Annotated in this window: 54 protein-coding genes (2 of these 54 running past the window's edge); 24 read left to right on the top strand and 30 right to left on the bottom strand. The window is 62.2% G+C overall.

Annotation, left to right across the window (positions count from 1 at the left end; genetic code table 11):
- On the top strand, window positions 1–579 hold the 3' end of the coding sequence (locus D8M21_RS01085; RefSeq protein WP_048683038.1) for a DUF6882 domain-containing protein. Its footprint begins 834 nt before the window's first position; the window shows 579 of its 1,413 coding nt (coding positions 835–1,413); the start codon falls outside the window, past its left edge; the stop codon is at window positions 577–579.
- Window positions 580–713: 134 nt separating this feature from the next.
- Here the strand turns inward: D8M21_RS01085 and D8M21_RS01080 are convergent, their stop codons facing one another.
- The 3 genes from D8M21_RS01080 to D8M21_RS01070 all read right to left on the bottom strand — a co-directional run bounded on the left by D8M21_RS01080 (window position 714) and on the right by D8M21_RS01070 (window position 3,894).
- Window positions 714–1,742 carry a polyprenyl synthetase family protein gene (locus D8M21_RS01080; protein ID WP_238650935.1) on the bottom strand — a complete coding sequence of 343 codons (1,029 nt, stop codon included), beginning with the start codon at window positions 1,740–1,742 and terminating at the stop codon, window positions 714–716.
- 111 nt (window positions 1,743–1,853) lie between these two features.
- Window positions 1,854–3,188: an NAD(P)/FAD-dependent oxidoreductase gene (locus tag D8M21_RS01075; RefSeq protein ID WP_048683045.1), complete on the bottom strand. Its 1,335-nt coding sequence runs from the start codon at window positions 3,186–3,188 to the stop codon at window positions 1,854–1,856.
- Window positions 3,189–3,192: 4 nt separating this feature from the next.
- Window positions 3,193–3,894, bottom strand: a complete 702-nt coding sequence (locus D8M21_RS01070; RefSeq protein WP_174229707.1) for a demethylmenaquinone methyltransferase — start codon at window positions 3,892–3,894, stop codon at window positions 3,193–3,195.
- A 157-nt stretch (window positions 3,895–4,051) separates the two neighbouring features.
- Between D8M21_RS01070 and D8M21_RS01065 the strand changes: the two genes are divergently transcribed.
- From D8M21_RS01065 to D8M21_RS01045, 5 genes are all read left to right on the top strand, one after another.
- Complete coding sequence (locus D8M21_RS01065) at window positions 4,052–4,774, top strand: TetR/AcrR family transcriptional regulator (RefSeq protein WP_161800292.1); 723 nt, start codon at window positions 4,052–4,054, stop codon at window positions 4,772–4,774.
- A gap of 29 nt (window positions 4,775–4,803) precedes the next feature.
- Window positions 4,804–7,287 (top strand): MMPL family transporter, encoded by a 2,484-nt coding sequence (locus tag D8M21_RS01060; protein WP_048683048.1) that lies wholly within the window; start codon window positions 4,804–4,806, stop codon window positions 7,285–7,287.
- Window positions 7,288–7,566: 279 nt separating this feature from the next.
- The gene (locus D8M21_RS01055; protein WP_048683050.1) at window positions 7,567–8,865 is read left to right on the top strand and encodes an EfeM/EfeO family lipoprotein; all 1,299 of its coding nucleotides are present in this window, start codon (window positions 7,567–7,569) and stop codon (window positions 8,863–8,865) included.
- Window positions 8,862–10,085, top strand: coding sequence for a Dyp-type peroxidase (locus tag D8M21_RS01050; protein ID WP_126855584.1), 1,224 nt, complete (start codon window positions 8,862–8,864; stop codon window positions 10,083–10,085). Before D8M21_RS01055 ends, D8M21_RS01050 begins: the two co-directional genes overlap by 4 nt.
- Window positions 10,086–10,162: 77 nt before the next feature.
- On the top strand, window positions 10,163–12,247 hold the full coding sequence (locus D8M21_RS01045; protein WP_065424333.1) for a phospholipase C: 2,085 nt from the start codon (window positions 10,163–10,165) through the stop codon (window positions 12,245–12,247).
- 104 nt (window positions 12,248–12,351) lie between these two features.
- Here the strand turns inward: D8M21_RS01045 and menD are convergent, their stop codons facing one another.
- Window positions 12,352–14,175, bottom strand: coding sequence for a 2-succinyl-5-enolpyruvyl-6-hydroxy-3-cyclohexene-1-carboxylic-acid synthase (gene menD / locus D8M21_RS01040; protein WP_053090037.1), 1,824 nt, complete (start codon window positions 14,173–14,175; stop codon window positions 12,352–12,354).
- A gap of 80 nt (window positions 14,176–14,255) precedes the next feature.
- Here menD and D8M21_RS01035 point away from each other — a divergent pair, with 80 nt between their 5' ends.
- From D8M21_RS01035 to D8M21_RS01005, 7 genes are read left to right on the top strand one after another with little or no spacing between them, the layout of a single operon-like run.
- Window positions 14,256–15,320, top strand: coding sequence for a FecCD family ABC transporter permease (locus D8M21_RS01035; protein ID WP_126855580.1), 1,065 nt, complete (start codon window positions 14,256–14,258; stop codon window positions 15,318–15,320).
- The gene (locus D8M21_RS01030; RefSeq protein ID WP_048683572.1) at window positions 15,317–16,129 is read left to right on the top strand and encodes an ABC transporter ATP-binding protein; all 813 of its coding nucleotides are present in this window, start codon (window positions 15,317–15,319) and stop codon (window positions 16,127–16,129) included. Before D8M21_RS01035 ends, D8M21_RS01030 begins: the two co-directional genes overlap by 4 nt.
- A complete protein-coding gene (locus D8M21_RS01025; protein WP_238650914.1) occupies window positions 16,126–17,154 on the top strand; it encodes an ABC transporter substrate-binding protein in 1,029 nt (342 codons plus the stop codon). Before D8M21_RS01030 ends, D8M21_RS01025 begins: the two co-directional genes overlap by 4 nt.
- Window positions 17,151–17,999, top strand: coding sequence for a Rossmann-like domain-containing protein (locus D8M21_RS01020; protein ID WP_082156909.1), 849 nt, complete (start codon window positions 17,151–17,153; stop codon window positions 17,997–17,999). Before D8M21_RS01025 ends, D8M21_RS01020 begins: the two co-directional genes overlap by 4 nt.
- The gene (locus tag D8M21_RS01015; RefSeq protein ID WP_053090038.1) at window positions 17,992–19,290 is read left to right on the top strand and encodes an MFS transporter; all 1,299 of its coding nucleotides are present in this window, start codon (window positions 17,992–17,994) and stop codon (window positions 19,288–19,290) included. The genes D8M21_RS01020 and D8M21_RS01015 overlap by 8 nt, the downstream gene beginning before the upstream one ends.
- Complete coding sequence (locus tag D8M21_RS01010; RefSeq protein ID WP_048683574.1) at window positions 19,287–20,228, top strand: GHMP family kinase ATP-binding protein; 942 nt, start codon at window positions 19,287–19,289, stop codon at window positions 20,226–20,228. The genes D8M21_RS01015 and D8M21_RS01010 overlap by 4 nt, the downstream gene beginning before the upstream one ends.
- On the top strand, window positions 20,215–21,270 hold the full coding sequence (locus D8M21_RS01005; RefSeq protein WP_082156910.1) for a pyridoxal-phosphate dependent enzyme: 1,056 nt from the start codon (window positions 20,215–20,217) through the stop codon (window positions 21,268–21,270). Before D8M21_RS01010 ends, D8M21_RS01005 begins: the two co-directional genes overlap by 14 nt.
- 24 nt (window positions 21,271–21,294) lie before the next feature.
- Here D8M21_RS01005 and D8M21_RS01000 read toward each other — a convergent pair whose 3' ends face one another.
- Window positions 21,295–22,299 carry an o-succinylbenzoate synthase gene (locus D8M21_RS01000; RefSeq protein ID WP_048684035.1) on the bottom strand — a complete coding sequence of 335 codons (1,005 nt, stop codon included), beginning with the start codon at window positions 22,297–22,299 and terminating at the stop codon, window positions 21,295–21,297.
- A 151-nt stretch (window positions 22,300–22,450) separates the two neighbouring features.
- Between D8M21_RS01000 and D8M21_RS00995 the strand changes: the two genes are divergently transcribed.
- A complete protein-coding gene (locus tag D8M21_RS00995) occupies window positions 22,451–23,395 on the top strand; it encodes a phosphatase PAP2 family protein (protein WP_048683579.1) in 945 nt (314 codons plus the stop codon).
- Window positions 23,396–23,474: 79 nt separating this feature from the next.
- Here the strand turns inward: D8M21_RS00995 and D8M21_RS00990 are convergent, their stop codons facing one another.
- A complete protein-coding gene (locus D8M21_RS00990) occupies window positions 23,475–24,380 on the bottom strand; it encodes an MBL fold metallo-hydrolase (protein ID WP_048684037.1) in 906 nt (301 codons plus the stop codon).
- A 101-nt stretch (window positions 24,381–24,481) separates the two neighbouring features.
- Here D8M21_RS00990 and gluQRS point away from each other — a divergent pair, with 101 nt between their 5' ends.
- The 6 genes from gluQRS to D8M21_RS00960 all read left to right on the top strand — a co-directional run bounded on the left by gluQRS (window position 24,482) and on the right by D8M21_RS00960 (window position 30,979).
- The gene (gene gluQRS, locus D8M21_RS00985) at window positions 24,482–25,450 is read left to right on the top strand and encodes a tRNA glutamyl-Q(34) synthetase GluQRS (RefSeq protein WP_048683584.1); all 969 of its coding nucleotides are present in this window, start codon (window positions 24,482–24,484) and stop codon (window positions 25,448–25,450) included.
- A complete protein-coding gene (locus D8M21_RS00980; protein WP_048683588.1) occupies window positions 25,437–26,393 on the top strand; it encodes an EamA family transporter in 957 nt (318 codons plus the stop codon). The genes gluQRS and D8M21_RS00980 overlap by 14 nt, the downstream gene beginning before the upstream one ends.
- A gap of 137 nt (window positions 26,394–26,530) precedes the next feature.
- The gene (locus tag D8M21_RS00975; protein WP_048683591.1) at window positions 26,531–27,496 is read left to right on the top strand and encodes a 1,4-dihydroxy-2-naphthoyl-CoA synthase; all 966 of its coding nucleotides are present in this window, start codon (window positions 26,531–26,533) and stop codon (window positions 27,494–27,496) included.
- Between the two features lie 40 nt (window positions 27,497–27,536).
- Window positions 27,537–28,748 (top strand): AMP-binding protein, encoded by a 1,212-nt coding sequence (locus D8M21_RS00970; RefSeq protein WP_053090039.1) that lies wholly within the window; start codon window positions 27,537–27,539, stop codon window positions 28,746–28,748.
- A gap of 96 nt (window positions 28,749–28,844) precedes the next feature.
- A complete protein-coding gene (locus tag D8M21_RS00965) occupies window positions 28,845–29,720 on the top strand; it encodes a 1,4-dihydroxy-2-naphthoate polyprenyltransferase (protein ID WP_048683593.1) in 876 nt (291 codons plus the stop codon).
- Window positions 29,720–30,979, top strand: a complete 1,260-nt coding sequence (locus D8M21_RS00960) for a CynX/NimT family MFS transporter (RefSeq protein ID WP_048683596.1) — start codon at window positions 29,720–29,722, stop codon at window positions 30,977–30,979. The genes D8M21_RS00965 and D8M21_RS00960 overlap by 1 nt, the downstream gene beginning before the upstream one ends.
- Before the next feature lie 15 nt (window positions 30,980–30,994).
- Here the strand turns inward: D8M21_RS00960 and D8M21_RS00955 are convergent, their stop codons facing one another.
- A complete protein-coding gene (locus tag D8M21_RS00955; RefSeq protein ID WP_048683599.1) occupies window positions 30,995–31,285 on the bottom strand; it encodes a DUF4229 domain-containing protein in 291 nt (96 codons plus the stop codon).
- Window positions 31,286–31,361: 76 nt separating this feature from the next.
- On the opposite strand from D8M21_RS00955, the gene D8M21_RS00950 reads away from it, so the two are divergent.
- Window positions 31,362–31,715, top strand: coding sequence for a PLD nuclease N-terminal domain-containing protein (locus tag D8M21_RS00950; protein WP_048683602.1), 354 nt, complete (start codon window positions 31,362–31,364; stop codon window positions 31,713–31,715).
- Window positions 31,716–31,782: 67 nt separating this feature from the next.
- Here the strand turns inward: D8M21_RS00950 and ccsB are convergent, their stop codons facing one another.
- The 10 genes from ccsB to D8M21_RS00900 all read right to left on the bottom strand — a co-directional run bounded on the left by ccsB (window position 31,783) and on the right by D8M21_RS00900 (window position 40,717).
- Window positions 31,783–32,862 carry a c-type cytochrome biogenesis protein CcsB gene (gene ccsB, locus D8M21_RS00945; protein ID WP_048683605.1) on the bottom strand — a complete coding sequence of 360 codons (1,080 nt, stop codon included), beginning with the start codon at window positions 32,860–32,862 and terminating at the stop codon, window positions 31,783–31,785.
- Window positions 32,863–32,929: 67 nt separating this feature from the next.
- Window positions 32,930–34,555: a cytochrome c biogenesis protein ResB gene (gene resB, locus D8M21_RS00940; protein WP_048683608.1), complete on the bottom strand. Its 1,626-nt coding sequence runs from the start codon at window positions 34,553–34,555 to the stop codon at window positions 32,930–32,932.
- A 55-nt stretch (window positions 34,556–34,610) separates the two neighbouring features.
- Window positions 34,611–35,369: a cytochrome c biogenesis CcdA family protein gene (locus tag D8M21_RS00935; protein WP_048684040.1), complete on the bottom strand. Its 759-nt coding sequence runs from the start codon at window positions 35,367–35,369 to the stop codon at window positions 34,611–34,613.
- A gap of 13 nt (window positions 35,370–35,382) precedes the next feature.
- Complete coding sequence (locus tag D8M21_RS00930; RefSeq protein WP_048683613.1) at window positions 35,383–36,024, bottom strand: TlpA family protein disulfide reductase; 642 nt, start codon at window positions 36,022–36,024, stop codon at window positions 35,383–35,385.
- A 113-nt stretch (window positions 36,025–36,137) separates the two neighbouring features.
- A complete protein-coding gene (locus D8M21_RS00925) occupies window positions 36,138–36,815 on the bottom strand; it encodes a histidine phosphatase family protein (RefSeq protein WP_048683616.1) in 678 nt (225 codons plus the stop codon).
- A gap of 59 nt (window positions 36,816–36,874) precedes the next feature.
- Entirely contained in the window at window positions 36,875–37,198 is a 324-nt protein-coding gene (locus D8M21_RS00920) for a glutaredoxin family protein (protein ID WP_238650910.1), read from the bottom strand.
- Window positions 37,199–37,280: 82 nt separating this feature from the next.
- Window positions 37,281–37,379 (bottom strand): 30S ribosomal protein bS22, encoded by a 99-nt coding sequence (locus D8M21_RS00915; RefSeq protein WP_003792170.1) that lies wholly within the window; start codon window positions 37,377–37,379, stop codon window positions 37,281–37,283.
- Between the two features lie 181 nt (window positions 37,380–37,560).
- Window positions 37,561–38,511, bottom strand: a complete 951-nt coding sequence (locus tag D8M21_RS00910) for a FadR/GntR family transcriptional regulator (RefSeq protein WP_053090040.1) — start codon at window positions 38,509–38,511, stop codon at window positions 37,561–37,563.
- A gap of 61 nt (window positions 38,512–38,572) precedes the next feature.
- Window positions 38,573–39,481 carry a metalloregulator ArsR/SmtB family transcription factor gene (locus D8M21_RS00905; protein ID WP_082156912.1) on the bottom strand — a complete coding sequence of 303 codons (909 nt, stop codon included), beginning with the start codon at window positions 39,479–39,481 and terminating at the stop codon, window positions 38,573–38,575.
- Window positions 39,482–39,565: 84 nt separating this feature from the next.
- A complete protein-coding gene (locus tag D8M21_RS00900) occupies window positions 39,566–40,717 on the bottom strand; it encodes an acetoin utilization protein AcuC (RefSeq protein WP_082156929.1) in 1,152 nt (383 codons plus the stop codon).
- A gap of 185 nt (window positions 40,718–40,902) precedes the next feature.
- Here D8M21_RS00900 and D8M21_RS00895 point away from each other — a divergent pair, with 185 nt between their 5' ends.
- Window positions 40,903–42,312, top strand: a complete 1,410-nt coding sequence (locus D8M21_RS00895; protein WP_238650908.1) for a TrkH family potassium uptake protein — start codon at window positions 40,903–40,905, stop codon at window positions 42,310–42,312.
- The gene (locus D8M21_RS00890) at window positions 42,305–42,973 is read left to right on the top strand and encodes a potassium channel family protein (protein ID WP_048683628.1); all 669 of its coding nucleotides are present in this window, start codon (window positions 42,305–42,307) and stop codon (window positions 42,971–42,973) included. The genes D8M21_RS00895 and D8M21_RS00890 overlap by 8 nt, the downstream gene beginning before the upstream one ends.
- Window positions 42,974–42,999: 26 nt before the next feature.
- Here the strand turns inward: D8M21_RS00890 and proC are convergent, their stop codons facing one another.
- The 7 genes from proC to D8M21_RS00855 form a co-directional block, all read right to left on the bottom strand.
- On the bottom strand, window positions 43,000–43,851 hold the full coding sequence (gene proC / locus D8M21_RS00885) for a pyrroline-5-carboxylate reductase (RefSeq protein ID WP_048683631.1): 852 nt from the start codon (window positions 43,849–43,851) through the stop codon (window positions 43,000–43,002).
- Between the two features lie 168 nt (window positions 43,852–44,019).
- Window positions 44,020–44,847 carry a sugar phosphate isomerase/epimerase family protein gene (locus D8M21_RS00880; RefSeq protein ID WP_048683635.1) on the bottom strand — a complete coding sequence of 276 codons (828 nt, stop codon included), beginning with the start codon at window positions 44,845–44,847 and terminating at the stop codon, window positions 44,020–44,022.
- 11 nt (window positions 44,848–44,858) lie between these two features.
- A complete protein-coding gene (locus D8M21_RS00875; protein ID WP_048683638.1) occupies window positions 44,859–45,836 on the bottom strand; it encodes a Ppx/GppA phosphatase family protein in 978 nt (325 codons plus the stop codon).
- Between the two features lies 1 nt (window position 45,837).
- Complete coding sequence (gene topA, locus D8M21_RS00870; RefSeq protein ID WP_048683642.1) at window positions 45,838–48,696, bottom strand: type I DNA topoisomerase; 2,859 nt, start codon at window positions 48,694–48,696, stop codon at window positions 45,838–45,840.
- 158 nt (window positions 48,697–48,854) lie between these two features.
- Window positions 48,855–50,501, bottom strand: a complete 1,647-nt coding sequence (locus tag D8M21_RS00865) for a methyltransferase (RefSeq protein WP_126855576.1) — start codon at window positions 50,499–50,501, stop codon at window positions 48,855–48,857.
- A gap of 42 nt (window positions 50,502–50,543) precedes the next feature.
- Window positions 50,544–51,446, bottom strand: coding sequence for an oxygen-dependent tRNA uridine(34) hydroxylase TrhO (trhO, locus tag D8M21_RS00860; protein WP_048683648.1), 903 nt, complete (start codon window positions 51,444–51,446; stop codon window positions 50,544–50,546).
- Between the two features lie 63 nt (window positions 51,447–51,509).
- Window positions 51,510–51,953: a pyridoxamine 5'-phosphate oxidase family protein gene (locus tag D8M21_RS00855; protein WP_238650902.1), complete on the bottom strand. Its 444-nt coding sequence runs from the start codon at window positions 51,951–51,953 to the stop codon at window positions 51,510–51,512.
- A 74-nt stretch (window positions 51,954–52,027) separates the two neighbouring features.
- On the opposite strand from D8M21_RS00855, the gene D8M21_RS00850 reads away from it, so the two are divergent.
- On the top strand, window positions 52,028–54,523 hold the full coding sequence (locus D8M21_RS00850) for a Zn-binding domain-containing protein (RefSeq protein WP_048683651.1): 2,496 nt from the start codon (window positions 52,028–52,030) through the stop codon (window positions 54,521–54,523).
- A gap of 9 nt (window positions 54,524–54,532) precedes the next feature.
- On the opposite strand, the gene D8M21_RS00845 is transcribed toward D8M21_RS00850, so the two are convergent.
- The 6 genes from D8M21_RS00845 to D8M21_RS00820 form a co-directional block, all read right to left on the bottom strand.
- On the bottom strand, window positions 54,533–54,979 hold the full coding sequence (locus D8M21_RS00845; protein WP_048683654.1) for an Rv3654c family TadE-like protein: 447 nt from the start codon (window positions 54,977–54,979) through the stop codon (window positions 54,533–54,535).
- On the bottom strand, window positions 54,976–55,398 hold the full coding sequence (locus D8M21_RS00840) for a TadE family protein (RefSeq protein ID WP_161800295.1): 423 nt from the start codon (window positions 55,396–55,398) through the stop codon (window positions 54,976–54,978). The genes D8M21_RS00845 and D8M21_RS00840 overlap by 4 nt, the downstream gene beginning before the upstream one ends.
- Before the next feature lie 23 nt (window positions 55,399–55,421).
- Window positions 55,422–55,628: a DUF4244 domain-containing protein gene (locus D8M21_RS00835; RefSeq protein ID WP_238650900.1), complete on the bottom strand. Its 207-nt coding sequence runs from the start codon at window positions 55,626–55,628 to the stop codon at window positions 55,422–55,424.
- Between the two features lie 127 nt (window positions 55,629–55,755).
- Window positions 55,756–56,397 (bottom strand): hypothetical protein, encoded by a 642-nt coding sequence (locus tag D8M21_RS00830; protein WP_126855574.1) that lies wholly within the window; start codon window positions 56,395–56,397, stop codon window positions 55,756–55,758.
- Entirely contained in the window at window positions 56,346–56,984 is a 639-nt protein-coding gene (locus tag D8M21_RS00825; RefSeq protein WP_161800296.1) for a type II secretion system F family protein, read from the bottom strand. Before D8M21_RS00825 ends, D8M21_RS00830 begins: the two co-directional genes overlap by 52 nt.
- Before the next feature lie 182 nt (window positions 56,985–57,166).
- Window positions 57,167–57,671 carry the final stretch of a TadA family conjugal transfer-associated ATPase gene (locus D8M21_RS00820; protein WP_053090041.1) on the bottom strand. Its footprint extends 617 nt past the window's final position, so only the last 505 of its 1,122 coding nucleotides appear in the window; its start codon lies beyond the right edge, outside the window — the gene reads right to left on this strand; the stop codon is at window positions 57,167–57,169.

The following is a 57,671-nucleotide window of genomic DNA, read 5'->3' as shown; positions in this document are numbered from 1 at the left end:
GCGCTGACGGAGCAGTCCGGTCAGCCGATTGAGCAGACCGAAGGCGTTGAACGTGCCCACGCCGACGGCGGCAACGCCCCGTTCGATCAGGAGCCACGCCACGACGCCGAGCCCGGCATCGTGTCGATGCATGTGGTACCGGACGAGGCCGAAGAGTCGGGTCAGACCGAGAAAACCCGCGAAGAGCACGTGCCCGCCGCGGATGTCCCGGCGCAGGCCCCCGCTGCCGACGCGACCGTTTCGGGACCGGACGAGGCCGTCACGGATCAGCACCCGATCGTCGAAGAGTACACGGCCCCGATCGAGTCCGAGGAGGAGACTCACGAGGATCGGCGTACTGCATTGGAGCGTCTCCGCGCGGAGCAGCAGGCCGAGGGAGAGCGTTCCGGCACGTCCCGTCCCGGGCGCGACGAGCGTTCCACCGGGGCCACGGCCGCCGGCCAGCGCACCCCTCAGCGGGACGAAGCGCCTTACGCAGAGCCGGTGTCCGAGCAGGAAGAGGCCGCCGAACGCGAGGCCGCTCGTGCCGAGGACGGCTCCAAGAAGAAGGGCTTCTTCAGCCGCTTCTTCGGGCTGTAACTCCGACCCTGCGGTCCCCGGCGGCCGCCGCGTCGCCCAAAAAAACTGCGGGCCACGATCCTCACGGTGAGGATCGTGGCCCGCAGTTTTTGTCGTGAACCTGGCATCGCCGGCGGCACGGCCCGGCGAAAGTTTTAAGACTCCCGGTGCACCACAGCTTGGGCAAAGGAGGCGAGCGCCGACTTCACGGTCGAATTCGGAAGGGACGCCAGAGTTTCCACGGCATCGTCCGCCCAGCGGTAGGCAATATCCCAGGCCATGCGCGTGACGCGATGGGCCGACAAGGCTTCCACGGCTTCCGTCAGCGCCTGGTCTGAGCTGAGGTCTCGATCCATCAGCTCGACAACGCGACGTGCTTCCTCGTCGCCGTCGCGTGCAGATTGCCGAACCAGGATGCTGGGCAGCGTCGGTACGCCTTCCCGAAGATCGGTTCCTGGCGTCTTCCCGGAAGCCTGGTGCGTGGCGGTGATGTCGATGACGTCGTCGGCGAGCTGGAAGGCCACACCGACGAGCTCGCCGTAGCGGACCATCGTCTGAATCGTCGCCTCTTCGGCCCCGGCCAAATGCGAACCGTACTCGCAGGCGGCGGAAATCAGCGAGCCCGTTTTGCCTTCGATCACCTTGATGTAATGCGCGAGCTGATCTTCATCGGCCGCTGCACCCGCGGTTTCGTAGAGCTGCCCCAGGACGAGACGCTCGAAGGTCTTGGCCTGGGTCATCAAGGCCCGCGAACCCAGCTCCGAAACCATTAAGGATGCCCGGGAAAAAATCAGGTCGCCGGTGAGGATCGCGACGGAATTTCCCCAAATCGTGTGGGCCGCGTCGGTTCCGCGACGTTTAGTGGCGTCGTCCATGACGTCGTCGTGATACAGGGTGGCCAGATGGGTCAGCTCCGTGACGACGGCCGCATCGATCACCGACGCATTAATGCCGCCGGAAATCTCCGCCGCCAAAAGCGTCAGCAACGGGCGGACCCGCTTGCCGCCAGCTTCCATGAGGTGGCGGGCCGCGACGTCGGCCAAGGCATCGGTGTACCGAAGGGCCTCGCTCAGGCGATCCTCGACGTCCGACAGGCCCTGAAGGATCCGGGGGCCGAGTTCAGGGTCCTCGGCGATGAGGTCAAATCCTTTGGGAAGGCGCAGTCCCTCGGCCTCGGCGGCAATCGCCGTCGGGCGGTACTGGGTCCGTTCATCGGGCTGTCCAGGCTGTGTATCGGTCACAGGTTAACACTAACCGTTTCTTCTCGGGGCCAAAGGCCGTGGTGGCTCGAGGTGTTATCGCGTGGGCGTCGCCGGGGTGAGGCGTTCGAGCACGTGAATCGCGCGGTCGGCGAGGGTGCGGGGTTCCTCTGGAGTCATGTCCGCCATCAGGCCTACCACGATCTTCATCAACCGCGGCCAGGCCATGCCCAAGGAGACCGACGCACGCATCAAGACGGGGTGCCCGATCAACTCTGCGCACGCGCGCCCGAGCGTGAAATGGGACCCCCAGAGGTCTCGCACGATGTCGGGGTACTCGTTGAGCTTCACTTCCCGTTGCAACGGGCCGTTCGCGGAGGCTGCCTGGTCGACGACGTCGGACGCGATTCTGGCGGAGCGCATCGCGTTGGCAATACCCTCACCGTTGAAGGGCGACACGAGCCCAGCGGCATCGCCCAACAGCATGAGGCCGGGAATGTAGTGCGGTGTCCGGTTGAAGGCCATGGGCAATGCGGCACCCAGGACTTTCCCGCTCCGGTGATCGACGTCGAGGGTCCATTCCTCTGGCATGCCCGCGGTCCATTCCGCGAGGACCTGACGATAGTCCAGGGAACCAAACTGTTCGGAGGTATTGAGGATTCCCAAGCCAACATTCGCGGTGCCGTCGCCGACACCAAAAATCCAGCCATACCCCGGCAATAATTCGGGGCGTCCCGAGGGTCCCTGCCGACCGCCCTGGAGCTCGAGCCAGCCTTCCATCCATTCGAGGTCTCCCAGCGAGGAGTCGTAATACGCTCGGACGGCAACACCCATGGGGCGGTCGTCCCGTTTGCTCAGACCGGCCGTAACCGCCGCTCGCGACGAATTGCCATCGGCGGCGAGGACGAGTTCAGCATAAAACTCTCGCGTCTCGTCCGTTCGACGGCCGCGGTGGTCATTCAGGCGCGCCCGGACGCCGATGATGCGGTCCGGATCGGCCATGACGGCACGGGGCAGGTCGGTGATCGCGGAATCCACCTCGGAGGCCCGGATGACTTCCTGAACCGAGTGACCTTCGAGTACTTCCGCGCCTTGGGCCCGTGCATGCTCGGCGAGTTCTTGATCGAAACCGAGACGAGTGCGCACGAGTCCATAGCCCGGGACATCACCCGCAGACTCGAAGGGTACGTCGAGGCTCGTCCCTGCGGCCCGAAGCCGAAGACCCTTCTGACGGTGGTACCCCTGATCCGTTCCGTGAGGCAGGCCCAAGAGGTTCATTTCGCGAACGGCCAGGGGCGTGAGGCCGTCCCCGCACACCTTTTCGCGGGGAAACCGCGTCTTCTCAAGAACGGTGACCTCGTGCCCTGAGCGGGCGAGCCAAGAGGCGGCCGTGGCCCCAGCGGGTCCGGCGCCGACGACGAGTATTCTCATGCGTCTAAGCCTTGAAGCCTCGGTGCAATGCCACGATCCCACCGGTGAGATTCCGGTACTTGACGTCCTGCCATCCGGCATCGGAGATCGCGGCAGCGAACGCTTCCTGTCCGGGCCAGGACTGAATGGTTTCCGCCAAGTAAGAGTATGACTCGGGGTTCGAGGAAAAGAGGCCCGCGGCCACCGGCAGGGCCTTGACCAGGTACTCCTGGTACACCCTGCGGAACAAGGGCCACGTGGGGTTAGAGAACTCGCAGACGACGATCCGCCCACCCGGCTTGGTCACGCGATGAAGCTCACGCAATGCTTGGGGATATTCGGCAACGTTTCGAATTCCGAAGGAGATGGTGACGGCGTCGAATTCCTCGTCGTCAAACGGGAGGTCCGTGACGTCCGCACGCACGAAGTGGATGCCAGGATGCCGACGACGCCCCTCCGCGAGCATCCCCTCGGAAAGGTCCGCGGCGACGACGTCGAGCCCGGCCTTCTGATACGGAACGGCCGAAGCCCCGGTTCCGGCGGCGACATCCAGGATGCGCTGCCCCTCGTGAGGCTCGACGGCCTCCACCGTCGCGCGACGCCAACCCCTGTCTTGTCCCAGGGACAACAAGGTGTTCATGAGGTCATACTTCGGTGCGACCCCGTCGAACATCGCGGAGACTTCCTCGGACTTCTTATCAAGATCAGCTCGGTTCACGATGTCCATTCTGTCAGACCCTCCCGCGACCTCCCGTTTCCTGGGTGCCGGACGTGGGTTGACTTCCCCCGTTCACCCGAAATTCCGTCGACTCATGGCCATGAAGTGGTCAACCCCACACTTTCTGTCGTTGCACCGCCAAAGAATTTGCAATTACTGTAAATATATGAGCTTGATGCCACCACCCAGCGGGGATCGCCGCCATGCGCGCCGTGAGGCGACACGACAAGCAATCCTCGATGCGGCCGAGTACATCGTGGTGGAAGAAGGGCTCGAGGCCCTGAGGTCCAAAAATCTGGCCGAACGTGCCGGAACCTCGGAGCGATCGGTGTTCAACCATTTCGCCAACCTCGACGACGTCGTGCTGGCACGCGTCACCTCGTATCTCACGCGTCTCCTCAACCAACCGGACATCCCGGCCGGGATCTCGCTAGCCGAGCTGCCGCACGCCATCGACCAAAAGTTTCGGGAGAGCTTCAACCATCCCGAGGCAGACGAATTGTTCGCGGGTTTCTTGCGATTATCGATTTGCCTCAGCGCGGAAATGCTCGACCTGCTCGGGCAACACATCCTGTTGACCTTGGCCGACGTCTCGAGACAGCTCGTGGAGGACCTCATGGGCAAATACCCGTCCCTCGGCTCGGCGCAGGGTGTTGCGGTGCAAATGTACGTCCACAATTTGACGACCAGCATTGCCTTCGGCCTGCTCCACGGGTTGTACCGTCTGGGGTTTTTCGACCAGGAGGCCATGCCCGCCCCGGCTGACAGCTTCGCACTGCGCACTAATCTCCAGGACAACCCTCTTGAGGGCCGGTTGTCGCTGGATTCTTTGAAAGAAGACCTCTTCTGGGCCTTCGATCATGTTGCCCTCGGCAGACCTCGCATCTAGAACCGCCCACCCTATTAACGAGAGACATCATGGCAAAAATTCTGTACCGCATCGGCGGCTTTGCCGCCCGCAAGGCCTGGGTGATCATCAGCATCTGGATCGTGATCCTGCTGGCCTTGGGCGGCGCCTTCGCCGCTTTCAAGGGCGACCTCAGCTCCAACGTCACCATCCCTGGAACAAAGTCTCAGCAGCTTCAGGACCAACTCAGCGATAAATTCGACCTCAACGCCAATGCTGGAACCGGCCAGGCTGTCGTCAAGAACCCTGATGGTAAAGCCATCACGGCAGATCAGCAGAAGGCTCTGGCCTCTGCACTGCAAAAGGTTGGCAAGGAAGACGGCGTCGACTCGACCACCGACCCCTTTGCCCAGCAAAAGCAGCTTGACGACGGCAAGAATCAATTGAATCAAGCCAAGCCTCAGATCGACGCCGGTCAGAAGCAATTGGATGACGCCCAGAAGCAGATCGACGACGCCCGATCGAAGCTTCCCCCGAATGCTCCCGCACAAGCGACTCAGGAGATCGACGCCAAGCAGGGCGAACTCGACAAAAAGAAGGACGAGTTCAACACCAAGAAAACCGAATACGAGCAGAACAAGTCCAAGATGGACATGTCCAGCGGCTACTCCTCCATCTCGGATGACGGCTCCACGACTATTGCCCAAATTAGTTTCAAAAACGACATCAATTCGGTCTCCCCCGACACCTTGTCGAAGGTCCGCTCGGACTTGTCCGACGCCGACCTCAAGGGCCTCGACATCCAGTTCGATCAGAACCTTGAAGGTCAGCCAATGCCCGGTGGCGTCGGCGAGGCCGCCGGAATCGTCGTCGCCTTCGTGATCCTGATGATCATGATGGGCACGTTCATCGCGGCGGGCCTTCCGATCCTCATGGCCCTTGTCGGCGTCGGATCGGCGATGTTGGCCACCTACGCACTGTCCGGCGCCGTCGAGATGAACTCGGCAACCCCAACCTTGGGCATGATGCTCGGCTTGGCCGTCGGCATCGACTACTCGCTGTTCATCATCAATCGGCACCGCAATAATCTCGTGCGGGGCATGGACATGAAGACCTCGATCGCTTTGGCCACGGGCACGAGCGGCAACGCCGTCGTATTCGCCGGAGCCACCGTGATCATTGCGTTGTTGGCGCTCAATATCGCCGGGATTCCCTTCTTGGCCGTCATGGGTAACGTCGCCGCGATGGCAGTGTTCCTCGCTGTACTCGTGGCGGTCACCATGACACCGGCCATGCTGGGCCTTGTCGGCCGACGCATCATGACCAAGAAGCGATGGAAAACCATCCAGCGTCGGGCCGAGCTTCGCGAAAAGGCCGAGCAGGAAGACCTCGTGAACAGCGGGGAGTTGCAGGACCGAGCTCACCGGGCCAACCTCGAGCACGAGTCCACTCCTCACGGGTGGCTGAAGTTCGTCACCAAGCACCCGGTCATCACCACGATCGCTTCCGTGGCGATCCTGGCGATCGTGGCTCTCCCCATGACTCAGATGCGCCTCGGACTGCCCGATGCCACGAGCTCGAGCCCCGATTCGGGAGCGTATAAGAGCTACAAGACCATCGAGCAGGCCTTCGGCGCCGGTCGCAACAGCACCATGGTGACGGCCGCGGACCTCCCCCAGGGAACAACCGCCGACCAAGCCAAGGCGCTCCAGATCGAGGTGGGTCAGGAACTCCAGAAGCAGGACGACGTCAAGACGGTGGTCCCGGCGGCGATCTCCAAGGACAACAGCATGCTGATGTACCAGATCGTGCCTGATGGCGGCCCCAACGATGAATCCACCACGCAGCTGGTCAATAACCTCCGTGATCTCAAGGTTCACACCCAGGAGGGCGACGTCAGCTTCGGCGTTGCGGGCCAGTCGGCCATGAATATCGACATTTCCGAGAACCTCTTCGAGGTCTTGCCGCTGTACTTGGCCGTGGTCATCGGGCTGTCCTTGCTGGTGCTGATTCTGGTGTTCCGTTCGATTCTGGTCCCGATCACGGCGACCGTGGGCTTCCTGTTCTCGCTGCTGGCCGCCTTCGGTGCCACGGTGGCGGTGTTCCAGTGGGGCTGGCTGGGTCAGCTCTTCGGTGTCAATGAGCCTGGACCCATCCTGAGCTTCCTGCCCATCCTCGCCGTCGGAATCCTCTTCGGCTTGGCCATGGACTATCAGGTGTTCTTGGTATCCGCGATGCGCGAGGCTTACAGCGACGGTCGCGGAGGCAAGAAGTCCGTGATCATCGGGTACAACCACAGTTCGAAGGTGGTCGTTGCAGCCGCCCTGATCATGTCGGGTGTGTTCCTCGGCTTCGTGTTTAGCGGGCAGGCGATGATCGCCTCGATCGGATTCGGACTGACCGCGGGTGTCCTCTTCGATGCCTTCGTCGTGCGACTCACCCTGATCCCGGCGGTCATGTACCTGCTGGGCGAGAAGTCCTGGTGGTTGCCGCGTTGGATCGACAAGATCCTCCCGAACGTCGACGTCGAGGGGTCCTCGCTCGAGCAAGAGTAAGCGCCTCAGCAGACGCCAGACGCAGCGCACCGATCGTGTATTCGACCGGTGCGCTGCGCGCGTTAAGGCTCCTCACGGCGGGTCACCGCGTCCGATCGTCACACTCCGCCCCCAGCGCGTCACAGAGGCGCCGTAAGGGAACTTCACGTGAACAATCATCACGAATTCGGTAAAACCACGCGATTGAACCCCTAGTGCCGCTTAGCGTTGCAATGTACCGATCGGGAAGAGTCCCGAACGGGATCAATCGCTCCTCATCACCATGAAGTAGGCCATTCAGTGCGTCATCGCTTAGTCACCCGCGGAGCCGTGGCCCTCTGCATTCTCGTGGCCGTTGCCCTGATCGGCTATGGACTGGCTCAAGCCATGACCACCTCCCACCAGCAGACGGTTCAAGGCACCAGTGAGAACTCTCCTCACAGCGGCGACGGCACGAAGGCGAATCCCCGCCGCACCCGACTGGAGGTCGGACTCGACGGATGCACCAAGGGCTGGGACGACCCGGGGGCCGGAGCCCAGGTCTTCGACATCAAAAACACCTCGGACCGCCCCATGGACGTTGTCCTCCTCGGTACCGGTGACAAGGCCGCCGACCCTCATCACGATCCGCGAAAGGCGCAGATCTACGCAGAGCTCGAAGCGCTCGGCCCCGGAGTGACCCGTTCCATGACCACGAGCATCGAGGCCGGCCACTTCCACTTCTCGTGCATGCCGGAAGATGGCCCTGTGGTCGACGGCACAGACACCAACGTTCCCCAGCCGTCGGCGGAGCTCGCAAGTTCGCTCCCGAGCCCCGTCCAACATGCCGCGCCCGCGACCGAGCAGGAGCTCATTCCCTATACGCAGCAATACGAGGAATGGGTTAAGGGCCAGCTTCCCGACATAGCTTCGCAGGCAGATCAGCTGAAAGACGTGATTCAACGACGTGGTCCCAATTGGCGCGAGGAAGCCCAATCTATCTGGCTGACCGCGCATCACCGCTACATGACCCTCGGCGGAGCATATGGCGCCTTCGGCGATCTCGGCGACTCCATCGACGGGACGGCGGCCGGCCTCCCCCAAGGACCCAACGACCCCGATTTCACCGGCTTTCATCGCATCGAACGTGGCCTGTGGGCCAACGAATCCCCCGACGATCTGCTCCCCCTGGCACAGGGGTTGAGCAATGACTTATCGAGTCTCCAAGACCAAGACCTCGCCGTCGGCGCTCTCGAGATTGGTCTTCGCACCCACGAGGTCTCTGAAGATATCGCGACGCAAACTCTCAGCGGTGTCGACGATTTTGGTTCCCACTCAGGCGTCGACTCGGCGCGAGCACAGACGGAAGCCACGCAAAAGCTCGTCGAAATTCTTCGCCCCCTCTTGGCCGATCGCATGCCGGCCGACCATCTCACGGCGATCGACCAGCGACTCGATGCTGCCCAAAAACGTCTCGACGACGCCAGCGCCGCGCATCCTCAGACGGCCCCGGCCGACCTTCCCGTTCCGGAACGCAATGCCGTGCGGTCCCAAATCGGCCAACTCTCTGAGCAGTTGGCCGAAGTTGCCGCCGTCACCGACATCAGGAGAGCCACGTGAGTTCACGCCGATCATTTCTTCTCGCGGGCGGTCTAGGGCTTGGTACCGCCGGCGTAGGCTTCGCCGCCCATGCCGCCGGCTCCGACAAACCTACGTCCGGGGACCACGACGCCGGATCACCGAACCCCGCCTTCCACGGAACCAACCAGGCAGGAATCGTAGAGAACCCACGGGCCGCGTCCACCGCCGTCGCCCTGGACCTGACGTGCACCAACCGATCCGAATTGACGGACTTCTTCAAAGCACTCACCGACCGTGCTCGGGCATTGACGACCACCGGGATCTTCGATGACCAGGCCAACGGGGTAGCCTCTGCCCCTGCCGACTCAGGGACTCTCGGTGACTCATCACCGCGCGATGGGCTCGCCATCACGGTGGGCGTGGGTTCCTCGCTCTTCGACGAGAGATTCGGGCTGGAGCACAAGAAACCTCGTCGGCTGATTCCCATGGAAACCTTTGACGGTGACCGGCTCAAGGATGACCTGCGCGACGGGGATCTGTCTCTGATCATTTCCGCCGACGGACGGGACACCGTGCTTCATGCGCTGCGGGACATTCTGCGCAACACCCGCGGTGCCGCGACCTTGCGGTGGAAGCAAGACGGCTTCACCTCGACGCCGCGGCCCCAAGGTACGCCCCGCAATCATTTCGGCTTCAAGGATGGAATCTCTAACCCTGATACCTCCGACGCCGACACCATGAACAATCTCGTCTGGGCCCGAGACGCGGATCAACCCTGGACGGCCGGCGGCTCCTACCAGGTCATCCGCCTTATTCAGATGTTTTCCGAGTTCTGGGATCGCATCAGCCTGACCGAGCAAAACAACATTTTTGGGCGCGACCGCTCGACCGGCGCGCCTCTCGACGGCAGCAAGGAAACCGACGAACCGAAATACGTGGATGACCCCCGTGGTTCCGTGGTTCCGCTAACCGCCCACATGCGATTGGCTAATCCCCGCACCGACGCAACCGCCCACCAACGCATTATCCGACGTGCGTTCAACTACGAGAACGGGATGAATGCCAACGGTGATCTCGATCTGGGCCAGGTCTTTGTGTGCTACCAATCCGACATCGCGGGCCAGTTTTCGACTATTCAAAAAAGGCTTTCCGAAGATCCCCTCAACGACTACATCTCGCACATCGGCGGAGGCTATTTCTTGGCGCTACCCGGTGTGCGTGATGCCCACGATTTCTTCGCTCGGTCTCTCATGACCTAGTGAAGACCGCCCACAACCGGGCAATGACCCACACACATTTCTACTCCTCACTCACCACAAACCTTTCGAGGGAAAACATGCGAACTTTTCGTTGGCGTTCCGTCATCAACACCACCACCGCGCTAGCTTTGGCCACCGGAACCGCATTGGTCGGTTTCCAAGCCCACACAACCCCCGCGTCCGCCGAAGGGCAGACATCGACGCCGATCAAACACGTCGTCGTGATCTTTGACGAAAACATTTCCTTTGACCACTACTTTGGGACTTACCCCAATGCGGCCAATAAGCCGGGAGAAGAATTGCAGGGAGGCGGCGCCGCCGGACAGTTCACGGCAGACCCGAACACGCCTCAAGATGTGAAGACGCTGACGGGGGATCACCTCGATGGCGACAAGAATCCCAATGCCGTGAAGCCGTTCCGCCTCACCCCCGAACAGGCGGTGACCTGCGACCAGAACCATAATTACGGTGCCGAGCAGCAGGCCTATAACGGCGGGACGATGGACAAATTCGTCGAATCCGTATCCAAAGACAAGTGCGCCTCGGCCGGTTCCCAAATGTACGAAGCCAACGGCGAAACCATGGGTTACTACGACGGAAATACCGTAACCGCTCTATGGAATTACGCACAGAACTATGCGATGAGCGACAACTCGTTTTCCTCGAATTTCGGCCCGTCAACGCCCGGTGCCCTCAACCTCATCTCAGGTAATACACACGGCGCCACGTCACACGACCCCAAAACGGGTGACAAGACGGCCACCCCGGATCCTTACGCCATCCAAAGCCCCGACAAGGACGGCGTCGGGACCGTGATCAACGATCCGGATCCGCTCTACGACGACTGCTCGAATAAGTCCGGCTCCGCATCGAATAATTTGGCGTCCCTTTCCGGCCGCAACGTGGGCGACATGCTCAACGAGAAGGACCAAACGTGGGGCTGGTTCCAAGGCGGTTTCCGTCCGTCCACACCCGCCAGTTCCGGCACGAACGCCAAATGCGAGACCAAACACGCGAACGTCGCCGGACAGGAATCCGTCGACTACTCGCCACACCACAATCCGTTTGCCTACTATAAGTCCACGGCCAACGAGCATCACACGGCCCCGGCGAACGTCGACGAGATCGGGCACAACGGCCAGGCCAATCACAACTATGACCTCGATGACTTCGACTCGGTCGTGAATTCGGACAACATGCCCGCTGTGTCCTTCTTGAAGGCCGGCGAATACCAGGATGGCCACGCCGCCTACTCCGATCCCGTCGACGAGCAGCACTTCTTGACCCATCGGATCAATCAAATCCAAGCCTCGAAGAACTGGAAGGACACCGCCGTGGTCGTGGCCTACGACGACTCCGACGGATGGTACGACCACGTCGCGGCCCAGATCACCAACGCCTCAAACGACACTTCTCCCAAGGGCGATCAGTCCATTTGCACCGATGCAGCCGCACGCGGAGTCGCTATTTCCGGTGGGTACCAAGATCGTTGCGGCCCCGGCACTCGACAGCCGTTGCTCGTGATCTCTCCCTATGCGAAAACCAATTACGTGGACCACACCCAGACCGACCAAGCATCGGTGTTGCGCTTCATCGAAGACAACTGGGGCTTGGGCAGGGTCGGCGATCATTCCTTCGACGAGAAGGCCGGTTCGTTGAATTCCATGTTCGATTTCGCCCGGAGCGCCATGGCTCCAGCTCTCAAGCTGAACGAATCTAACGGCACGGTCGTGAGCAAGGGAGATTCCCCGAGCGAAAGCCCCACGCCGAGCAACACCGCAACACCGAGCGCGGAACCATCGGACAGCACCGGGGCATCGACCGGAGCCGCCCCGTCGGCCGGTTCGCAGCCGTCTGACTCGTCCAGCGCTCCGGCTTCCTCAGGGGCCGCTCCCGGCGTAGTGCCGGACGATCGAAACCCCGGGGCAGGCACGAGTCAGGGTACCGGTGGAGATAACGCCTCCACATCGAATGCGGCTCCCGGAGACGAATCCTCCTCGTCGTCCTCGAGCGACCAGGCCGGAGGTCAAGGCGCTTCCGACGGTCTGGCCTCCACCGGAGCCAAGATTGGATTGCCCATCGCCATCGGCCTGATTCTGCTGATGATCGGCCTCGGGTTGTATTTCGCTTCGCGCAGGTCGCGGCAGCAAGAAGACCACTAACCCGGGCGCGCGGCGTCCTCCATCAGAAGGGACCATCTGAGGCCAGCGGACTTCGGATGGTCCCTTCGTCGCATGAGCCATGTCTCTGCGACGGACCGGAGCGCTTAACCGTCGATGGTATCGGCCAGATCCTTCCAGCGGTCCCGTTCCTCCGACAGGCCGGCTCTGGTCCCGAGCACTTCAATCACCGTGATCCCCTCGATAGGCTCCCTCAGGGCCTCTCGTAGCTCCCCAAGATCCGTGACGCGCCGGAACGAATGACCATAGGCCTCAGTTAGTCCACCAATGTCGGCAACCTGCGGTGTACCAAAAAAGCGCTCGACGGCGCCTTCCCACGCCGAATCCTTCGCGACCTTGCCGTGTTCCAGGGTCGAAAAAATGCCACCACCGGAATCGTTGAACACCACGACCTGCACATCTGGAATGCGCTCGTGAGAACCCAGCATCAAGGATCCGGCGTCGTGCAGGAACGTAAGGTCGCCGACCAACGCTCGCACCGGGGCACGGCGAGCCAAGCTCACTCCCGATGCCGTGGCCAAGGTCCCATCGATTCCGGCTAATCCACGGTTTGCCATGACTGAAACGGGGGTTGAATCACGGTGGCTCGTGCCGTGAGCTCGAGCCTGAACCCCAGGATCGGGAACCGCGGGCAGGGAGACCATGTCCAGATCGCGGATGAGATTCGACGAGCCGACCACCAAATCCACGCCGTCCTTCTCGCATGCCTGCGCCACGGTGCGGGCAACGCCGGGGCCGCTCGGGAGGCCGTGGGCTCTTTCTCTGTCGGCAATGAGCCGCTCCAGTTTCGCTCCCACCGCAGCCTCGGAGGCCTTCCACCGTTGGACCCACGACGGATCGCACACTCCAACGGCTTGTCTCACCTCGGCCAGGCTCGCAACCGGTCGTTCAGCACGACGGCTGGGGTCGGCCCAAGCCACAGGCCGCGGTAGATAGATGATGGATTCGACATCGCCGCGAGCTAGCAAGCGTTGCACCGGGCGAGACAGCGTTGGCTTCCCGAACAACACGACCTTCTCGATCTCCCGGCCCAATGGACCGTCAAGGATCAGCGGATAGGCGCCGACGGCACAGGCGCCACCCCGAGCGCCCGAGGAGGGTTCTGCAAGTAGTGGTGCGTCAATCGCCTCGGCAAATGCACGAGCCACCTGGCCCGCCCCGTCACCGGCCACGACCACCGTCCGAGCTACGGATTCGCGTTCGGAATGCTCCGAGGGCTGGAGCGCCGCAAGCACCGTATGGTCCAGAGCCACCGGCGCGTTCGGAACCTCAAGGTCACGCAGCGATTCGGCCCACTGGGTGAGGATCTGTCGCATGCGGGCATCAGGGGTGAGAGGGTCATCAAAGGCGACATTGATCTGGACCGGTCCGACGGGTCGGTCAGAGGCAGCACCCCAGTCTCGAGGATCTCGCCCGGTGAGGGCGGCCAGGCAGTCGTTAAAGGCAGCGGTCTGTGTTGCGGGTTCTTCCTCTGGGTAGCTGGTGAGGTCTGCCGCGGCGCGAACATGGGCTCCGAAAATCTCCGGTTGCCAGGTGGTTTGGTTCGCTCCTGTCCCCCTCAACCGAGGTGGCCGGTCGGCGGAAAGAACTGCGAGCGGCGTCTGCGCGTGATTCGCCTCCATGACGGCGGGCATTAGCTCACCGACGGCCGTTCCCGAGGTAGTGACAACGCCCACTGGAGTGCCGCACGCCTTGGCCATCCCCAGCGCAGTGAATCCTGCTGATCGCTCGTCAAGACGCACCGTCACGTCCAGTACGCCTGAGCGGGCGGCGGCAGCGAGCGCGTAGGCCAACGGTGCCGACCGAGATCCAGGAGCCACCACCACCTGCCGCATGCCGGCTCGAATGAGCGAGTCCAGAACGGAAACTGCGGTGAAAAACGAGTCCTGAGAAGCCTCTTGGGAAGTCACCCCACCTATCTTACGCCGCATCGGAATCATGATTTTGGGCGCGGACTTTGGATTTTATTTGAGAATGATTATCATTCTTCATGATGAACCGGACCATTGCTCGCCTGACCCCCAACCGCCACGGAGCCCTCGCGATATTTCTTATCGCGGTCCTCGGCGCGTCAATCCTCGCCGCGATCTCATGGGGAGCGGCTGCTTATCCCCTACCTCAGACCTTCTCCCATCTTTGGGCCTGGCTCACCGGCGGATCCATCGCCTCCGATGAGCTGACGGACTACACGGTGGTCGTTGATATTCGCACCCCACGGGTCCTCATGGCCGGTCTCGTGGGCGCTGGGCTGAGCGCCTTGGGAATCGCAGCCCAGGCCATGGTTCGCAATCCGCTCGCCGACCCGTTCATTCTGGGCATCTCCTCCGGCGCTTCGGTAGGGGCCAGCGCCGTGGTCTCTTGGGGAGTGTTCTCTTCCCTTGGGGTATACGCCCTCTCCACGGCGGCTTTCGCCGGGGCGCTGATAGCCTCGGTCGTCGTCTATGCGCTCTCCCGAACGCCACAAGGGGTGGCCCCGGTTCGTCTGATTCTCACCGGCGTCGTCCTCTCCTTCGGTTTTCAGGCCCTGATGTCCGCCATCGTCTTTTTCGCCTCCCGAGGCGACGCCGCACGATCGGTCATGTTCTGGATGTTGGGTTCGCTCGGCGGAGCCACCTGGCAGCAACTCCCCTTGACGGCGGTCGTCACCATCGGGTGCGTCGTGTACCTCCGTGCGAAGGCCTCGGACATGGACGTCATTTCCATGGGTGACGGTTCGTCAGCATCCCTGGGGGTGGACCCCGATGCTCTCCGTCGCCGACTCTTTTTCGTCACCGTCTTGGGCACCGCAACGCTCGTCTCCGTCGCGGGAACCATCGGCTTCGTCGGCTTGGTCATTCCCCACCTGACCCGCATCGTCTTCGGCCCGGCCCATCGCACGGCGACCCTGATCGCTCCCTTGCTGGGCGCGATCTTCATGATTTGGGTTGACCTTGCCAGCCGCGTCGCAACCCCTCCCCGGGAGCTTCCGCTCGGCGTCGTCACGGCACTCTTCGGGGTCCCCGTTTTCATCATGTTGTTGCGACGCCGCGGATACGTCTTCGGAGGATCCCGATGACCTCAGAACCCGGAATGCATCTGAATCAGCTCCACCTCTCCGTTGCCGGCACAACGGTCGTCCAGGACCTCACCGTGTCACTCCGGCCGGGCAGCGTCGTTGGATTGGTGGGGCCCAACGGTTGTGGCAAATCCACGGTGCTTCGAGCGCTGTACAGGGCCTCACGTCCGACCGGCGGAACCATCCTGATCGACGGTCGAAAAATCGACGACCTCTCCTTCGCAGAATCCGCACAGCTCATCGCGGCTTTGCCGCAAGAGGAGCGGCCCGAGCTGGACTTCACGGTGGCGGAGGTCGTGGCGTTGGGGGCTGCGGCAGGACCCAAGGCGACGCCACCAACCATCCAGGACGCCGTGGAACAAGCCCTCGAGCGTACGGGCATGGCCGCGCACGCGGACCGAAGCATTCTCGGCCTTTCCGGCGGCGAGAGGCAGCGCACCCTTTTGGCGAGGGCCTTTGCCCAGCGGCCCCGGTACCTGCTCCTCGACGAGCCGACCAATCACCTAGACCTGAGCCATCAACTCGACCTGGCCACCGAGATTCATCGGTTCGTCCAGGAAAGTTCTGCAGGTGGTAGCCCGGCTACCGCCGTACTCGCTCTACACGACCTCAATCTTGCCGCCGGCCTTTGTGATCGCGTGATCGTGATGTCCGGGGGCGCCATCGTGGCCGATGGACCACCCCACGAGTCATTGGACCCGGCAACCGTCGAAGCGGTGTACGGCGTCCGTCCGACTCTCATCCGCCGCCCCGATACCGGGGCGATCCATCTCCTTTTTCCCATTACTCGAACCTTGGAGGTCTCGTGAAAAGCATCCATCGCTCATCCTCAACCACCCGCGGTTTCCGGCGACCAGCCCTCGCCGCTGTGGGACTGGTCGGCATGCTTCTCGTCAGCGGTTGCGGCGCAAATGTTGCCGCGGACTCCCCGAAGGAAGATAAGACGTCCGTCACCAACTGTGGCCGCACCACGACCTATGCAACCCCGAAGAACCCGGTGGCCTACGACGTCTCCGCGATCGAAAAGATGTTCTCCCTCGGACTCTCCGATTCGATGCGCGGCATTGTCCTGCCTGCGACCGTCTCTTCCGTGATCGACAAGTCCCCGTACAAGGAGGACTACAGCAAGACCGACACCATCTCTGACACCGTGCTTGGTCAGGAAGCCGTGGTCAGCGCCAAAGCCGACTGGGTGTTTGCCGGATGGCAAGCAGGATTCAGCGAAGAGCGGGGTGTCACCCCGGATTCGCTGGAAAAGGTTGGCATCAATTCATTTATGCAAAATGAAACCTGCTTCAACTACAAGAACAACAAGTCTGATATCGATCCCGTCGACGCGACGTACCAAGATCTCAACGATCTCGGAAAGATCTTTAAGGTTGAAGACCGCGCAACGCACCTGGTGGACGACCTGAAGAAGCGTCAGAAAGCCCTCAAGGATGCGCCCCGACCCAAGACGTTGAGCAACGTGTTTGTGTACGATTCCGGGACCAAGGAACCCTATACCGCAGGACGTCGCACCGCCTTGAATTCGGTGATTGATCTCGCCGGTGCACGTTCTGTGACCGGAGACCTCGACGCTCGGTGGACCACAGTTGGGTGGGAGCCGGTCGTGAAGTCGGAACCGCAAGCGATCGTCGTCGTTGATTACAACAAACAGCCTGTCCAAGAGAAGATTCAGTACCTCAAGACCCAGTCCCCGTTGAAGGATTCGCCGGCAGTCCGGAACGACAACATCTACATCATGGACTACGGCGAGGCGATCTCCAGCCCGCGCAACATGGAGGCTGCTGAAAAGCTCAGCGACTACCTCAAAGAAAAAGGTCTTCGATGAGCGTCCTCGCAACCTCAGGTGACTGGACGATCGCTGATCTGATCGACGCCGTCGTCGAACGTGAATCGTCGACGACGGCGCGCGGTGACGAGCCCACACTAGCGAGTAGCGTCTTTTGGATTCAGCATGGCACTCGGCTGAGCGCCGGTGGGGCCCTGTACCGAAACCGCTACGTGTTGGTTCGCGTTGGTTCGGCCTTTGGAGCCTGTGCTTTCGAAGAAGGCGAGCTCTCGCCGGAAATCGCGGAAATGTCCGGGGTGCCGGTGCGCGACCTCCTGGCCCATCCGTCCCAGCCACTACGAACGGCGACTCTGGATGCCTGGCTTGGTGCAGCCTCGCCACATCGGGAGGACCCGCGGGCGAGCATCGTGCATCTTCCCACAGGAACGCCGAGGGAACGAGCGATCGCTCGGGACCGTGAGATTGCGGGCTTGCTCGACCTCAAGCCGGGTATGCAGGTCGGACTCATCGGGGTCGTGAATCCGCTCGTTGAAGCCATACGGAAGCACGACGCCGTCCCGTTGCCTTGCGACCTCTCCATGACGGAAACCCAGTGGGGCGATCCCGTCGAGCGGGATATGACGAAGGTGATTGCCCAAGCAGATGCGGTGATTGCCACGGGCATGACGCTCGGAAACGGGACGTTTGACCCGCTTCGTCAGCAATGCCGCGAGCGCGGGATCCCGCTGGCCGTGTACGCGCAGTCAGGAGCCGCGATTGCCCGAGAATTTCTCGGTTCCTCTGTCGCAGCGCTGAGTGCCGAGCACTTCCCGTTCTCGCAATTCAGCGCAGACGCGTCCCCTCTGTATCTGTATCGAGACAGGGGGATGTCTGAACATGGCTAAGACCCCCATCGAATCCGGCGCCCAGGCCACCGCCAGCGGCGCAGAGCCCTCCGACCGCCACATTGCAGCGAAAACGTGGCCGCTCTGGGTTGCCTGCGCCCTGGGGTTGGTGCCCTTCACGATCTATTCCAACTTTTTGGTGGAGATCACCCAAGAATCGGGGGCCTCGGCTGCCCTGATGGGGGGCCTACGGGGAATCGGCGGCGTCGCGGCGCTCATTGTCGGGTTCACCTGCGCTCCACTCCTGGACCGGGTGTCCCGGCGCGCCGCCGTCGGCGCGTCCCTTGCGGTACTCGCCCTTGCCTGCGTCGTCGCCCTGGTGGCGACGGCGTGGGCGTGGGTCCTTTTCTGCCTCGTCGTGGGTGCGGCAACCTCGGTGCTGAACCCGGCCGCCTCGGCGTTGGCAGCAGATTTGTTTCACGACGAGGCAACCGCGGGGCGAGCCGCCACCCAAGTCTCTTCCGTCATGACGTTGACCGCGGTCCTCTCGGCCCCGTTACTTGCCGCGCCCGCCATGCTGTGGGGGTGGCAAGGGGACTTCGTCGCGGCGGCGATCCTATGCATCATGCTGGCCGCACTGGTGGCCAGCCCGTGGACGAGTCTCGCGTCGTCCAGTTCAGCGCCTCCCGAGGCTCCGTCCGGAAAACCCCGAGGATATCTCGCGTCGTGGCGCATTGCCGGGCAATTGCGGGGAGTTCTTCCCATGCTTATTGCCTCGGCGGCCCGCACCTCGGCTTTCATGGGTCAGCTCGCGTATCTCGCCGTGTTTTATCACGAGCGTTTCAATCTTGGCCCCGGCATATTTTCTCTCGTTTGGACGCTCTCGGGTTCTGCGTTCTTCGTGGGGAACTGGTTCGGGGGTAAGGCCCTACGCTCGGTGAGAGACCTCCGACAGTCTGCACTCATCGGATGCGTCGCCGCCGTCGCGGCTACCCTCGCCGTGGGCGGCCTCTTCATGGCACCGACTGCGCCGTTGGCTCTCTGCGCGACGGCAACCCTCGGTGCCTCACACGCGGTGCTCGCCGCATCGGTGACCGTGATTCTTGTCGGACAATCTTCGGGCCATCGCGGCACCATTCTCGGGCTCAACGGTGCAGGGCAAAGCCTCGGCGTGTGCATTGGCGCCTCCATCGCTGGGCTGGGCTTGGCGCTCGGCGGATGGCACGGAGTCGGGCTGGTGCTGGCCGTGACCACCGCCGTCGCGATCGGTGCCGCTGCCTTTACGGCCGTGCGACTCCGCCCCGCACAGCACTCCGCCTTGAACGCCTCCTCAACGGGGGACGATTCGTGAGCGGCGAGGCCGTCCAAGGATCCGAAACGTTCCCCGTGGGCCACGGAAAGTGCATCAGGCACCACGGGGAATTCCTCCAGGGATGTTTCTGGGACGACGAGAGTCGAACCTACGTTCCAGGACTCGTGACGGTCCCCATCCCTGAGATCCAGACTCACGCCGTCTTTCACCCAGACGACGCGCCGGGAATCAGGGTTTCCGGGGACCGTCCCAAATCCGCACGAGCAGCGGCTTTGACCTTGGAGGCTTGCCAACGGCACGGCGGTACGCCTCCACCCGGCGGCGTCGTGGATATTTCCAGCCAGGAGGATCGCGGCTGGGGCATGGGCTCGTCGACGTCCGACGTGATCGCGACGGTTCGCGCGGTTTGCTCGAGCTGCGGCGTCGACCTCTCACGGTGGGAAATCAGTCGGCTTGCGGTACGCGCTGAGGTGGCTTCGGACCCACTGGCCTTCGAATCCTGCCCCGTCCTGTTTGCCCAACGCCACGCGCGGCTCCTCCGACAGTGGCAGCGCCCTTTTCCGCCCCTCGCGTTGGTGGGCTGCCGATTGTCCCGCGAGCCCGTCAATACCTTGGCGATGCACCATGAGCCCTACTCACGCTCGGAGCGGCGGGAATTCCACCGCCTGCGTCGAGATATCGGACGGGCCATCACGCGAGGAGACCCGAGACTGCTAGGGCGAGTGGCCACGCGCTCTGCGGAGATTAATCAGCGTCGCGTCCATCAGCCAGGGTTCGATGAGGTGCTTGAGATCTGCCGATCCGTGGACGGCGTGGGCGTACAAATTGCCCACAGCGGAAATGTTTGCGGTCTCCTCCTCGACGATCGCTCCCCCGGCACCGCCCACAAGATCACCCAAGCGCGCGATGCCCTGACGCGTGCAGGTTTTCCCCCGACCCTTGAACGACGATCGGAACCACACCATGCTTCCTGCTGAACCACATGCCCCCAAGCCCGGTCTCCCCCAGTCCATAACAACCCATGCCGGCCAAGCGCTAGGCGCTCCCGATCTGATCAGCCTCGAACCGAACCTCTACGCGTTGCGCTTCGAGGTCATGAAAGCCTGGTCGGCCCGCGCGGCCCTCGAGCACCTCTTGGAGATCGGAAAAATTTCCCCGGGCGACACCGTCATTGACTCGTCCAGCGGCATCTACGCTTGCGCCCTGGCGATGGCGTGTCACGAATACGACCTGAAGTGTTACATCATCGGCTCAACGACCATCGATCCGGTGCTTCGCGCACAATTGGCAATGTTTGGCGCCGAGCTGGAGCAGATGCCTCCGTCCATGTCCCTCCGAGCGGACCAAGACCTCCGCGTCGCTCGGGTCTTAACGCTGCTGGAACACAACCCTGAGTGGCATTGGATGCAGCAGTATCACGACGACGTTCACTGCCTCGGATATGGCCCCCTCGCGCATGCCGCGGGTAAACTACTGGCCGACGAGGGCGTGAACTCGGTGGAACTCGTCGCGCCCGTCGGGTCGGGAGTCTCCAGCGCGGCGCTCGCGACCGGACTAGCCGAGAGCGGGCTTGACGTGAGCCTCACCGGAATTCAACCTTTTGGGTCCGTCACCTTCGGATCCGAAGACGTCGAAGACCCAGATATGCTCATCGCCGGAATCGGCAGCTCCATACCGTTCCGCAATGTGCGCCACGATATGTATGAGCGGATCCATTGGGTTTCCTACCGTGTGAGTCGAGCTGGATCGGTATCGCTCTGCCGGGACCATGCTCTCTTCGCGGGTCTCAGCTCGGGGGCAGCCTACGCCGTGGCCCGCGACGCGCTCTCACACCCCACGGAACCTCACCACGCCGTCCTGATGATCTGCCCCGACACCGGCCATCGGTACCTCGACCCCGTCTTTACCGACATCGACAAAGTCCCAGCGGTGACGCAGTTCTCCCCGCATCACCTCTCGTCCGCATCCGAGACGCCCCGCCTTCCGTGGTCCGCGGTGCATTGGGGCGGACATGTCTAAACCCGGTTCCCGCGGAGAGAACCGCTAGGCCCGACCATTCAGCTCGGTGTAGCAGGCACGGAGCCGCTCCATCCACCAGTCCCGCCGTTCGCCACCGACGGCGTACCGTTCAACGCGCGCAGGATCAGGTTCGGTCCGTACCGCCGCGAGAAAACCGTCCTCGGGAATCAAAGGGCGTTCCACCAGATCGCCGGTGAATAACGACGCCGTGCCCAGGCCACACCCGTGCGACAGCTCCGGCAAAGCGGCTGCCAGCGCCAAGCCCGCGCTCATCCCAACGGACGTCTCCAACGCCGAGCTCACCACCGCCGGTAACCCAGACTCTCGGATCACTCGGAGGGCATTCTCCGGCCCGCCGAGGGGCGCCGCTTTGACCACGATGAGGTCCGCGGCCCCCTCGGCGGCCACTCGCAACGGGTCCGTTTCTTTCCGAACCGATTCATCCGCGGCGATGGGAACTCCGAGGTCTTCGCGATCTACAGCCTCACGCAAACGTGCCAGTCCCGGAATCGTGGGGACGGGTTGCTCCACATAGGCCGGTTCGAATTCCGCAAAGGCCCGAAGAGCAACCACCGCACTCTCATGGTCCCAACCGCCATTCGCGTCCATCTTCACGACGGCGTCAGGAACGACCCTGCGAACCGCCGCGATCCGCGCGAGATCATCCTCCAAGCTCTGCCCACGCTCGGCGACCTTGATCTTGACCTCGCGCACCACACCGCGGGACCGCGCCAGCACCTCGGCGACACGATCCGGCCCGACCGCAGGGACGGTGGCGTTCACGGGAACTTCTTCACGCACCGGCGTCGGGAACGGACGCCATGCAGATTCGATCGCACAGGCGAGCCATCGCGAGGCTTCTGGGGCTTCGTACTCAAGGAAGGGGCAGAATTCGCCCCATCCCTCAGGTCCACGAAACAGCAACGCTTCTCGGTGGGTTACCCCACGAAATCGAACATTCAGCGGCACCGATACGACGACGGCCGTCTCCTGCAACTCTTCCAGGGACGGACAATTGGGTAGGCTCATGCTCCCACTGTGCACCGTCTTGGCGCACAACGCGAAGCTCGTCACCGGTCACCAGGGAATATTCAGGAAAATTCCGAGAAACGGGCAGGTCTCCCTGGCATCCTCGAAAAAGAGCAGTTGACCGACGATGAGATGAGGGGGTCCCAGGCGCATGACCACCGAGCCAACCCCGGCTATGGGCCAAGGCCCCGACCGCGATTGGCCGTCGGCACGAAAGAAAAGTTCGTTCCAGCCGCCAACCACCAAGGTCGTCATCAAACATCTCATTGTCCTGGCCGTGATGATTGCCGGTCTTTGGGCGACGATCTGGGCCTTCCTGGACAGCTATTCGGGGCAATGGATCGACCAAACGGCGCTCTCCGAGGTCAGCAATAACCTTCGCCGGTACAGCCAGTCCTCCGTGACACTGCTCAATGCATTGCCGCTCATCTCTGGGGTCCTCGCGCTCATCGGCATCGTCATTGTGCTGGTTCGGCGCCATCGATTCGTTCCGGCCTTGATTGGACTGCTCACTGCCGCGGGAGCCAACGGCACCACTCAGCTGCTCAAGTCCTCCATCCTGGACAAGCCCAATTTGGGTGTCCAGGAAGCCACCATGAATTCCTTGCCGTCTGGTCACACCACATTTGCTGCGGCAGCGGGTGCCGCCCTCTTCTTGGCTGCCCCGAAAAAGTGGCGGCCCTTCTTGTCCTTGCTGATGTTCCTCTTCAGCGTCGTGACCGGCGTGGCCACCGTGATTAACGAGTGGCACCGACCCGCCGACATCGTGGCAGCACTCTTCGTGGTGGGAGCCTGGACCACCATTGGCCTGTTGACCCTCCGTTTCATTCCCGCAGAGGATCAGGACACCTCCAGCACCCGCCACACCGGGATGCTGATTATCCCGCTCATGGTCATCTCGGGGCTCTTCTTGGGTTTCTGTGCCGTCGCCACCTACACGGTCTCCGCGACCCAACACTTCGCGGGCGCCGCGCTCTTGGGGAGTCTGTGCCTGATTCTCGCCGTCGGCATGATCAACACGGCCATGCTCGTGTGGCTCTTGCGGCGCAAACAGCCTCTCGCCGAACGCCCCTACACCAAGGTGTGGACGTACTAAACCACCGGCCCCAGGGTCGAATGATCGTGAATATGCTCAAGGCGGCAGACACTCGGTGTCTGCCGCCTTGTCGCGACTTCTAGGCGTGCTCGCCCGTCGTGATCGGTCCGGTCACTCCCGACGGCGGCTCGTCGGAGACGTAATCCTTGCCGGTGATGCCCTTCTCCTGAAGCCAAGCGAGACGATCCAAGAGGATACGTGTCACGCCGGCGTCGTAAGGAAGCTTGTACATGGCCGCGGTGGTTGGCCCCGCCTCCGGATTAGCCGTCGACGCCGCGATGCGATCGATGGCCACCCGCATCGTCTCGGATTGGCGTTGCACGAAGGTTCGCTCCACGGGGGTTCCGTGCCCAGGGACGAAGACGTGATAGCGGTCCAGCCCAGCAACGGTCGCCAGGGTCTGCACCCAGACCTCGGGGAAAGAGTCGTCAAAGGCCGGGTCGGCACCCTGCTCGACGATATCGCCGGTGAAGAGGACCTCATCGACCCCCGCGAGGACATCGTTATCTGTGTGGCCCAAGCCCAGGTAGAAGAGGGTCACGGCGCGGTCCCCGAGATCGACACGGGTAAATGAAGCGCGCCCGCCGTCTCCCGGAAGCAAGCGGGTCGGGAGGATGATGTCCGTGTTGGGGCCCTGATGATGGGCCATCTCCGGTTCCAACGTCTCGACGTATCCGCGCTGACGGTCCGCGTATCGTTCCATCGCGCGCTCCGCGTTGGGATGAGCCCAAAACTCCGTGACTCCGTCGGCTGCGAAGACCGCGTTGCCGAAGATGTGATCGTAGTGGGCATGCGTGTTGACGACCACGAAGGGCAGATCGGTCAGCCGTCGCGCGGCGCGGAAAATTTCGGCGCCTTGGCGGGGCCCGGCACCGGTGTCGATGACCATGGCCTTCTCGCCGCCCACGATCAAACCGGTATTTAAACGGTAGTCATCCGTGGTGATGACGTAGATACCGTCGGCAATTTCTTGTGTTCGAGCCATATCTCTACGGTACTTGATCAGCGGTGATACGCACGTCACCCTGGTCTCCGTCCCGTCCGCTGGCCGCGATCAGGCCGCGTGCCGCTGGTTACGATGGATTCATGAATATCCCAGCTCACCCGCAGAATCCCGCGCTGGGTGCCGGTCGTTATGCGCCGTCGCCCTCGGGCGATCTTCACCTGGGAAATCTGCGGACCGCGCTCTTTGCGTGGCTTTTCGCGCGGTCGACGAATCGCCGCTTCGTGATGCGTATCGAGGATCTCGACCGCGTTCGCGAAGGCTCGGCCGAACGCCAACTCGACGATCTGGCGAGCCTCGGCCTCGACTGGGACGGAGAGCCGCTCGTCCAATCACGCCGCACGGAAGCCTATGAGGATGCCGTGGCCCAGCTGAAAGCCCAGAATCTCGTCTACGAGTGTTTCTGCACGCGCCGCGAAATCCAGCAGGCGTCCTCAGCACCCCACGGGGCCCCCGGTGCCTACCCCGGCACCTGCCGTCAACTATCCGCTGCCGAACGCGCGGCGCGCGCAGCAGAACGTCCCGCAGCCTTGCGGTTACGTGCGGAAGCCTCCAGCTGGACCGTCAACGACTATTACGCGGGAGAATATTCGGCGCCGGTGGACGACGTCGTCCTGGTCCGCAACGATGGTCGGGCGGCATACAACCTGGCGGTCGTGGTCGACGACGCCTTTCAAGGGGTCGATCAGGTCGTCCGTGGAGACGACCTCCTCTCCTCGGCTCCACGTCAGGCGTATCTCGCGGAACTCTTGGGGCTGACGATTCCCGACTATGCCCACGTTCCCCTGGTTCTCAACGGCGAAGGTGCGCGTTTGGCCAAGCGAGATGGCGCCGTCACGCTGGAACAATGGCGCGACGCCGGGCTCAGCGTGACCGACGTGGTCCGCAGGATCGCCGCGTCCATGCCGTTGCCCCCGGTGTCTTCTCCGTCAGGGCACCACATGCCCGAGACGGCCGAGCAGATGCTCGACGTTTTCGATCCAGACGCCATCTCGTTAGAACCCTGGACCATTCTCGATCCGTCATCGGAGCTTGCCCGTGTCTCTCATTAGCCGCATTCCCCCGTCGCGCAGGGGTTCCGCCGCCCTGCTGGCCGTGCTCATCGGTTCGACCGGAATTCAGACCACGACGGCGGTCGCCTCGACACTCTTCGAGAAATTTCACCCCGTCTCGGTGTCCGGGCTCCGTATGACCACGGCGGCGGTCGTTCTGTTGCTCGTCGCCCGTCCCCGGTTCTGGCGATTTGCCAAGGCGGACTGGATCTCGGTGGTGTCCTACGGCGTGGTGACCTCACTCATGAACGTCTTCTTCTACCTCGCCGTGGAGCGCATTCCCTTAGGTGTTGCCGTCACGGTGGAATATCTCGGAGCCTTTACGGTCGCGATGATCGGTGTCCGAAAGTTCAGGGACGGGCTCTTTGCCATGGGGGCCTTGGCGGGCGTCGTCCTCATTGCCGGCCCCACCTTCGGCGACACAGACCTGCTTGGATACCTGTTCGCGGCCCTGGCCTCGGCCTCGATGGCCGGCTACACGATCCTGTCCGGAAAGATCAGCAGCGGAACCGAAGCCAGCTCCGGGATTCGTGGGCTGGCGGTCTCGATTGCGGTCGGTGCCATTCTGTGGTCCCCGGCCACGGCAATGGCCGTGCCACACATGACGATGGGCGACTGGGGTATCGCGATTTTCATCGGCGCCGTGGGCCTGGCTCTCGCTTTCTCCTGCGACGCCATGGCGGTCTCCCTCACGAGCCCGGCCACCGTGGGAGTCTTCTTCTCGATGGACCCGGTGGTCTCTTCCCTGGTGGGACTTGGGTTGCTCGGTCAGTTGCTCACCACGGAGGCGTATGTGGGCATCGCTTTGATCGTGATCTCCGGGGCCGCCGTGACCTGGCGTGCAAACCGCTCGGCGGCGGCCATCGCGACTCACACGGAGGCCCTGAAGCTCATTCGAACCTCGGGAATCCCTCAGGTCAATCGACGCGACAACGGGCACTAATTCGCTTCTTAGCTCACTCGTGGCTGGGGCGGCGACGTCGTGGGCCACTCAGCAATCGGGCGAGGGCATCTTGTGTGAGTTCGAAGGGTCCATAGCACCGGCGACGTGGAAATGACATCGAGGCTAAGATCGAGACGATGAGCACTTTCGAGAATTCTCCCCTGCCCCCGTCCGTGTCCGACATTTTCGATCCTCACCGCTGGCGGTCCGTCGAAGGTTTCGAGGATTTTCAGGACATCACGTACCACCGGCAGGTCGAGCGGGATGCCTCCGGGCGTCCGATCCGTGACCTCCCTTGCGTTCGCATCGCTTTCGACCGACCCGAGGTCCGCAACGCCTTCCGTCCGGGCACGGTGGATGAGCTGTACCGCGCGCTCGACCACGCCCGCATGACCAGCGACGTCGGGACCGTGCTGCTCACCGGCAACGGCCCCTCGGCCAAAGACGGCGGTTGGGCCTTCTGCTCAGGCGGCGACCAGCGCATTCGCGGCCGCGACGGTTACCACTACGCCGATGGCGAGAACGCCGATTCCATCGACCCCGGGCGCGCGGGACGCCTCCACATCCTGGAGGTACAGCGCCTGATCCGGACGATGCCGAAGGTCGTGATCGCGGTCGTATCCGGCTGGGCCGCAGGCGGTGGCCATTCCCTCCACGTCGTGTGCGACCTGACGATCGCTTCCCGGGAATTCGGCAAATTCAAGCAGACGGATGCCACGGTCGGTTCCTTCGACGCGGGGTATGGCTCGGCCTTGCTCGCCCGCCAGGTGGGGCAAAAGGCCGCACGGGAAATCTTCTTCCTCGCCCGAGAATACGACGCCGAACGGATGTATCAGATGGGAGCGGTCAACGAGGTTGTGGCCCACGAGCGCTTGGAGGAAACCGCGCTGGACTATGCCGCGGCCATAGCTCGGCAATCCCCACAAGCGATCCGCATGCTCAAATTTGCCTTTAACCTGCCCGACGACGGAATGGTGGGGCAACAGGTCTTTGCGGGAGAAGCAACCCGCATGGGGTACATGACCGACGAGGCGGTCGAGGGTCGCGATGCCTTCCTCGGCAAACGCGATCCGGACTGGTCGCAGTATCCGTATTACTACTGATCGGTTGGCACGGACGGCCCGAGTCTAGTCTGGAAGTCTCATGGATTTCACTGCGTTGACCCCATTGCCCAGCCCGAGTTCCGTTCCCGAGACCGCCACATTCCTCGACGGCCCCGGTTCGGTCACACCCGTCGAGCTCCACCGGAATCTCTCCGGATGGCTCTCCCGGGAGACGCGACGGGGTGAGGAAACCCCCGTGCTCGTCGTCTCGACCTCAGGTTCCACCGGCCGGCCCAAACGCACCGTTCTGACCGCGCGCGCCCTGCGGGCTTCGGGACTAGCCACCGAGGCCGCCACGGGAACGGACGGCGGTGCGCAGTGGCTCTTGGCCCTCCCCGTGCATTATGTGGCGGGTGCCCAAGTCATCGCGCGCTCCGTCATCGCGGGGACCTCCCCCATCCACACGGCCTCGATTTCCAGCGACGTCAGTTTCGGGGCCGCCGATTTCCTCCGAGCCGCCGAGAAGCTCACCGGTCGTCACCGCATGACCTCGTTGGTCCCGACGCAAGTTCATACCCTGCTGGAAGACGCCGATGCGGGAAGCGTGCCACAAGACGAGCTCCTCGAGGTGCTGCGGGGATTCAACGCGATACTCCTCGGCGGCGCCCCGGCGTCGGCGGATCTACTGGCGCGTTGTCGGGTAGAGGGCATTCCCCTGGTCCTCACGTACGGCAGCGCCGAGACCGCCGGAGGTTGCGTCTACGATGCGCAAGCCCTCCCCGGAACCCGCATTGCCATACAACCTTCCGCAGAGGGCGGCCTCGGCAGGATCTGGCTCGGGGGGCCCACGCTGGCGTCGGGATATCTGGGTGATCCCGAGAGGACCGCGAGCGCGTTCCGGCACGACGCCGACGGACACACCTGGTATCGCACGGATGACCTCGGAGAGGTCGACGCACAAGGACGGTTGACCGTCGCGGGCCGCGCGGACGACGTCGTGATCACCGGCGGAATCAAGGTTTCGGCACGTGCTGTGGCCGCGGAATTGGAGCGGGATCGGGACGTACGTGAGGCATTGGTCGTCGCTCTCCCCAGTCAGCGGTGGGGACAGGAAATTCGCGCCCTCGTTTCGCGCGCTCCGGGCCGGAAGCCTGAGCTGGAGGCTCTCGGCGCGAATGTCCGGGAGAACCTCGGTCCCGCAGCCGTCCCCAAGCGCATCCTCGTAGTAGACCACCTGCCGCAAACCAGCACGGGAAAGCCCGACGCCGGGGCGGCTCGTCGTGCCTTGTCGGACGAGAGCCTCGGGACGTAACGACGACTCTCGGGCCAGGGCCCGTGAGACAATGAACTTTCCATCCACATCTTTTCTCTGGGCGGGATCGTGCCCAGAACATCGAGAGGAGCCTCCGTGGCAACCGTCGGACAGTGGGTCGAAGGCGCTCGTCTTCGCACCCTACCGTTGGCCGTCTCCCCCGTGATCGCGGGAACTGCCGCTGCGGTCCAGATGAGGGACTTCCGACCGCTTCCAGCCCTTCTTGCCTTGCTGGTGGCGCTTTTCCTTCAAATCGGCGTGAACTACGCGAATGACTACTCCGACGGAATCAAGGGGACGGACGACGCCCGCGTCGGTCCCCTACGCCTCACCGGCTCCGGAGCGGCGCCCGCCCACCACGTGAAATTCGCGGCCTTCGGATGCTTCGGCGCCGCCATGGTGGCCGGCGTGATTTTGGTACTGGCCACGCATCAGTGGTGGTTCCTCGTCGTGGGGCTCTCAGCGGTCTTCGCCGCGTGGGGATACACGGGCGGCAAGCATCCTTACGGCTATATAGGCCTCGGCGACCTCTTCGTCTTCCTGTATTTCGGACTGGTCGCAACCCTGGGAACGACCTTCTCTCAGGCGTCCCGGTTCTCCACAACGTCGGTGTGTGCCGCGATCGCCCTCGGATTGATCGCCTGTGCCCTCTTGATGGCGAATAATCTCCGGGATGTTCCCACCGATACCGACGCCGGCAAGAAAACATTGGCGGTGCGTCTCGGCGCTCCCCGCGCCCGGTTGGCCTACGCCGTCGAGATCGTTCTGGCCTTCGCCCTGATGCTCTTCACGGTTCCGGAGAATTCCTGGAACCTTCTGGTCTTCCTGGCCCTTCCGTTTGCCGTTCCCGCGGTCCGCACCGTTCTCACGGCTCAGGACCTTCGCGCCCTGATTCCCGTGTTGAAGCACACCGGGATTCTCAGCGTATTGTTCTCCGTACTATTGCTCGTCGCGTCGATCCTAGGAGCCTGATGACCTCGCCCACCTCGCCCTCGTCCTCACGCCGGGTCAGCGTGGCCTGGTGCGTCGTTGTCTTGCTGATTGCCTCGTGCTTGCGTCCGGCTCTCACCACGATCGGTCCGGTTCTCCACGAGATTGGCCACGACACAGGGCTAGGTGCCGGGGGCCTCGGGCTGATTGGGGCGCTCCCCCTGCTGGCGTTCGCCGTCCTGTCTCCGGTGGTCTCGCTGCCGGCCCAACGTATTGGCATCGAACGCGTGGTCCTCGTTGCGCTCGTGATTCTGAGCATCGGCATTCTGCTGCGCTCCACTCCGGGTGCGGTTCTTTTGTGGCTCGGCACGTTGCTGGTCGGCGTCGGAATCGCCATCGGCAATGTGTTGGTCCCGGTGATCGTCAAGAGGGACTTTTCACGTCATGTGGCGCTGATGACCGGACTGTATACCGCGGTGCTCTCGACGGGCGCGGCCACGGCTTCGGGCTTCACCGCACCGCTTTCCCATGCATTACCGGGCGGGTGGCGGACGGCCCTAGCACTGTGGGCGATTGTCCCCATCGTCTGTGCCATCTGGTGGGCTTTTCTCACCCGTCGTGCGCGCCGGGCCGAATTCGAGCGTTCGGGGTCGGTTCTGAAAGCGGTCACCGGGGCGATGCCAACGATTCCGTCTCCCGTGGAGCCTTCCGCATCTCGGCAGGTCTCCCTCTGGAAGACGCCGATTGCCTGGCAGGTCACGGTGTTCATGGGCTTGCAATCATTGATGTTCTATACGGCGGCCAACTGGCTCCCAACGATCGAGGCAACGCAGGGCTTCACGGCCGCGGAGTCTGGTCTGCATCTGTTCGTGATGCAGATCGTGGGCATTTTGGGCAATCTCAGCGTGAGTTTCTTTGCCGGTTCCAAGCCCTCACAGAGCTGGCTTGCCATGATCCTGGCGGGATTCCTCGTCGTGGCGGTGGGCGGCGCCCTCGTCGCACCTCAAGCCGCCATCTTGTGGGCCAGCTTCATCGGCATTGGATGTGGGGGTAGCTTCTCCCTCGCGCTGACCATGATTGGGTACCGCACCAATAGCTACGCCCAAACGATGAAGCTCTCGGGGATGGCGCAGTGCCTGGGTTACCTCATGGCCGCCCTCGGCCCCCTGCTGGCCGGCTGGTTCGCCGATCTACTCGGCGGCTGGGCCCCGGTGCTCTTCGTGATGTTGGGCCTCACCGTGGTGCACTTCATCGCGGGCATCCTGGCCGGCCGTGATCGAAAAATTGGTGCGGAGGCCTAACCGCGGCTCGGAGAGCTAAACGTCACGGCCTTCGCGGCGCAGCTGCTCTTCGACGTATTCGTCCTCGTCGGCAGCGGTCTCGTCCTGAGCGGTGGTTTTCTTCCGGCCGCGGAGGGACGACCAAGCGCGCATGAGGTCCCGTGTGGCGGCGGCGTGCAGCTTCGGGAAAGCCAGGTACCCCACGGCGAAACCGATCAAAATGGCAAAGACCGCCGCAAGGACCAATCCCGTATGCAACAGCGCGCACACGACGAAGACTATGACCATGATGGCGAGTCGGACGAGCGAGTAGTACAAGAACTTCACGGTCCTCAAGTCTACCCGTCTGACCTGGCAGTCCGCTCGATGCTTCCCAGCGGGTGCACCTCGGTAAACTGGTTGCATGAGAGCAGTCCTGATCATCGTCGCGGCGGCCGTCGTCGTCGGCATGACCATCTACGCGTTGTTGGATATCGGCAGGACCGAGAAACATCGGATCCTCGCTTTACCCCCATGGGCCTGGTTCATCGTGGTGTTGTTGCTGCCGGTCGTCGGCCCCGGTCTATGGCTGGCCTTTGGGTACCGCCGCGAGGCCTCTTCACGGGGTCGCGGCTCCACGCGACAAGCGCCGTCGGCTTCGGCCCCCGACGACGACGAGAATTACCTTCGGTTCCTTCGCCAACAGTCTGAACGACGCCGCAAAGACGAGGAACGTCGGCGGAATGAAGAACGTCGCCGAGACGCCGACGACGAATAGCCTCGTCGGAGTACGACGAAGCCCCCGGGTTCGAGAGAACTCCGGGGGCTTCGTCGTGGTGAGGCTCTTAGAGTCCCGAGTAGGAGTGCAGCCCGTTGAACACCACGTTGACGGCGGTGAAGTTGAAGATGATGCAGCCGTAGCCGATGATCGACAGCCATGCCGAACGCGGTCCGGTCCAGCCACGCGTCGCGCGAGCGTGCAGGTAAGCCGCGTAGACCACCCAAATCACGAAGGTCCAGACTTCTTTGGTGTCCCAGCCCCAGTAGCGTCCCCAGGCTTTATTGGCCCAAATCGCGCCCATCGCCAGGGTGAACGTCCACATGACGAAGCCCACGGTGTTGAGACGGAAGGCGAAGTTCTCCAAGGCTTGCGAGGAGGGCACGAGCCTCATGAAGCCCAGGCCAGCTTTTTCTCCTTCGATGAGCTTCTTCTCTCGGCGCGACTGGATGAGTTGCAGAACAGCCATGGCGAAGGTCAGCGTGAAGACACCGGAAGCCATCACGGCCACGGATACGTGGATCACGAGCCAGTAGGACTGCAAGGCCGGCTTGAGGTGGCCCACCGGCGTGGGGAATCCGATGGTCGCGGCCACCATCATGATCAGCGCAAGGCCCGTCACCAGAGCGCCCACGAATCGCAGGTCACGGAAAACCAACGACACCAGGAAGACCACGGAGACCACCAACGCGCCTGTGGTGCAGAACTCGTACATATTGCCCCACGGCACACGACCGGCGGCCAGGCCACGCGTGACGACGCCGATGACGTGCACGAGACACGCGATGATCATGACGGCGACGGCGACCTTGGCCGCGGGACGGCGCTGCCCGGTGTACCCCATGGAATCGTCCGCGACATGGTCCGACAGCTTGGCGCGGGTGCTCGCCGTATAGGCCCGCCCTCGACTTCCGCCGCCGCCACCTTCCACGTGAATGGCTGATGAGCCGCCCTTGGACTCGGCCCCCGCAACTCCGGCCAGAACGGGCTCGCGCTCATTCACCTCAGCAGCTGCCTCGGCTCGACGTGTTGCTCGTGAATTCGTCGCCAGATCCCACGTGAAGGACACGAAGGAGACGAGGTAGATCACCGCGGCCAGAAGCATGAATGCCTCACTCCACTGGCCCAGGTTCTCGTTGATGCTCATGCTTCCCTTTCTGGGCTACTGATTGCGGGTCGCCGCATGTGCGACGGCCTGGCCCGATGCGAGAAAATTACGCTTCGTTGAATTCTAATCCCCATTCCTGGGCGAAGAGATCGGTCAGTTTGTCTGCTTCCATGGCGATGCGGGGGTCTTCGCCGCGCGCCAAGAGCCCGTATTCGACGACCACGGCTCGCTGACCGCCGTCGAGCACGGTTTCGTGGGCCTTGACCCACACGCGACGTCGGGCCACGAAGAGGGACACGATCAAGCCGGCGAAGGCCAAGAGGAAGGAGACCAAAACCACCGGCTTGCCCGGATCGTAGTGAATGTCCAGGCCCGCGTAGCGCTTGACGCCCTCGAACTGAATGCTCCCCTTGCCGTCGGGCAATTGATACGTGTTGTTTTCCTCGGTGAGCACGATGCCGCCGTGATCCGACTTCATCGAATTCAATTCGTGCAATTTGTTGGTGTCCAGCACGTACACGTTCTGTGGCGTGCCTTTATCGAGGCCCAAGTCTCCGTAATAGGAGGACAGGACCAACGCCGGGTTGGCCGGTGCCGCGTCGACCGAGTGCGGCATCTGTCCGGACTGAATCACGGCGGTCGGCAGGAACATGCCGACGAAGCCGAGCTGATCGGGGGACGCGTCCGGCACCTTAAGCACCATCGAGGAGGTAAAGACCTTATCCGTGGGCAAGGTGACGACGGGGCCCTCGTACGAGACTTTGCCGGTGCCGTCGGTGACCTTGACGACCGGCGCATAGCCATTGCCGGAAAGGTATACGTTGCTGCCGTCTACATTGAGCGGCTCGTTGACCTTGAGAGACTCCTTGTGGGGCTCCGCCTCAGGAGAATCCTTGACCGTCATCTGGGCGTCGTACCCCAAGTCTTGGCCATAGGTCGAGGAAGTCTTGTCTCGATCGTAGGTGACGTTCAGTTTGTCGAGGGTCACCGAGAAATTGCGGAGCCAGTCCGGGTTGTAGTTGGTGCCGGGTTTGAACTGGTCGTAGCTGACGAGCGTATTGACGTGAGATTCGCCTTCCACCACGATCTTCTGACCGCTATAGCCAAACTGACCACCCACGGCGACACCGACCAAAACACCGATCATCGCAGTATGGAACACCAAGTTTCCGATCTCGCGGAAATAGCCGCGTTCGGCTCCGACGCTCGGAGTGGAGGCGTCCTCCCGCAGTTCCGTGCGGTAGTGGCGTTTTTTCAGAATCTTTTGGGCCGTTCCGACGGCGCCATCTGCGGTCAGCCCGCCCTCGACCGAATCCACCGGAATGGTGAGCGTGCGATGCTGCGGCAGCCGTCCCAAATTCCGGGGCGTGCGCGGCGGTTTAGCTCCGTAGGCCTTGGCATGCTTGATGGCCCGCGGAATCACACAACCAATCAGGGAAATGAACAGCAGCAGGTAGATCGCCGAAAACCATGCCGAGGAAAAGACATCGAAAAGCTGGAGTTTTTCAGCGATTGGGCCCCAAGTCTTGTGGGAGTCCATGTATTCCTGGACCTTTTGCGGGTCCTGGATATTTTGCGGAAACATCGACCCCGGAACCGCGGCGACGGCGAGCAGAAGCAGCAAGAACAGCGCCGTGTTCATCTTGGTCAGCTGCGTCCACGCCCATCGGATCATGCCGATAGGCCCGAGCGCCGGGGCGTCCTTCTTGGCCGCTTTCTTCTGTTTACTCATGCCATCCAATTTCGGTAGCGGGTTTCTGCCGTTGTGCTCTGGTGGTGCACGCCGATCACACCGGAAGCTCGTAGCCGGGAGTGACTCCCTGTAGCCACGACATCATCGAACTCCACAGTCCTGTGGCCATCAAGATTCCCACCAGGACGAGGGCCACACCGCCGATGATCTGAAGGGACCTGCGATGCCTCTTCAGGAACGCGAACATTTCTGCCGAACGCCTGAATCCCAGGGCGATCAGGAGAAACGGTATCCCCAGTCCAAGGCAATAGGCCACGGTGAGCACGATTGCTTTGAGGCTATTCGGCCCTTCGATGAACACCAAGGCCTGCACCGCGGCGAACGTCGGACCAATGCACGGTGCCCACCCCAGGCCAAAGGTGATCCCGAGGATAGGCGCCCCCCACAAGCCCGCCGGAGGTTTCGAATGAATCTTGCGGTCTCGTTGGAACCAGGAAAATCCACCCATGAAGACGATGCCCAGAACGATCACCAGGAGGCCGAGCACCACCTGTAGCCACGTCTGGCTTCGCACCCACGGTGCGGCTCCGACCTGGGCCAGGACCACGGACATGATCACGAAGACGAGGGAGAAACCCAGAATGAACAGACCGGTACCCGCGAACATCCGCCCGCGACGTCGTCGTTGCAGGTCGCTCCCCGTGAGGCCGGTGACATACGCCAGATAACCCGGCACGAGAGGCAAGACGCAGGGGGACGCAAACGAAATCAGGCCGGCCAGCGCTGCCAGCGGTATGGAGGCCCACAAAGAGCCCTCCAATACCACGGATCCAAAGGACGATTCGGCAGCCAGAAGCACGATGGACCTACGAACCTTTCGAGGGGTTAGTGGCGTCCTTGCCATCGATCTGGTCTTGCACCAAGGTCCGGACCACAGACTCGTCAATCTGGCCGAGGATACGGGCGGCGACCCGACCTTCGGAGTCCAAGACGAGCGTGGTCGGCACTGCCTGCGCAGGGACGTACTGGGACAAGGCCATCAGCACCCCGCCGGAACGGTCCTCGACGGATCGATAACCGATCCCGAAGGTCCGCTCGAAGGCTTCGGCCGTTCCCTGCTCATCTCGCAAGTTGATGCCGTAGAAGTTCACTTTCTCGCCGAACTCCGTGAAGAGCTTTTGCAGGTGCGGAGCCTCCGCCCGGCACGGGGCACAGCCTGCGTACCAGAAATTGAGCAGGCTCGGTTTCCCACGAAGTTGTGCTCCGGTCAGGGATTCGCCGCCGAAGAGTTTGCCCTCAAAGTCCACCGGCTTGCCTCGTTGGGCCTTGCTGAACTCGGTCACCGATCCGTCGCCCGAAATGAAGCCCTTGCCGTCGGCGGAATTTGCCTGATCCGACAGGTCGGAATTGTCCTTACTCGAACAACCGGTCACGGCCACCAGCCCTGCGACCGCGGCGACCGAAAACAGACCGCGTCGGGTCATGGGGCGGTGTGAAGAACGGGGCATGGTTTCTCTCTGCGAAGGACGACGTGACGATGTTCTGACGGGCGGCGAAAGAAGTCCGCCTCGAGTATGGGGTCGCTGATGCCCGCCTGCCGCAGGCTCAACGCATCCCTCAATTATGATCCCGGAAGCTGAATGACCCCTGGATACAATTCCGCGGCGGGCTCGGCATACGTGACGCGGGGCGCCCCCGGTGCTGAGATATCGTCGAAGGTCAACGATGTCACCGAAGCTAGGTTGCACTGCCGCGTTCGGGGATCGTGCGGAAGGGCACGGCCCTCGACGCTCGTGCGAGCCATCCAAATCGGAAGTTGGTGCGAGACGACGATGGCTTCAGCGCCGTCGCCGCCTCGCTTCACAGCCTGCACCGCGGCGTCCTTGATCGCCTCGGCCATGCGCGCGACCTGTTCCCGGTATGGCTCTCCCCACGAGGGCCGGAGCGGATTCGTCATATACCTCCAGTGCCGGGGATGACGCAGAAGCTCGTCCCTGTTCACGTGCATGCCTTCAAAGTAGTTCCCGGCCTCGATGACGCGCTCGTCCAGAACGACCGGTAGGCCCAAGGCCTTCGACACCGGCGCGGCGGTTTCTTGCGTACGAGTCAGAGGCGAAGCCGCCAGGTATGAAAAACGGGCCCCTCGGGATGCCCGCCGCTCGAATTCACGGGCGGCTAGTTCGGCCATCCGGTGTCCCGCCTCGGAGAGATGGAACTCTGGGAGGCGGCCGTAGACGATCCGATCCGGGTTGTGGACTTCGCCGTGACGCAGAAGGTGAACGGTAGCGCTGTGAGACATGGGGCTAGTCTTTCAGATCCGCGTCGGACCGGCCATTCGGGCAGGCTCCTTGAGGCAGATCACCCTTCTTCGGGATCATGCCCTTCCAGAATGCCGCGCAGAATTCGGGAAATTCTCACCGTGTCCACGCGCCAAAAGTCGCGGGGAACCCCGTCGATACGAACCACCGGAATTTCCTCGGCGTGTTGCTTCAACAGGTCAAGATGGTCCTCGACATTGATTTCATGGACGGTAATCCCCAAAGGGTCCGTCACCGAAGCCAGGTCGATACGGGCTTGATCACACAGATGACATCCGGGCGAGGTGAGCAGTTCAACCGTGGGCTTTCTCCCGGGACCGTTCGCCGAATCATGGGCCTCCATGAATCCTCCATTCGTGGACATCGCCCTGATTCGGGCGGGGTACGCATTCGGCCGCCCCTCGCGTTGCGAGGTGACGGCCGAGAATGCTCAAGACAAGAAGCGACTACTTCTTGTTGCGACGCTGGTGGCGGGTCTTGCGAAGCAGCTTACGGTGCTTCTTCTTCGCCATGCGCTTGCGGCGCTTCTTAATAACTGAACCCATAGGATCCCTACCTTGATAGTCGTACGTCGGTGGCAAGTGCGCAGGTGCGCGGCAAAGCCACCGGGTGGCGTCCTTGTCCCCCGAGCCGAGGACGGCGGAGGCTTGCTGTCAAAACGTTCGCTCACGAAGTTTACTGCAGGCAAAGAAAAGCCCAATAGAGCGAAAACGTTCCTCAGACACCTTACAAGGTGGAGTCAAATTTCTTCGAATCGGCGGCCGTGGAGCCGGTCGATTCCTCCGCGTCACCTGGCTCATCCGAAGGCCAAGCCTCTAGGTCATGCATCGAATCCCGCGCCCCTGGTGCCGCGTCTGGCAGATCGGCGTCACGGGATTTATTGTCCGCGACGTCGTCGGCAAGCTTCGACGTCGGGGCCAGCGGATGAACCTCGCCGTCTTCGCCCAGCTCGGGCTGCACAAATACGGTCGCCGACGAGCGTTGCTTCCGCTCCGGATCAACCCCGGCCTCGAGGTAATGCCCTTCGATGTGCTCCGCCACCATGCGAGCAGCAAGCTCGTTGTCTCCCGATTCGATGGCCGCATAGATCGCTCGATGTTCGGCGCACAGGCGAGTCGCCGTCGTCGACCACAGCGGAACATAGCCCACCAGCGACAGCGTGTACTCATAGATGGAGTCGCGCAATGAGGTCAGAAGGCCCGTGATGAGGCTATTTCCTGCGAGTCGGGTCAGGGCGACGTGGAAGGAAACCTCGAGGTGATGAAAATCCTTGAGAGAAAGATCGTCTCGAGACATCTCGTCGATGATCTTGGCGAGCTCCTTCATGGCCGGATGCTCCCGATTGGCACGGCGGAGCGCCCAGGTCTCCAGGAGAACGCGCGTGTGCACGATATCCCGGAGGGGATATTCCGCCGTCGCCATGTGTAATTTCAGGGCGGGGCCGGCGCTTGCCGCGGGCTCGCGCACCAGCTGAGCAATCAGTTGGTGGCGCTTCCCCTCGTAGAGTCGCACGATCCCCATGACTTCGAGATTCTTGAGAGCCTCGTGCGTCGCATTTCGCGAAGCACCGACGGCATTCGAAATTCGACGTTCGCTCGGCAACTCCTGCCCTAGGACGAGGTTGCCGTCGAATAGCTCGTTTTCGAGCCATTGGAGGATCTTACGGTCGGTAGCCATGCGGTGATGAATCTTTCATGCTGTGGTCAACGATGCGGTTCCAGGTCGGAGGTTTACCCTCCTATCGTCCACGCCTTCTGGCAAAAAGATTAGCCAAAAAACCTGATGCTTTGTGATCGTCCGAGGCGGCCTCGTCATCCGACGCGCTGTCTGCCCGGTGGACTTTGGGGTCCAAGGGTTCCCAGCTCTGTGGTCCTGAGGTGCTGGGCGCATCCTCCGAGGCTGATTCACCCTGTGCCGCGGTGGTCACGGGACGAGACGCTGAGGGTTCCGTGGAAACCTCAGACTCGTGGGCTGCAGGGGTCGACGAAAAATCCGACGTGGTGGGCGCGGGGTCGTCCTCTCGACCGGAAACGCTCAAGCCGAGCGGCATCAGGGGCCGGAAGGTGACGCCGTCGTGGCGGGTTCGGTGGATGCTCGAGGCGCCATCGGTCCCGGTTGCCTGGGCGACGACGGGGACGGCGGGCACCTGCTCCTCGACGTCGGTGGGTTCTGGATCAGCACCATAGTGCTCTTCCGAACCCGTCCTGGGGGCCAGGTGCGGGCGGGCGGGGCTCGGCGGGGAGTCTTGGGCCGCAGAGTCTTCGCGCCCACTCGATGGCACCTTCTCGGGCTGGGGCACCATCCGACTCGTCGGTTCGGCAGCGGCCGGTTCGGCCTGCTCGGTGGATTCGGTCTCGCCGCTGTTCTCGGCATCGTCTCGTTCGACGGAAGAGGCCGAGAGCCCCTCGATCCAGGCCCGGATCTCCTGCAGGGGTTCAGGGTTGAGCGAATACAGCCGCTTCTGCCCCTGGGCCTTCATCGTGACCAGTCCAGCTTCCCGCAAAACCTTGAGGTGCTTGGAAACGGTCGGCTGGCTCACGCCGAGTTCGGTCACGACGTCGTTGACGGGGCTCGGCCCTTCCTTGACGACGTCGAGAATACGCCGGCGGGTGGGGTCAGCCACCACGGCAAACACGTCAGTACTCATGTATCCACCATAACGGTGTATTCCGGCAGACGTATGCACACACGCCCGCGATGTTGCCGCCGGCCGTGGGGAGATTCCCCTCGATCAGTCGAACCAGGGATCGAGCCCCCAGAGCGGGAACACCGATTTGCGCGTCGCCATGACGGTTCGATCCAAGCTGTCGGCGGGATCAAACCCAATTTCCCAGGACCTCCACCAAACGTCGGCTTCGTCGCCCATCATGCGCGGAGCACGGACCCCATATTTCTCGGCGATGTACGAACGCCAGGTTTCCGGGGTCGGCAGGGTCGGTTCCACGGGACGGCCCGTGACGATCCCAATCAAGTGCGCCCACGAGCGCGGCACGGCATCGAGGCAGTTATATCCTCCCCCACCGAGTGCCAGCCAGCGGTCTTCCGTCAGCTCATTGGCGAGGTCCGCGATGGTCAAGGCCGCCTCGCGCTGCGCATCGACGCTCAGTCGCATGTGCGTCATGTCGTCCTTATAGTGCGAGTCGCACCCATGTTGCGAGACGATCACTTCCGGTGCGAAGGCCCGAGCCAGCTGGGGAACGATGGCGTGGAAGGCTCGAAGCCATGCCGCGTCGGAGACCGTCGTCGGCAGCGCCACATTGACCGCTCCACCTAGCCCCTCGCCATCGGGTCCGACGTCGCTGGAAAAGCCTGTCCCGGGGAAAAGAGACATCCCGGTTTCGTGCAGGGAGATGGTCATGACGCGGGGCTCGTCCCAGAAAATGCTTTGGGTACCGTCGCCGTGGTGCGCGTCAATGTCGATGTACAAGACGCGTTGGGTGCCACGATCGAGCAAGCGTTGTATGGCGACGGCGCAATCGTTGTAGACGCAGAATCCACTCGCGTGATCCCGGTGGGCGTGATGCATTCCGCCACCGAAGTTGACGGCACGTACCGTAGTGCCATCGACCAGGGACTCCGCGGCGAGCTCGCTTCCGCCCGCCAGCCTCGCCGCAGCCTCGTGCAGGCCGGCGACCCCGGGGGTGTCCTCCCCATCCAAGCCACTCCCCGGAATCTTGAGGGTGGGATCGGCGCTGACCGCTTTCACGCTGTCGATGTAATCCCTCGAATGCGCCGTCAGCAACGTGGCGTCGTCGGCGACGTGCGGCTGGTCCACGCGGACGTGGTCCCCTTCGAAGAGACCCAGATCCGTGGCCAGACGAGCCGTAGCGTCCAGGCGCGACGGGTGCATGGGGTGGTAGTCGCCGAAGAAGTACGCGGTCATGGCCGGATCCCACGTCACCATCGTCGTGGGGTCGGATCCTCGCCCGCTTCCGCGAAAGTTTGTAAGTGAGGTCACAGAGACATTGTGGCACGCTCCCCAGCCACATCCCACTCGGCCCTATCTGCCGCCCCGGCCGCTACGCTAGGGAGGGTCAATCATCCATCGGCAGCTGGGCAGGAGCGCACGTGCGGAGCAAAGACTCGACGCTGGCCGCGGAGCCCCGGCGGGCCTCGGATCGGATCAGGGATCTGGGCAATCGGCTCTTCGGGTCCACACCGTCGCGAATCTCCATCACCTTGTTCTTCCTGGTGATCGTCCTCTGCTCGCTGTTGTTGATGCTTCCCATCGCGAGCAAATCCGGGCACCCTCCGGCTTTGTCCCAGGCCTCATTCACGGCGACCTCGGCGGTGACCGTCACGGGATTGACCACGCTGACGACGGCGACTCAGTGGACGTTCTTCGGCCAACTCGTGATTCTTTTCGGGGTTCAGATCGGTGGGCTCGGAACCCTCACGATGACGTCCTTGCTTTCGATGGCCTTGGGCCGAAAATTGGGTCTCAAGACCAAGCTGTTTGCGCAAGAAGGCCTGAGCATCACGAGCAAGCAGGGCAAATTGGGGGAAGTTGGGTCACTTCTTCGGGTGGTGGTTCTGACCTCGGCCAGCATCGAGGCCGCGATCGCTGGCATCGTGATGTTGCGCCTCATGACCCTCGGGGAGTCGCTTCCTGAGGCCCTATGGCACGGCGTCTTCTATGGAATTTCCTCGTTCAACAACGCAGGCTTCACGCCGCACTCCGACGGTTTGGTGCCTTACGGCAATGACTGGTGGATTTTGCTGCCCTTGTGCGCGGGCGTGTGGTTCGGGTCCCTCGGGTTTCCCGTCATTTTGGTGATTCGCATGTTCGGATTGCGTGTTCGACACTGGAATCTCAACGCCCGCATCACGGTCTTCGGGTCCATCGCCTTGGTCATCGGTGGAACGTTGCTCTGGGGTCTGGCGGAGTGGGATAACGACGCGACAATTGGCGACGAGAATCCCGTACAACGAATCCTGCATTCGTTTTTTGCCTCCGTCATGACGCGTTCAGGAGGCTTCAACCTGGTGGATATGGATCAGTTGCATCCGATCACCAAGTTGTTGACGGATCTGCTGATGTTCGTCGGCGGCGGTTCCGCTTCAACGGCCGGTGGTGTGAAGATCACGACCATGGCGGTCATCTTCATCGCCATCATCGCGGAGGCTCGCGGCGACCAGCACGTGATTGCCTTTCACCGAACCATCCCGGATACCGTGCTTCGCATCGCCATTTCCGTCGTGATGATGAGCGCGACCATCGTGGTGCTGGGCACCGCCGTGTTGATGCTCATTTCCCAAGCATCCCTCGACGAGATTCTCTTCGAAGTGATTTCCGCGTACGCGACATGCGGGTTATCCGTAGGATTGTCCGCGGAGCTACCGGCCTCAGGCCTGTATGTCCTGTCCGTCCTCATGTTTATTGGACGTCTAGGAACCATCACCGTGGCCACCGGCTTGGCACTTCGAACTCGTAGCCGACTGTACAAATACCCGGAAGAGAGGCCCATCATTGGCTGATCGGTCACCCCATAACGCGCCCGTCCTGGTGATCGGCCTCGGCCGGTTCGGAGCGGCCACGGCGCAGCAACTCAAACGCCAGAATAAAGAAGTTTTGGCGATCGAACGCGACTCCGAGATGGTGCAACGCTGGTCTGGTCTACTCACCCACGTGGTTCAGGCGGATGCTTCCGACATCGATGCCCTTCGTCAGGTCGGCGCCGGAGACTTCACCTCCGCGGTGGTCGGCGTCGGAACCTCGATCGAATCCAGCGTGCTCATCACGGCAAACCTCGTGGACCTCGGCATCGACCGTATCTGGGCGAAAGCCATCACCCCGGCCCACGGCAAGATCCTCTCGCGTATCGGAGCACACTACGTGATATTTCCCGAGGCAGACGCCGGACGCCGTACCGCCCACTTGGTGTCCGGGCGGCTCCTCGACTACATCGAATTCGACGACGACTTTGCGATCGTCAAGATGTACCCCCCGAAGGAAACGCACGGTTTCACGCTGGAGGAGTCCGACGTCCGGAATCGCTATGGCGTGACCATCGTTGGTGTGAAGTCCCCGGGTGAAGAGTTCACCTACGCTACGGCCAAGACCAAGGTGACCTCCCGCGACGTGTTGATCGTCTCGGGGCAGGTCGACCTCATCGAACGGTTCGCGGCGCGTCCTTAACCCGGGGCCTCAGCAATGGTTCCGGCCTAGCGGCGGAATTCCTTGACCATCTCCGCATTGCGATGAGCGGACGCCTTGGCCGCTTTCTCGGTCAGCTCGATGAGGCCACCTTCGGCGAAGACATTGACGGCCCGCTCCGTGGTGCCGTTGGGGCTGCACACGGCCTTCCGCAGGGCTTCAGGGTCGGCGTCGTCTGCATGGAGCAGTTCACCGGCGCCCGAGACCGTCTCCTTGGCCAAAAGCCGGGCCGTTGCCGCATCGAGACCCATGGCTTCGCCGGCCTTTTGCATCGCTTCCGCCAGGAAGAATGCGTACGCCGGGCCCGAGCCGGAAATGCCCGTGACGGCGTCCAGCTGGCTCTCCTCCACATCGATCACGGTGCCAGAATTCTGCAGGACCCGATGTGCAAGCTCAAGCTGATCCGCCGAACAATGCGCACCCGGTGCCAGCGCGATGACGCCGCGACCCACACGTGACGGGGTGTTCGGCATCGAGCGGATCACCGGTTGGCCGTCACGAAGTTCGCCTTCCAACATGGCGAGGTCGATGCCCGCGGCTACCGATAGCACCAAAGCATTGGGGTCCAGCGCATCCTTGATCTCGGCGGCGAGGTCCAAAATTCCTTTGGGCTTCACGCCGAGCAGCACGACGTCGGCACCCTCTACGGCCTGAACGTTAGCCGATGAGTCATCCTCGCTCGAGAAGATGGCGACCCCACGCTGGTCTTCCGGGAGCGAATCCGCCAAGCTTTTCGCGCTGTCGGCGGATCGTGTGGTGGCACGAATCGTGTTGGGATCCGTCCCGCCAGCGAGCAGACCGGACATGATCGATCCGTTCATCGAACCGGTACCCAGAAAAGCAATGATGGGTTCGGACATGGTTCCTCCTGAGTCGTCGAGTTGATGTCTTCATGGTCCACGGTATCGGAGGAGCAGGACCGCCGATACGTGACGGACTATTTGTGGATGATGCTTCGCCACAGGATGTCATGGGGTTTCCCGTGGAGGCCCGCGTCGCATCAATCGTCGGACTCCCAAGTGCGTCTGCTACCCGCCGAGGTGTCGTTGGGCGAATTCCAGCGAATCGTAGAGCCATTCGTCACGCTGGGATGTGCTTTTGGCTTTTCGTGTGGAAACTTCGACGCCCACTACGCCTTCCCAACGTTGTTGAGCCAAGTACTGCAACGTTTCGGCGACTGGCTGCGTTCCGTATCCCGGCCGCGCGTGCTCATCCATCAGAGAATTTCCGGAGCCATCAGTCAGGTGAACGTGGCCCAATCGATCCCCGAGCTCGGTGACGGCTGCCAAGGAATCGGTTCCCGAAGCGGCGGCATGGGAGAAGTCCCAAGTAACCCACTCGTAGTTCTGTCCCAAGGGGGACCAGTGCGGTGCATACATCAGCACTTCACGACGCCCAAAACGCCACGGGTACATGTTCTCGACCGCGATCTTCACTCCCTCAGAATCCGAGATCTCCCGGACGCCATCAGGGAACCCTTTGGCGTAGCGGCGTTGCCAGACGAACGGCGGATGCGCAACCATCACGTCCGCGCCCACTCGCTTGACCATCTTGGCGGCCAACCGAATCTTGTTCCAGGCATCACCCCACACATGTTGGGTCAGCAAGAGAGTCGGCGCGTGGATTGCGGAAATGGGCAGTTGGAACTCCTGGATGTAGTCCAGGAGTTCATCTGGATCACGGGACAAAGGGTTTCCGGTGATCATGACCTCGACGGCGTCATAGCCAAGATCCTGGGCGACGGCGAAAGTGTCCTTCACGCCCAGAGGGAATACCGAGGAGGTGGACAAGGCGATGGGAGGCCGCGACCACGAACCCGATGCGGTGCCGGATCCTCGAGAAGCAGGCTCCTCCACGATGTGTCCTCCTATGTGTTCGGCGTCAATGACTTCGGGTCCACCATAGCCGCCGAATCTTGGGAGTTGAGCCGATCCATGCGCCGAAGGATCAAACCTTCACGCAATGCCCAGGGAACAGAACGCATCGTCGTTATGCCGTAGAGGTCCATCGCGGTTTCTGCCACGATTCCTCCGGCGAGAATCTGTGCGGCCCGCTTGGAGGACACACCGGGCAGATCTGCACGTTCGTCGGGCGTCATGGCTTCCATACGACGGGTCCACAAGCGAAGATCTTCCAGGTGGAATTCGCGTTTGACGTAAGGCCCCGCCGCGTACGGGGCTGCCCCGCAGATGCGCGCCAAAGAGCGAAAAGTTTTTGACGTCCCGACGACCATGTTGGGCGTGCCGGCCCGCTTCACCGTCTCGACGGCGGGTTCGAGCGTCGATTTCACATGCTTCCGCAGCGCCTTAACTTCCTTGGGCTTGGCAAGCTCGTGATGGATGAACTGTCGGGTCAACCTCCCAGCCCCCAGCGGCGTCGACACAGCAACGTCCGGCAAAGCATCGTTGCCTAGTGCCATCTCGAAAGAGCCTCCGCCGATGTCGAGGTCCAGGATGGTGCCCGCTCCCCAACCTTGCCATCGCCGCACCGCGAAATACGTGATCGCGGCTTCTTGGTCACCCGAGATCTCGGTGAGATTGACTCCGGTGGTCGATCTGACGTGCTCCAAGACCTCGGCGCCGTTTCCGGCCTCGCGGATCGCCGACGTGGCGAACGCCAAGAGGTCTTCGGCGTCGTGGTCGGCCGCGAAATCCCTCGCTTCGGCCACGAATTCGGTCAGAGCGGTGCGGCCCTCGAGCGTGATGTCGCCCTCCGCATCCAAGTACTGAACCAACTGAAGAGGCATCTTGTGGGACGCATAGGGCTCCGGCCGCGATCCCGGATGGACATCCAGAAGGAGCAGGTGGACGGTGTTTGAACCGACGTCGAGGACCGAAAGACGCACCTTAGCCCTCCTTGGTCTTCCGGGTGGAGGCCGCGGGCTTCTTCGCGGCGGAGGTTGTCGACTTTTTCGCCGTCGTCTTACGGGTACCGGTCGCCTTCTTCGCCGGGGCCTTAGACGCGCTGGTCTTCTTCGCCGTGGTCTTCTTGGCCGGGGCTTTCCGTTTTGCCGGCCCCTTCGCGCGCTTGTCGGCCAGGAGTTCGACGGCGCGGGTGAAGGTCATGGATTCCAACGTCTCCGAGCGAGGCACCGTAACGTTGGTTTCCCCGTCCGTGATGTAGGGCCCAAAACGGCCGTCCTTAATCACAATCGGTTTGTCGTTGCTGGGATCCTTGCCCAGCTCCGCCAGCGGGGGCTTGGCAGCAGCCCGACCACGCTGTTTCGGCTGGGCGTAAATCTCCAGTGCTTCGTCTTGCGTGATGGAGAAGATCTGGCTCTCCGAGGTCAGCGAGCGCGAATCCGTCCCCTTCTTCAGGTACGGGCCGTAACGACCATTCTGAGCGGTGATTTCCACGCCCTCGGCATCTTGACCCACGACTCGGGGAAGGGACAGGAGCTGCAAGGCCTCGTCGAGGGTGACCTCCTGCAACGACATGGACTTGAACAACGACGCCGTGCGCGGCTTTTCCTTTTTCGGCTTTTTCGGCGGCTTCGGCTTGCCGTTCTTGTAATACTCGACCGGCTGGTTGGCGAGCTCTTCCTCGGTAATCTCTGGGACGACTTCCGTCACGTAGGGTCCGAAACGGCCGTCCTTAGCCAGGATGGTACGACCGTTCTCAGGATTCTGGCCGAGTTCACGGCCATCCGCCTTACCCCGTTCGATCAACTCAGCGGCCTTTTCAGCGGTGAGTTCGTCAGGTGCGAGGTCGTCAGGCACATTGGCACGGATGGGATCTTTAATTTCCCCCGTCTCCTCGTCAACGCCGCCACCGGTTTCCAAGTACGGCCCATATCGTCCGACCCTGAGCGTTACGCCATCGGCAATATCGATCGAATTCACCGCACGGGCATCGATCTCCCCGAGGTTTTCCACGATCGGCTTGAGGCCGCTCCTGGCATCGTTACCGAAATAGAACCCGGTGAGCCAGTCGACGCGTTGGGTCTCGCCCCGGGCAATGCGGTCGAGATCGTCTTCCATCGTCGCGGTGAACTCGTAGTCCACGTACTTGGAGAAGTGCTCCTCCAACAAACGGACCACGGAGAACGCTGTCCAGGACGGCACGAGCGAACCCGACCGGTTGTTGACGTAGCCACGGTCCATGATCGTCGAAATGACCGCCGCATAGGTCGAAGGACGCCCGATGCCCAACTCGTCCATGGCCTTAACCAGGGAAGCCTCCGTGTAGCGCGGGGGCGGCGAGGTCTCGTGACCATTGGCCTCGATATCCCGACCGGTAAGGCTGTCCCCTTCCTTGAGCTGCGGAAGCCGCTTGTCCGAACCGCCGGTCTTGGCGTCCTCAGCGTCGCGTCCGGCGTCTTTGCCTTCCTCATACGCAGCCAGGAAGCCGCGGAACGTGATCACGGTGCCGGAGGCGGAGAATTCCGCGGAACGACCGTCCTGGGTTTGGGCTTCAAGCTTGAGCGAAGCCGTCTGGCCCTTTGCATCGGCCATTTGCGAGGCGACCGTGCGCTTCCAAATGAGTTCATACAGTCTGAACTCATCTTGCGACAGCTTCTTCGCTACGGCCGTGGGCGTCCGGAAGGAGTCACCAGCAGGGCGGATGGCTTCGTGAGCCTCTTGTGCATTCTTCGATTTGGATGCGTAAAGACGCGGCGATGAAGGAACGTATTCCTTCCCGTACAGCTCTGTGGCTTGGTGGCGGGCCGCGTTGATGGCCTGATCGGAGAGGGCGACCGAGTCGGTACGCATATAGGTGATGTAACCGTTTTCGTACAGTCGCTGGGCCACCTGCATCGTCGAACGTGACGAGAACCGGAGCTTTCGGGCGGCTTCCTGCTGAAGCGTCGACGTCGTGAACGGTGCGGCCGGCCGGCGCGTATACGGCTTGGTTTCGACCGAGGAGACCGAGAATTCGGATCCTTCAAGGCCTGTGACCAAGCCACGGGCCGTTTCCTCGTCCAGGTGCGCGACCTTGGACTGAGCGGAGGCCTTCAACTCTCCGGAATCCGTAAAGTCCTTGCCCGATGCAACACGCATTCCGTCGAGTGCGGACAACTTTGCCCCAAAGCTCTCGGAGGCCGCAGTTTCGAAGGTTCCCGAGAGGTCCCAGTATTGGGCCGAACGGAACTTCATCCGTTCCCTCTCGCGCTCGACGACGAGGCGCGTTGCCACCGACTGCACTCGGCCGGCGGAAAGTCCCTGAGAGACCTTTCGCCACAGCACCGGCGAGATTTCGTAACCATAGATGCGGTCCAGAACACGGCGCGTTTCCTGCGCATCAACCAACGAGTCGTCGATGGACCGGACGTTCTCGAAGCCGCGTTCCACGGCTTCCTTGGTGATTTCGGGGAAAGTCACGCGGTGAACTGGCACCTTAGGCTTGAGCACCTCGAGCAGGTGCCACGCGATGGCTTCGCCCTCGCGATCGGCATCGGTTGCGAGATACAAGGCGTCACAGTCTTTGAGGAGCCGTTTGAGCTCGGTGACCTTTTTCTTTTTATCCGGGTTCACGACGTAGTAGGGCTCGAAGCCGTCGTCGATATCCACCGCGAACTTGCCGACCGGGGTCTTCTTCAATTCCGCCGGCAACTCGGAGGGCTGCGGAAGATCGCGAATGTGCCCCATGGAGGACTCGACGATGTACGCATCTCCCAGGTAACCGCCGATGGTTTTGACCTTGGAGGGAGACTCCACAATGAGGAGACTCTTACCCGTCGTCTTGCCCTTGGCCTGTGTTGGCACGTCGCTCCTTGAGTCCGATCCGGTGAATACGCCCCCACAATAGCCGAGGAAACTACCGGTAGGTCACGTATCCACAGGCACGGTGAGGTACACCTCCCCTGAAATAGGGAGTGGTTCCATCCCACGCTACTCGACCAGACGCGCGTTAGAGGCGGTTGTTAGGCCTCCGGCTCACATACCAAGAATCCCAGGTCAATGAGCGAGCGGACATGATCCATGAGTTTGGCTTTGTCGTCGTCACCGTCCCAGTCCAGCAGGGCATCGAGAGCGTCGAGGATCTGTCCAACCGTCAGTTCGCCGTCGCAGGCAGAAACGAATCCCGCGGCCTCTGTCGACAGCAATTCAGTTCGTCGCAGGCCCGCGCCTTCCCTCAGGAGAATCACTCCCGGGTGTTCAGCGCCCGGACGCTGGTGTCGTTCTTCGGTCACGTCCTCGGCCACGGTGAGGTGCACAGCGCGCAAGGCGTCGTCGTCGAGACCCGCGACGAGGTCATGGGCCGCAATCGCGGCGGTCATGAAGGGGGCAATCGGTTGTTGAATGGGGTGTTCTATCGATTCGAATCGGAGGAAAGGTTGCCCTTCATCTCGCCGGCGTAGCCAGATCATGCCGAATCCGACGGCGGCCACACCGCGACCGTGAAAGTCTCGGATGTAGTCCAGATACGCCGCGTCGAAAGCCTCCGGATCGCGGTTCTGGCTGGCATCACGGAGCCACGTTTCGGCGTAAGCCTCTGGCGTGGTCTCTTCACGCTGGATGAACCAGCCGTCACAATTGGCGGCCAACCAATCTCTTGGTCGACTGTCCCACGGAGCCTGGCCGTCCTCGCCGTCCTTCATCACGGGAATTTCCCAGTTGCCCAGCATGTGCGCTCTGCCGCCCGGAGACAAGACGCCGGGAATATCACGAACCAATCCAGCCACGAGTTCGTCACCGGGCAATCCACCGTCGCGGTAGGTATAACGAGATTCCGAGGTCTCATCGGGATGACGCGGGGTGATGACGAAGGGGGGATTGGAAACCACGAGATCGAAACGTTCGGAGGCCACCGGCTCCAGCATGTTCCCTTGACGCAGAGACACACGTTCCTCGAGGCGTGCCGGGTTTATACCCAAGGCCGATGAATTCAGCAAGAGGTTGAAACGCGTCATCGCGAGCGCCCTGGGGGAAATGTCCGTCGCGGTCACGTGATCGGAGTGCGCCAAGAGATGGAAGACCTGGATGCCACAACCGGTTCCAAGATCAAGTGCCCTCCGAACTGGAGTGCGTTCGGTGAATTGAGCCAGGGTAAGTGACGCTTGCCCAATGCCTAGGACGTAGTCGGTCGGTAATGCCCCGGCAGTTTGATGCGCGCCCAGGTCGGAGACGACCCAGAGATCGGTTCCGTCGTCGGCCGAATGCGGCCTGAGGTCAAAAGCCGAGCGTACCGTGCCGTCGTCCGACCCGGGATGGGCAGGTTCCAGCAATCGGAGCCTATGGAAAATGGAAAATACTCCCTCACCGAGGGTCGCTTCGAGCGACTCCTCGGTGGCTACACCTCCGAGCATCAGGAACTCCACCACGCCGGCCAGCCTGCGCTGCCCCGGTTTGGCACCGACTCGTCCCCTCAGAATCTCGGTGATCCGATGCCGGGCAGGTACCACCTGCTCGCGGATCATGGCGTCAAAAGGGCCCTGCCCTAAGAGATCAAGAATGGCATCGTACGAGTAATCGACTGCGGCAAGGGCCTCGGCCAAGGCTTCGACGGCCTGGAAGTCGTCGCTGTAGGGGGCGTTCGGGACGCGGGAGAAATCAGGTGTGGAAGTCACCGGGTCATTCTATCGACGCGACCAAGCGTCGGTTCGAGAAACCTAGGCTACTGGTGCGGTGGCCGGGACTTTGGCGCATCCTGCGGGGCACATGGCATTTTCGGTGGCGCAATCGGGGCACAAAAGAATTAACTCTCGACAAGCCTGGTTGGCACAATTGACGAATCGATTTGACGGTGCCTGGCATTGTTCGCATTCCCCGATCGTGACGGCGTCGGGAGTGAATTCCATGTGCATCCGCTGATCGAAGACGTAGAGGGAACCTTCCCACAGGCCCGCATCGCCGAAGGCTTCGCCGTATCGGACAATGCCACCGTCGATTTGATAGACGTCCTCAAATCCTCGGTTTTTCATGAGCGCCGAGAGGATTTCGCACCGAATCCCACCAGTGCAGTAGGTGATGATTTTCTTGCCCTTGAGCTCGTCGTACTTGCCCGATTCGAGCTCCGACACGAAGTCGTGCGTGGTGCGGGTGTCGGGAACGACGGCGCCCTTAAACCGACCGATGCGAGCCTCGAAGGCATTGCGTCCGTCGAAGAAGACGACGTCGTCCCCTTCGCGCTCTACCAGTTCGTTGACTTCCTGCGGGCTCAAGTGAATACCGCCACCGACGACGCCGTCCTGATCCACCGTGAGTTCATCGGCAGCGCCGAAAGCCACAATTTCGTCCCTGGCTTTGACCGAGAGCCGTGGGAAGTCCTCAGCCCCGCCGTCGGACCATTTGACCTCTAGCCCCCGAAATCCCGAGTACTGCCGTGTGGTGCGGACATACTGTTTGACCGCGTTGATTTCGCCTCCGACGGTTCCGTTGATGCCGTGTTTCGAGACGAGGATGCGTCCACGCAATCCGAGCTTTTCACAGAGGGCACGCTGCCAGAGCACCACGGACTCGGGGTCGGCGATGGGCGTGAAATGGTAATACAGGGCGATTCGGGAGAGTGACACGGTGGATATTTTAGGCGACGCCGCCGATTTCCGGCATGACCGCTGCCTCACTCTGGCTCTCGATTATTCACCCAGTCGAAAACGTCGCCCGGTAATTCGCGTGGGCGTGATTTCTACGTATTCGAGCTTTTCGGTGTGCAACCACGGGGTGATTCCCAGGTCCTCTATTCGAGCAATCTCGGAAGAATCGGTCAGGAGTTTGGCCGTGCCTCGGACGACGACGCTCTGCGCGATTCCCCCTTCCACCCGGTCAGTTTCCACGGCCACGGAGGGGTTCAGCAGCATCGAGGTCAATTTATGCCCAGCGGCGGTCTTGAAATAAATCCGCCGGTCCGAAACCGCGATATTCAACGGCGTGATGTCAATGTCGTGGTCATCCGCCGTCGCGAGGCGGGCAAATCGAGCGTGGTTCAGGAATTCCCAACACTCGTCGTCGTTCAGTGGGAGAACCCGAGGTCCGGCGTCCTCTGCACCCGAATTTTCGGAAATATTCATGGGATGGTTCATGGCCCTATTGTGTCACGTTTCACGGATTCATCCGCCCCTCGGCGGTGACAGCGCTGGGGTGTCACAATGGGTTCGTGCCTCAGCCAGCTCACCTACTCCACGCCCTGAATCGGGGCGATGACCCGCCCGAGATCGTGCACACCCAGCTCCTGCCGGAACGCGAAGCCGTCACCCATGAGTGGCCGCAGTGGTTGCATCCCTCTGTGGTGGACGCCTTCGTGTCCCTGGGGGTTCCGGAGCCGTACCGCCATCAAGCGGACGCGGCCACGGCGGCACACTCCGCGAGCGAGGCCTCCACCCGCTACGCTTTCGACCGTCGGGCTTTGGGCCACTCCGTGTCCACGGAGGTCGGCGACCACGTCATCATCTCTACGGGCACGGCATCGGGAAAGTCTTTGGCGTATCAGTTGCCGGCCTTGGACGCGATCGTCCGTGGAAGCCACGATCCCGGAAAGGGACTTCGCTCTCAGGAAGCTACGGCACTCTATCTCTCCCCCACCAAGGCATTGGCCGGTGACCAATTGGCCGCGTTGAAGGCCTTGGGAATCCCAGAACTCCGGGCCGATACCTACGACGGCGATACCGAATTTGGCGAACGTTCTTGGATTCGAGACCACTCGAATTTCGTCTTATGTAACCCGGACATGCTCCACGCCGGCGTTCTTCCTCATCACGAACGGTGGGGCCGCTTCTTGCGACGATTGCGCTACGTGATCGTGGACGAAGCACACGGCTATCGAGGCGTGTTCGGTGCCCACGTGTCGATGGTTCTTCGGCGCCTGCGCCGCATCTGCGCATTGCATGGTGCGGCCCCTACCTTCATTGGCGCTTCCGCGACGTCAGCGGCCCCCGCCGAATCCTTTTCCAGGCTCTTGGGGGTGGACCAGACGAGGGTCCAGGCATTCGAGCGCGACGATTCACCCCACGGAGCCGTCACGGTGCTCTTATGGGAGCCACTCTTAGAAGATGCGGCCGCCCAGGATGGACTGGCCGCCCAAGTGCCTTCCCGGGAAGGAACCCCCATTCCCGGCTCGGGGTTCAACGGCGCGGGCGCGGGGCACGGTGAAAACGGCGCCCCACGTCGTCGATCTGCATTGGCGGAGTCCGCCGAAATGCTGACAGATCTCGTGGCCGAGCGCATTAGGACTATTGCCTTCATCAAGTCCCGTCGAGGCGCCGAAACCTTGGCCCGGATCGCACAGGATTACTTGCAGGATATCGACCCCTCTGTGGCCCACCGCGTCTGCGCATACCGGTCCGGGTACCTCCCCGAGGAGCGACGCGAACTCGAACGGCAAGTCCGATCGGGTGAAATGCTCGGTGTCGCATCAACGCCCGCGCTCGAACTGGGGATCGACGTCGCCGGTCTCGACGCCGTGATCATCGCCGGTTGGCCCGGGACACGCGCATCCTTCTTTCAACAGATCGGACGAGCCGGACGTGCGGGACAGGAATCTCTCGCTGTCTTTGTGGCCAGCGACGATCCCTTGGACACCTATCTGGTTCATCATTCACGGGACATTTTCGACGTCACCGTCGAGGCGACCGTCTTCGATCCTCATAATCCCTATGTTTTGGCTCCTCATCTGTGTTCCGCAGCGGCCGAGAAGCCCTTGCGTCCCGAAGAGCTGAACCTTTTTGGAAGGACGGCTGAGGCCGTTTTGGAGTCACTGGTCCAGGCCGGCCATTTGAGGAGGCGTCCCACGGGTTGGTTTTGGACGCACCCGGAGCAAGCGGCGGAGATGGTGGATATTCGCGGCGACGGCGGCCACCGTCTGCACATCATCGAAGCTGAGACGGGCGGCATCATCGGCACGATGGAATCCGGGCAATCTCATTACCAAGCGCATCCCGGTGCCATCTACGTTCATCAAGGCAAGACGTGGCACGTCGAAGACCTCAATGAACAGGATCGAACGGTTCTCGTAAGCCGAGCACATCCCAATTTCTACACTCAGGCTCGAGACATCACCGAGGTGAGCATCCTCGAGGTCGAGGACACCCGAGATTGGGGTCCCGTGACGCTTCACCGGGGGCTGGTCAGGGTGAGGACGCAAGTGGTGTCCTTCCAACGCAAGGCAGTGGCAACCAACGACGTGATCGATGAGGAGCCTCTAGACCTCGAATCCCAGGAACTCATCACCCGTGCCGTGTGGTGGACGATTCCCACGACGGTGCTCTCGAGTTCCGGCGTGACGGAACCCGAGATTCCCGGTTCCCTTCACGCAGCCGAGCACGCTTCCATCGGACTGCTGCCGCTCGTAGCGACATGCGACCGGTGGGACATTGGCGGGCTCTCGACGGCTCTTCACGTCGACACCGAGATGCCCACCATCTTCGTCTATGACGGCTTCCCCGGTGGGGCCGGATTCGCCGAACACGGATTCGAGGTCGCAGGAACCTGGCTTCAAGCGACCCTTGACGCCATTCAGTCCTGCGAGTGTGAGACGGGATGCCCCTCTTGTGTCCAGTCCCCGAAGTGCGGCAACAAGAACAACCCTCTGAGCAAGTCAGGCGCGATATCCCTCCTCCAAGGCTTACTCAAGACCGCAGACGAGGATCGGTCCTAACCCGACAACTCAAGCGCACAATGCGAGATCGGCGCTGTGGGCTGGTCCATCGTCCCCAGCTGGCGGGCCGGCTCGCGCCACGCCGGCCACGGGTCCGAGCCGTCGCAACCAGCTGGGTAGATCTACATGCGTCCGAACGTCGATCACATCCGCTCGCCCTTGAGGCGAGCAACATTGCACTAGTCGGGCATCGTTCTCCTCCACCACCTTTCTCCCCACGTCGCACGGAGCTCCGGAAAGGAGCCCTCGCGCTGCATCGGCCGCAGCCAACGCCGCCAGATCCGCCGCGGTGCGCGCACGGTGATGGGCGGCCGCCACCTGTCCGACGACGGCCACTCCTACCGCCAAACCGATGATCAGCGCCACCACGGCCACGGCCAAGACCGTCCCGGAGCCACGGTCTGGCGGATCGTTTCGTCGAGATGATCCGATCTGTGCGTGCGGTGGCTGCATCATCTGCCTGCTTCCTCCGGTAAAAGCGCATGAGCGCGGGCGGAGACCTCCAGCCCACCCCACGTTCCAAGAACTCCCGGAGCCGGAGCCACCACGGAGATTTCTGCCCCGGTAGCGCTCTTGGAAATACCGACCTCGGCTTCCCGCCCGACGATTTTTCGCGCCGCACTTTTGGCCGTCTCCCAGCTGTCACCACGAGCCACCGAGCGAGCCGCAGTCCGTGCCGCCTCCTGGGCAGTCACGGTCCGCGCCCCGTAAACACCCACGGAAAGCACGAGTGCAATGAGGGCAACAACACTCGGTAGCAGGACGGCAAACTCTGCGGTGACGGACCCCCGATCTGCCTCATCGGTTGGCATATTATCTTGAAGCGAACTATCGCCCGTCATAGTTCTGGATTGGGCCACTTCGTGAAGTCCCATCGCTTCCGGCCGCCTCTGACAATTCATCCCGTTGACAATGCGGTTCGAATAATGCCCATGAGGAGCTCTTTGACCTCCCCGCTTTTCAAGATCGCGACCAAGAGGCCTGCGAAGCCAACGGCGGCGAGCATCACGACGCCGTATTCGGCCGTCGACGCACCCAATTCCGGGTGATCCGGCGAGATCTCCCTGTGGGTTGTACCGCTACTTTCCTCTAGGCCTGTATTCATTGAGGCTTTAGTACTTGCACCGTCTTTTCCACGGTCAATGAATGACGGGTTGTTTCTTTGAATCATGATTTTCCTTTCTGACGAGGTTCGACTTTGAGGTCGAATCGGTGAGAATTTTGAGGACAAGTCATCGGATACCGGGGATGAGACCGAGCAGAACTGGTAGCACGCCCCAGCACACCAACGCGGGTAGGGAACATAGGCCCAAAGGAAGGACCAGCCTTACGCCCAAAAGCGTTGCGAGCCGCTCCGCTTCGTAGACTTCCCGTCGTCTGAGGTGCTCGACTCGCGCTCTGAGAAGCCCTGAAGCGGGACTATCGGTCTGTGCCGAGAAATCCAGGGCTTGTTGAAAGGCTGCAAGGCGGTCGGTGTGTCCATCGATGCTCCACCGCCCAGCAACGCCGCTCACCCCTAAACGACTCCCTTTTCGGGGGTCTCCCGTGTGCTGGTGAACGTTGGCCCATGCGTGATCCCAGGCAAGACCTAGGTCAAGCCTCGAGGCCACCGGCTCGAGTGTGGAGTTACCTTCAGCGCGAATGACTTCCACCACGGCTTGTCGTAGCGGCAATCCTGCGTCTAAAGCCGCAGCGACTAGCTCTAGTCGCAACCTCGTCGACAGCTCGGGTGACGCACCCTCGTTGACCGTCCGAACTTCGCCCAAGGGACGTTTCACCGTAAAGGTCACCACAATGAGACCGACCAACCACATGGCCCAGATCATGACCAATTCACCGCGCTCCGTGTTGTAGCTGGAGCGCTGAGCCTCCACAAGGCATGCCGCGGACCGGTTTGCGAGGCTCCGGTGGCGACAAGAACCATGCGGCGGCTCCACATGATGCCCAGCACGGTCAACGCTCCCCCACAGAGGAAACACACTCGTCCCCAACCGGTGCCAAACAGTACCGTCCAGGGATCGGCACCGAATACGGCGCCTAGCCCTAAACCGACGATCGGCAGTGACGCCAAGATCCTGGAGGTGGCTCGTGGGCCGGAGATAGCAGAGGCTCGAGCATCCGCGGCATTGATGTCATCTTCCAGGCTTTCGGCCATGCGGGCGAGTACATCCCCGAGCTGCGCTCCCGTCCGCTGAGCTAGGGACATGGTGACGGATAGCGCTGCAACCATGTCCTTCGACCTGTGGTATCTCGCTTCGAAGGTGCTCAATGCCGTGCGTGGGTCTAGCCCTGCCCCGGTAGCCCGGCTCATGTGCCCCACGAATCGTGCGATCTCCTCGGTATCTCGTGACGCACTTCGCGAACCGTTCGCTCGTTCTGCTTCGGTCGCGCGATTCAGAACGCACCACACACCGTGGGGAGTTTCTCCCGACTGCAAGAGGGCGCTGAGTCGGCGAATCATTTCGGGCCACGCCCCGGCATCTGTCCGTAAACGCCGCCCCACCCAGCCATGCATCGGCGATAAAAATACTGACGTGCACCTCGAGTCCTCGCCCCGCATGAGGTTTCTCGTGTAAGAGCTCAGGTTTCCAGTCCACGATGCCCAGCACAGCACACCTGCTCCCAGCAGAATGACCCAAAGGATCATGGCTGAACCACCACTCGGTCTTGCGGAGGGTCGGGAACGACGACGGACGGTCCTTTCCCTTGGGCGTTCGATTCTTCGGGCAGGCCAAGGATCTTACTGAGCTGACTCCACCATCGCGTCGTGGTGATGTGGCCGAGCACGTCGATGTCAACCGCCGGGCGCACCATCAAACCACCGGTCGGGGCCTCGAGTAGTCCGATCTGTCGGAGGCGGCGCCCCTCCGGACCCCGCTCTAGATGGATCACGACCCGGATCGAGGCAGCCGTCTGCTGCGTCACCGCGTCCGGGCTCATGCCGGCCAATGCCCCAAGAGCCATGAGTCGCGCCGGCACAGCCTCCATGGAGTTGGCGTGGATCGTGGCTCCGCCACCTTCATGCCCCGTGTTCATGGCTACCAGGAGGTCGGCCACTTCTGGCCCTCGGCATTCGCCCACCACGATTCGGTCCGGTCCCATACGAAGCGCCTCTCGGATCAGATCGGTCAACGTGACGGCTCCCGAA

It is taken from the genome of Kocuria sp. HSID16901, assembly GCF_003989425.1.
Classification (GTDB): domain Bacteria; phylum Actinomycetota; class Actinomycetes; order Actinomycetales; family Micrococcaceae; genus Rothia; species Rothia massiliensis.
Note: the sequence above shows the minus strand (reverse complement) of the source record. Positions and strands in the feature narration are given on the sequence as shown.

Bases quoted from the DNA above. Each gene is read 5' to 3' on its own strand.
- D8M21_RS01075 (WP_048683045.1), bottom strand. From the start codon at position 3,188: ATGAGAATACTCGTCGTCGGCGCCGGACCCGCTGGGGCCACGGCCGCC.
- D8M21_RS01070 (WP_174229707.1), bottom strand. From the start codon at position 3,894: ATGGACATCGTGAACCGAGCTGATCTTGATAAGAAGTCCGAGGAAGTC.
- D8M21_RS01065 (WP_161800292.1), top strand. From the start codon at position 4,052: ATGAGCTTGATGCCACCACCCAGCGGGGATCGCCGCCATGCGCGCCGT.
- D8M21_RS01060 (WP_048683048.1), top strand. From the start codon at position 4,804: ATGGCAAAAATTCTGTACCGCATCGGCGGCTTTGCCGCCCGCAAGGCC.
- D8M21_RS01045 (WP_065424333.1), top strand. From the start codon at position 10,163: ATGCGAACTTTTCGTTGGCGTTCCGTCATCAACACCACCACCGCGCTA.
- D8M21_RS01035 (WP_126855580.1), top strand. From the start codon at position 14,256: ATGATGAACCGGACCATTGCTCGCCTGACCCCCAACCGCCACGGAGCC.
- D8M21_RS01030 (WP_048683572.1), top strand. From the start codon at position 15,317: ATGACCTCAGAACCCGGAATGCATCTGAATCAGCTCCACCTCTCCGTT.
- D8M21_RS01020 (WP_082156909.1), top strand. From the start codon at position 17,151: ATGAGCGTCCTCGCAACCTCAGGTGACTGGACGATCGCTGATCTGATC.
- D8M21_RS01015 (WP_053090038.1), top strand. From the start codon at position 17,992: ATGGCTAAGACCCCCATCGAATCCGGCGCCCAGGCCACCGCCAGCGGC.
- D8M21_RS01005 (WP_082156910.1), top strand. From the start codon at position 20,215: ATGCTTCCTGCTGAACCACATGCCCCCAAGCCCGGTCTCCCCCAGTCC.
- D8M21_RS01000 (WP_048684035.1), bottom strand. From the start codon at position 22,299: ATGAGCCTACCCAATTGTCCGTCCCTGGAAGAGTTGCAGGAGACGGCC.
- D8M21_RS00995 (WP_048683579.1), top strand. From the start codon at position 22,451: ATGACCACCGAGCCAACCCCGGCTATGGGCCAAGGCCCCGACCGCGAT.
- D8M21_RS00990 (WP_048684037.1), bottom strand. From the start codon at position 24,380: ATGGCTCGAACACAAGAAATTGCCGACGGTATCTACGTCATCACCACG.
- gluQRS (WP_048683584.1), top strand. From the start codon at position 24,482: ATGAATATCCCAGCTCACCCGCAGAATCCCGCGCTGGGTGCCGGTCGT.
- D8M21_RS00975 (WP_048683591.1), top strand. From the start codon at position 26,531: ATGAGCACTTTCGAGAATTCTCCCCTGCCCCCGTCCGTGTCCGACATT.
- D8M21_RS00970 (WP_053090039.1), top strand. From the start codon at position 27,537: ATGGATTTCACTGCGTTGACCCCATTGCCCAGCCCGAGTTCCGTTCCC.
- D8M21_RS00960 (WP_048683596.1), top strand. From the start codon at position 29,720: ATGACCTCGCCCACCTCGCCCTCGTCCTCACGCCGGGTCAGCGTGGCC.
- D8M21_RS00950 (WP_048683602.1), top strand. From the start codon at position 31,362: ATGAGAGCAGTCCTGATCATCGTCGCGGCGGCCGTCGTCGTCGGCATG.
- ccsB (WP_048683605.1), bottom strand. From the start codon at position 32,862: ATGAGCATCAACGAGAACCTGGGCCAGTGGAGTGAGGCATTCATGCTT.
- resB (WP_048683608.1), bottom strand. From the start codon at position 34,555: ATGAGTAAACAGAAGAAAGCGGCCAAGAAGGACGCCCCGGCGCTCGGG.
- D8M21_RS00930 (WP_048683613.1), bottom strand. From the start codon at position 36,024: ATGCCCCGTTCTTCACACCGCCCCATGACCCGACGCGGTCTGTTTTCG.
- D8M21_RS00925 (WP_048683616.1), bottom strand. From the start codon at position 36,815: ATGTCTCACAGCGCTACCGTTCACCTTCTGCGTCACGGCGAAGTCCAC.
- D8M21_RS00920 (WP_238650910.1), bottom strand. From the start codon at position 37,198: ATGTCCACGAATGGAGGATTCATGGAGGCCCATGATTCGGCGAACGGT.
- D8M21_RS00915 (WP_003792170.1), bottom strand. From the start codon at position 37,379: ATGGGTTCAGTTATTAAGAAGCGCCGCAAGCGCATGGCGAAGAAGAAG.
- D8M21_RS00910 (WP_053090040.1), bottom strand. From the start codon at position 38,511: ATGGCTACCGACCGTAAGATCCTCCAATGGCTCGAAAACGAGCTATTC.
- D8M21_RS00905 (WP_082156912.1), bottom strand. From the start codon at position 39,481: ATGAGTACTGACGTGTTTGCCGTGGTGGCTGACCCCACCCGCCGGCGT.
- D8M21_RS00900 (WP_082156929.1), bottom strand. From the start codon at position 40,717: ATGACCGCGTACTTCTTCGGCGACTACCACCCCATGCACCCGTCGCGC.
- proC (WP_048683631.1), bottom strand. From the start codon at position 43,851: ATGTCCGAACCCATCATTGCTTTTCTGGGTACCGGTTCGATGAACGGA.
- D8M21_RS00855 (WP_238650902.1), bottom strand. From the start codon at position 51,953: ATGAACCATCCCATGAATATTTCCGAAAATTCGGGTGCAGAGGACGCC.
- D8M21_RS00845 (WP_048683654.1), bottom strand. From the start codon at position 54,979: ATGATGCAGCCACCGCACGCACAGATCGGATCATCTCGACGAAACGAT.
- D8M21_RS00840 (WP_161800295.1), bottom strand. From the start codon at position 55,398: ATGGGACTTCACGAAGTGGCCCAATCCAGAACTATGACGGGCGATAGT.
- D8M21_RS00835 (WP_238650900.1), bottom strand. From the start codon at position 55,628: ATGAATACAGGCCTAGAGGAAAGTAGCGGTACAACCCACAGGGAGATC.
- D8M21_RS00825 (WP_161800296.1), bottom strand. From the start codon at position 56,984: ATGATTCGCCGACTCAGCGCCCTCTTGCAGTCGGGAGAAACTCCCCAC.